The sequence below is a fragment of the Priestia sp. MDV22-iso46 genome (genome assembly GCF_058629175.1).
The window spans coordinates 1-57671 of the sequence record NZ_JBZVWT010000008.1; the positions used below are offsets into that span (position 1 = coordinate 1).

73 protein-coding genes (1 of these 73 running past the window's edge) are annotated in these 57671 nt (G+C 37.2%); 57 read left to right on the top strand and 16 right to left on the bottom strand.

Going from position 1 to position 57671, the window contains the following annotated elements:
- The 57 genes from AC4NPH_RS24985 to AC4NPH_RS25265 all read left to right on the top strand — a co-directional run.
- Window positions 1–743 (top strand): hypothetical protein (locus AC4NPH_RS24985; protein ID WP_491939032.1); only part of this gene is annotated, 743 nt, incomplete at its 5' end.
- Window positions 744–831: 88 nt separating this feature from the next.
- The gene (locus AC4NPH_RS24990; protein WP_491939033.1) at window positions 832–1110 is read left to right on the top strand and encodes a thermonuclease family protein; all 279 of its coding nucleotides are present in this window, start codon (window positions 832–834) and stop codon (window positions 1108–1110) included.
- Window positions 1111–1142: 32 nt separating this feature from the next.
- The gene (locus AC4NPH_RS24995) at window positions 1143–1772 is read left to right on the top strand and encodes a thymidine kinase (RefSeq protein ID WP_491939034.1); all 630 of its coding nucleotides are present in this window, start codon (window positions 1143–1145) and stop codon (window positions 1770–1772) included.
- A gap of 33 nt (window positions 1773–1805) precedes the next feature.
- On the top strand, window positions 1806–3074 hold the full coding sequence (locus AC4NPH_RS25000; RefSeq protein ID WP_491939230.1) for a PD-(D/E)XK nuclease family protein: 1269 nt from the start codon (window positions 1806–1808) through the stop codon (window positions 3072–3074).
- Between the two features lie 12 nt (window positions 3075–3086).
- Entirely contained in the window at window positions 3087–3440 is a 354-nt protein-coding gene (locus AC4NPH_RS25005) for a thermonuclease family protein (RefSeq protein WP_491939035.1), read from the top strand.
- 263 nt (window positions 3441–3703) lie between these two features.
- Entirely contained in the window at window positions 3704–3940 is a 237-nt protein-coding gene (locus tag AC4NPH_RS25010; protein WP_491939036.1) for a hypothetical protein, read from the top strand.
- The gene (locus AC4NPH_RS25015; RefSeq protein WP_491939037.1) at window positions 3928–4215 is read left to right on the top strand and encodes a hypothetical protein; all 288 of its coding nucleotides are present in this window, start codon (window positions 3928–3930) and stop codon (window positions 4213–4215) included. Before AC4NPH_RS25010 ends, AC4NPH_RS25015 begins: the two co-directional genes overlap by 13 nt.
- Before the next feature lie 72 nt (window positions 4216–4287).
- A complete protein-coding gene (locus AC4NPH_RS25020) occupies window positions 4288–6348 on the top strand; it encodes a DUF2135 domain-containing protein (RefSeq protein WP_491939038.1) in 2061 nt (686 codons plus the stop codon).
- A 68-nt stretch (window positions 6349–6416) separates the two neighbouring features.
- A complete protein-coding gene (locus tag AC4NPH_RS25025; protein ID WP_491939039.1) occupies window positions 6417–6602 on the top strand; it encodes a hypothetical protein in 186 nt (61 codons plus the stop codon).
- Window positions 6603–6639: 37 nt separating this feature from the next.
- Complete coding sequence (locus AC4NPH_RS25030) at window positions 6640–6879, top strand: hypothetical protein (RefSeq protein ID WP_491939040.1); 240 nt, start codon at window positions 6640–6642, stop codon at window positions 6877–6879.
- A gap of 5 nt (window positions 6880–6884) precedes the next feature.
- The gene (locus AC4NPH_RS25035) at window positions 6885–7163 is read left to right on the top strand and encodes a hypothetical protein (RefSeq protein WP_491939041.1); all 279 of its coding nucleotides are present in this window, start codon (window positions 6885–6887) and stop codon (window positions 7161–7163) included.
- Window positions 7151–7318 carry a hypothetical protein gene (locus AC4NPH_RS25040; RefSeq protein ID WP_491939042.1) on the top strand — a complete coding sequence of 56 codons (168 nt, stop codon included), beginning with the start codon at window positions 7151–7153 and terminating at the stop codon, window positions 7316–7318. The genes AC4NPH_RS25035 and AC4NPH_RS25040 overlap by 13 nt, the downstream gene beginning before the upstream one ends.
- A complete protein-coding gene (locus tag AC4NPH_RS25045; RefSeq protein ID WP_491939043.1) occupies window positions 7309–7551 on the top strand; it encodes a hypothetical protein in 243 nt (80 codons plus the stop codon). Before AC4NPH_RS25040 ends, AC4NPH_RS25045 begins: the two co-directional genes overlap by 10 nt.
- On the top strand, window positions 7548–7751 hold the full coding sequence (locus tag AC4NPH_RS25050) for a hypothetical protein (protein WP_491939044.1): 204 nt from the start codon (window positions 7548–7550) through the stop codon (window positions 7749–7751). Before AC4NPH_RS25045 ends, AC4NPH_RS25050 begins: the two co-directional genes overlap by 4 nt.
- Window positions 7742–8002: a hypothetical protein gene (locus tag AC4NPH_RS25055; RefSeq protein ID WP_491939045.1), complete on the top strand. Its 261-nt coding sequence runs from the start codon at window positions 7742–7744 to the stop codon at window positions 8000–8002. The genes AC4NPH_RS25050 and AC4NPH_RS25055 overlap by 10 nt, the downstream gene beginning before the upstream one ends.
- 34 nt (window positions 8003–8036) lie before the next feature.
- Complete coding sequence (pnuC, locus tag AC4NPH_RS25060; protein WP_491939046.1) at window positions 8037–8720, top strand: nicotinamide riboside transporter PnuC; 684 nt, start codon at window positions 8037–8039, stop codon at window positions 8718–8720.
- The gene (locus AC4NPH_RS25065) at window positions 8720–8956 is read left to right on the top strand and encodes a Gp49 family protein (RefSeq protein WP_491939047.1); all 237 of its coding nucleotides are present in this window, start codon (window positions 8720–8722) and stop codon (window positions 8954–8956) included. The genes pnuC and AC4NPH_RS25065 overlap by 1 nt, the downstream gene beginning before the upstream one ends.
- Before the next feature lie 17 nt (window positions 8957–8973).
- Window positions 8974–10008 carry a multifunctional transcriptional regulator/nicotinamide-nucleotide adenylyltransferase/ribosylnicotinamide kinase NadR gene (nadR, locus tag AC4NPH_RS25070; RefSeq protein ID WP_491939048.1) on the top strand — a complete coding sequence of 345 codons (1035 nt, stop codon included), beginning with the start codon at window positions 8974–8976 and terminating at the stop codon, window positions 10006–10008.
- Window positions 10009–10019: 11 nt separating this feature from the next.
- On the top strand, window positions 10020–10499 hold the full coding sequence (locus AC4NPH_RS25075; RefSeq protein WP_491939049.1) for a hypothetical protein: 480 nt from the start codon (window positions 10020–10022) through the stop codon (window positions 10497–10499).
- A 22-nt stretch (window positions 10500–10521) separates the two neighbouring features.
- The gene (locus tag AC4NPH_RS25080; RefSeq protein WP_491939050.1) at window positions 10522–10725 is read left to right on the top strand and encodes a hypothetical protein; all 204 of its coding nucleotides are present in this window, start codon (window positions 10522–10524) and stop codon (window positions 10723–10725) included.
- Window positions 10726–10822: 97 nt separating this feature from the next.
- Window positions 10823–11056: a hypothetical protein gene (locus tag AC4NPH_RS25085; RefSeq protein WP_491939051.1), complete on the top strand. Its 234-nt coding sequence runs from the start codon at window positions 10823–10825 to the stop codon at window positions 11054–11056.
- A 185-nt stretch (window positions 11057–11241) separates the two neighbouring features.
- Complete coding sequence (locus AC4NPH_RS25090) at window positions 11242–14562, top strand: PHP domain-containing protein (RefSeq protein ID WP_491939052.1); 3321 nt, start codon at window positions 11242–11244, stop codon at window positions 14560–14562.
- A 33-nt stretch (window positions 14563–14595) separates the two neighbouring features.
- Window positions 14596–14901 (top strand): hypothetical protein, encoded by a 306-nt coding sequence (locus AC4NPH_RS25095; RefSeq protein ID WP_491939053.1) that lies wholly within the window; start codon window positions 14596–14598, stop codon window positions 14899–14901.
- Between the two features lie 42 nt (window positions 14902–14943).
- Window positions 14944–15531: a nucleoside 2-deoxyribosyltransferase gene (locus AC4NPH_RS25100; protein WP_491939054.1), complete on the top strand. Its 588-nt coding sequence runs from the start codon at window positions 14944–14946 to the stop codon at window positions 15529–15531.
- A 10-nt stretch (window positions 15532–15541) separates the two neighbouring features.
- Window positions 15542–16477, top strand: a complete 936-nt coding sequence (gene thyA / locus AC4NPH_RS25105) for a thymidylate synthase (RefSeq protein WP_491939055.1) — start codon at window positions 15542–15544, stop codon at window positions 16475–16477.
- 12 nt (window positions 16478–16489) lie between these two features.
- Window positions 16490–17149 carry a hypothetical protein gene (locus AC4NPH_RS25110; protein ID WP_491939056.1) on the top strand — a complete coding sequence of 220 codons (660 nt, stop codon included), beginning with the start codon at window positions 16490–16492 and terminating at the stop codon, window positions 17147–17149.
- 70 nt (window positions 17150–17219) lie between these two features.
- On the top strand, window positions 17220–17303 hold the full coding sequence (locus tag AC4NPH_RS25115; protein WP_442455911.1) for a putative holin-like toxin: 84 nt from the start codon (window positions 17220–17222) through the stop codon (window positions 17301–17303).
- A 252-nt stretch (window positions 17304–17555) separates the two neighbouring features.
- Window positions 17556–18188: a hypothetical protein gene (locus AC4NPH_RS25120; RefSeq protein WP_491939057.1), complete on the top strand. Its 633-nt coding sequence runs from the start codon at window positions 17556–17558 to the stop codon at window positions 18186–18188.
- A 32-nt stretch (window positions 18189–18220) separates the two neighbouring features.
- Window positions 18221–18397 (top strand): hypothetical protein, encoded by a 177-nt coding sequence (locus AC4NPH_RS25125; RefSeq protein WP_491939058.1) that lies wholly within the window; start codon window positions 18221–18223, stop codon window positions 18395–18397.
- Complete coding sequence (locus AC4NPH_RS25130) at window positions 18390–18635, top strand: hypothetical protein (RefSeq protein WP_491939060.1); 246 nt, start codon at window positions 18390–18392, stop codon at window positions 18633–18635. Before AC4NPH_RS25125 ends, AC4NPH_RS25130 begins: the two co-directional genes overlap by 8 nt.
- A 126-nt stretch (window positions 18636–18761) precedes the next feature.
- The gene (locus tag AC4NPH_RS25135) at window positions 18762–19028 is read left to right on the top strand and encodes a hypothetical protein (RefSeq protein WP_491939061.1); all 267 of its coding nucleotides are present in this window, start codon (window positions 18762–18764) and stop codon (window positions 19026–19028) included.
- 31 nt (window positions 19029–19059) lie between these two features.
- On the top strand, window positions 19060–19407 hold the full coding sequence (locus AC4NPH_RS25140) for a hypothetical protein (RefSeq protein WP_491939062.1): 348 nt from the start codon (window positions 19060–19062) through the stop codon (window positions 19405–19407).
- Between the two features lie 11 nt (window positions 19408–19418).
- Complete coding sequence (locus AC4NPH_RS25145; protein WP_491939064.1) at window positions 19419–21722, top strand: AAA family ATPase; 2304 nt, start codon at window positions 19419–19421, stop codon at window positions 21720–21722.
- A 128-nt stretch (window positions 21723–21850) separates the two neighbouring features.
- Window positions 21851–22225 (top strand): class Ib ribonucleoside-diphosphate reductase assembly flavoprotein NrdI, encoded by a 375-nt coding sequence (gene nrdI / locus AC4NPH_RS25150; RefSeq protein ID WP_491939065.1) that lies wholly within the window; start codon window positions 21851–21853, stop codon window positions 22223–22225.
- Between the two features lie 2 nt (window positions 22226–22227).
- A complete protein-coding gene (nrdE, locus tag AC4NPH_RS25155; protein ID WP_491939066.1) occupies window positions 22228–24321 on the top strand; it encodes a class 1b ribonucleoside-diphosphate reductase subunit alpha in 2094 nt (697 codons plus the stop codon).
- Between the two features lie 108 nt (window positions 24322–24429).
- On the top strand, window positions 24430–24981 hold the full coding sequence (locus AC4NPH_RS25160; protein ID WP_491939068.1) for a hypothetical protein: 552 nt from the start codon (window positions 24430–24432) through the stop codon (window positions 24979–24981).
- A gap of 107 nt (window positions 24982–25088) precedes the next feature.
- Entirely contained in the window at window positions 25089–26105 is a 1017-nt protein-coding gene (gene nrdF, locus AC4NPH_RS25165; protein ID WP_491939232.1) for a class 1b ribonucleoside-diphosphate reductase subunit beta, read from the top strand.
- A 53-nt stretch (window positions 26106–26158) separates the two neighbouring features.
- The gene (locus tag AC4NPH_RS25170) at window positions 26159–26425 is read left to right on the top strand and encodes a thioredoxin family protein (RefSeq protein ID WP_491939069.1); all 267 of its coding nucleotides are present in this window, start codon (window positions 26159–26161) and stop codon (window positions 26423–26425) included.
- A 55-nt stretch (window positions 26426–26480) separates the two neighbouring features.
- Complete coding sequence (locus tag AC4NPH_RS25175) at window positions 26481–26894, top strand: hypothetical protein (RefSeq protein WP_491939071.1); 414 nt, start codon at window positions 26481–26483, stop codon at window positions 26892–26894.
- Window positions 26895–26975: 81 nt separating this feature from the next.
- Window positions 26976–28007, top strand: a complete 1032-nt coding sequence (locus tag AC4NPH_RS25180; protein ID WP_491939072.1) for a DHH family phosphoesterase — start codon at window positions 26976–26978, stop codon at window positions 28005–28007.
- Window positions 28008–28116: 109 nt separating this feature from the next.
- Window positions 28117–28281, top strand: a complete 165-nt coding sequence (locus AC4NPH_RS25185) for a hypothetical protein (protein ID WP_491939073.1) — start codon at window positions 28117–28119, stop codon at window positions 28279–28281.
- Window positions 28282–28292: 11 nt separating this feature from the next.
- Window positions 28293–28631: a hypothetical protein gene (locus tag AC4NPH_RS25190; RefSeq protein ID WP_491939075.1), complete on the top strand. Its 339-nt coding sequence runs from the start codon at window positions 28293–28295 to the stop codon at window positions 28629–28631.
- Window positions 28632–28649: 18 nt separating this feature from the next.
- The gene (locus tag AC4NPH_RS25195) at window positions 28650–29099 is read left to right on the top strand and encodes a YodN-related protein (protein ID WP_491939076.1); all 450 of its coding nucleotides are present in this window, start codon (window positions 28650–28652) and stop codon (window positions 29097–29099) included.
- Between the two features lie 16 nt (window positions 29100–29115).
- Window positions 29116–29340 (top strand): hypothetical protein, encoded by a 225-nt coding sequence (locus tag AC4NPH_RS25200; RefSeq protein ID WP_491939078.1) that lies wholly within the window; start codon window positions 29116–29118, stop codon window positions 29338–29340.
- 1 nt (window position 29341) lies between these two features.
- A complete protein-coding gene (locus AC4NPH_RS25205; RefSeq protein WP_491939080.1) occupies window positions 29342–29626 on the top strand; it encodes a hypothetical protein in 285 nt (94 codons plus the stop codon).
- A 38-nt stretch (window positions 29627–29664) separates the two neighbouring features.
- A complete protein-coding gene (locus tag AC4NPH_RS25210) occupies window positions 29665–30132 on the top strand; it encodes a Thoeris anti-defense Tad2 family protein (RefSeq protein WP_491939081.1) in 468 nt (155 codons plus the stop codon).
- Between the two features lie 32 nt (window positions 30133–30164).
- Window positions 30165–30470 (top strand): DUF1653 domain-containing protein, encoded by a 306-nt coding sequence (locus AC4NPH_RS25215; RefSeq protein ID WP_491939082.1) that lies wholly within the window; start codon window positions 30165–30167, stop codon window positions 30468–30470.
- Between the two features lie 121 nt (window positions 30471–30591).
- Window positions 30592–30852 (top strand): hypothetical protein, encoded by a 261-nt coding sequence (locus AC4NPH_RS25220; RefSeq protein ID WP_491939084.1) that lies wholly within the window; start codon window positions 30592–30594, stop codon window positions 30850–30852.
- 159 nt (window positions 30853–31011) lie between these two features.
- Entirely contained in the window at window positions 31012–31170 is a 159-nt protein-coding gene (locus AC4NPH_RS25225; protein WP_491939085.1) for a hypothetical protein, read from the top strand.
- Window positions 31171–31185: 15 nt separating this feature from the next.
- On the top strand, window positions 31186–31743 hold the full coding sequence (locus AC4NPH_RS25230) for a RusA family crossover junction endodeoxyribonuclease (RefSeq protein WP_491939086.1): 558 nt from the start codon (window positions 31186–31188) through the stop codon (window positions 31741–31743).
- Between the two features lie 119 nt (window positions 31744–31862).
- Window positions 31863–32216, top strand: coding sequence for a hypothetical protein (locus tag AC4NPH_RS25235; protein ID WP_491939087.1), 354 nt, complete (start codon window positions 31863–31865; stop codon window positions 32214–32216).
- A 1-nt stretch (window position 32217) separates the two neighbouring features.
- Entirely contained in the window at window positions 32218–33435 is a 1218-nt protein-coding gene (locus AC4NPH_RS25240; protein ID WP_491939089.1) for a DNA sulfur modification protein DndB, read from the top strand.
- Window positions 33432–33866 (top strand): hypothetical protein, encoded by a 435-nt coding sequence (locus AC4NPH_RS25245; RefSeq protein ID WP_491939090.1) that lies wholly within the window; start codon window positions 33432–33434, stop codon window positions 33864–33866. Before AC4NPH_RS25240 ends, AC4NPH_RS25245 begins: the two co-directional genes overlap by 4 nt.
- Window positions 33863–34180 (top strand): helix-turn-helix domain-containing protein, encoded by a 318-nt coding sequence (locus tag AC4NPH_RS25250; RefSeq protein ID WP_491939091.1) that lies wholly within the window; start codon window positions 33863–33865, stop codon window positions 34178–34180. The genes AC4NPH_RS25245 and AC4NPH_RS25250 overlap by 4 nt, the downstream gene beginning before the upstream one ends.
- A 148-nt stretch (window positions 34181–34328) precedes the next feature.
- Window positions 34329–35033, top strand: a complete 705-nt coding sequence (locus AC4NPH_RS25255; RefSeq protein WP_491939092.1) for a CAP domain-containing protein — start codon at window positions 34329–34331, stop codon at window positions 35031–35033.
- 324 nt (window positions 35034–35357) lie between these two features.
- The gene (locus AC4NPH_RS25260; protein WP_491939093.1) at window positions 35358–35546 is read left to right on the top strand and encodes a hypothetical protein; all 189 of its coding nucleotides are present in this window, start codon (window positions 35358–35360) and stop codon (window positions 35544–35546) included.
- Window positions 35547–35704: 158 nt separating this feature from the next.
- Entirely contained in the window at window positions 35705–35935 is a 231-nt protein-coding gene (locus AC4NPH_RS25265) for an AbrB/MazE/SpoVT family DNA-binding domain-containing protein (protein WP_491939094.1), read from the top strand.
- Window positions 35936–35940: 5 nt separating this feature from the next.
- Here AC4NPH_RS25265 and AC4NPH_RS25270 read toward each other — a convergent pair whose 3' ends face one another.
- The 16 genes from AC4NPH_RS25270 to AC4NPH_RS25345 form a co-directional block, all read right to left on the bottom strand.
- Window positions 35941–36624 carry a hypothetical protein gene (locus AC4NPH_RS25270; RefSeq protein ID WP_491939095.1) on the bottom strand — a complete coding sequence of 228 codons (684 nt, stop codon included), beginning with the start codon at window positions 36622–36624 and terminating at the stop codon, window positions 35941–35943.
- A gap of 775 nt (window positions 36625–37399) precedes the next feature.
- Complete coding sequence (locus AC4NPH_RS25275) at window positions 37400–37888, bottom strand: YiiX/YebB-like N1pC/P60 family cysteine hydrolase (RefSeq protein ID WP_491939097.1); 489 nt, start codon at window positions 37886–37888, stop codon at window positions 37400–37402.
- A gap of 63 nt (window positions 37889–37951) precedes the next feature.
- On the bottom strand, window positions 37952–38953 hold the full coding sequence (locus AC4NPH_RS25280) for a GH25 family lysozyme (protein ID WP_491939098.1): 1002 nt from the start codon (window positions 38951–38953) through the stop codon (window positions 37952–37954).
- A 58-nt stretch (window positions 38954–39011) separates the two neighbouring features.
- Window positions 39012–39644, bottom strand: a complete 633-nt coding sequence (locus AC4NPH_RS25285) for a hypothetical protein (protein ID WP_491939100.1) — start codon at window positions 39642–39644, stop codon at window positions 39012–39014.
- Between the two features lie 35 nt (window positions 39645–39679).
- The gene (locus tag AC4NPH_RS25290) at window positions 39680–41038 is read right to left on the bottom strand and encodes a pyocin knob domain-containing protein (RefSeq protein ID WP_491939101.1); all 1359 of its coding nucleotides are present in this window, start codon (window positions 41036–41038) and stop codon (window positions 39680–39682) included.
- A 17-nt stretch (window positions 41039–41055) separates the two neighbouring features.
- Window positions 41056–41442, bottom strand: a complete 387-nt coding sequence (locus tag AC4NPH_RS25295) for a hypothetical protein (RefSeq protein ID WP_491939102.1) — start codon at window positions 41440–41442, stop codon at window positions 41056–41058.
- Complete coding sequence (locus AC4NPH_RS25300; protein WP_491939103.1) at window positions 41439–41714, bottom strand: hypothetical protein; 276 nt, start codon at window positions 41712–41714, stop codon at window positions 41439–41441. Before AC4NPH_RS25300 ends, AC4NPH_RS25295 begins: the two co-directional genes overlap by 4 nt.
- A gap of 10 nt (window positions 41715–41724) precedes the next feature.
- Window positions 41725–42420 (bottom strand): hypothetical protein, encoded by a 696-nt coding sequence (locus tag AC4NPH_RS25305; RefSeq protein WP_491939105.1) that lies wholly within the window; start codon window positions 42418–42420, stop codon window positions 41725–41727.
- Window positions 42421–42531: 111 nt separating this feature from the next.
- Complete coding sequence (locus AC4NPH_RS25310; RefSeq protein ID WP_491939106.1) at window positions 42532–44607, bottom strand: DUF5048 domain-containing protein; 2076 nt, start codon at window positions 44605–44607, stop codon at window positions 42532–42534.
- A complete protein-coding gene (locus AC4NPH_RS25315; protein ID WP_491939107.1) occupies window positions 44600–45553 on the bottom strand; it encodes a hypothetical protein in 954 nt (317 codons plus the stop codon). The genes AC4NPH_RS25310 and AC4NPH_RS25315 overlap by 8 nt, the downstream gene beginning before the upstream one ends.
- Before the next feature lie 13 nt (window positions 45554–45566).
- Window positions 45567–46646, bottom strand: coding sequence for a hypothetical protein (locus AC4NPH_RS25320; RefSeq protein WP_491939109.1), 1080 nt, complete (start codon window positions 46644–46646; stop codon window positions 45567–45569).
- A 67-nt stretch (window positions 46647–46713) separates the two neighbouring features.
- Complete coding sequence (locus AC4NPH_RS25325) at window positions 46714–54975, bottom strand: phage tail tape measure protein (RefSeq protein WP_491939110.1); 8262 nt, start codon at window positions 54973–54975, stop codon at window positions 46714–46716.
- 32 nt (window positions 54976–55007) lie between these two features.
- Window positions 55008–56045: a site-specific integrase gene (locus tag AC4NPH_RS25330; RefSeq protein ID WP_491939111.1), complete on the bottom strand. Its 1038-nt coding sequence runs from the start codon at window positions 56043–56045 to the stop codon at window positions 55008–55010.
- Window positions 56046–56091: 46 nt separating this feature from the next.
- Window positions 56092–56592, bottom strand: a complete 501-nt coding sequence (locus AC4NPH_RS25335; RefSeq protein ID WP_491939113.1) for a YomN family phage-derived protein — start codon at window positions 56590–56592, stop codon at window positions 56092–56094.
- Window positions 56592–57278, bottom strand: coding sequence for a hypothetical protein (locus AC4NPH_RS25340; protein WP_491939115.1), 687 nt, complete (start codon window positions 57276–57278; stop codon window positions 56592–56594). The genes AC4NPH_RS25335 and AC4NPH_RS25340 overlap by 1 nt, the downstream gene beginning before the upstream one ends.
- A 129-nt stretch (window positions 57279–57407) precedes the next feature.
- Window positions 57408–57671: the 3' portion of a phage holin family protein gene (locus tag AC4NPH_RS25345; RefSeq protein ID WP_491939116.1), read on the bottom strand. 210 nt of this gene lie beyond the right edge of the window; the window shows 264 of its 474 coding nt (coding positions 211–474); its start codon lies beyond the right edge, outside the window — the gene reads right to left on this strand; its stop codon occupies window positions 57408–57410.

Here is a 57671-nt window from a genome sequence, read left to right on the forward strand (position 1 = left end):
TGTTTAAGCAGATTAGAAAGCAACATAAAGTCTTTACAGATGTGAACGAAGTAGAGATTGCTAAGTTTGGTATGGAGACTCTAGATGACTTTATTATGCTACCTCATATAAGCCTGTTCCATGAAGGCATTATGCCACAAACTTCTGAGTTGTTTAAAGTGTGTTACGATCCGATACTCGATAGAGTGCTTTTTCCACACTTCCACTTTGAAAACACAGATGAGATTGTTGGAATCACTGGAAGAACAACAAGAAGCAAAGAGGTTATGGAAGAGTTCAGAATACCTAAATATTTCAACTACATCAAAGGGTATAAGAAGATGTACAACCTTTATGGGTTCAGTCACTCTTTACCATTCGTAATTAAAAATGGAATGCTTATATTGTTTGAAGCTGAGAAGTCAGTACTTAAACATCATACAATGCATCGTAACGAAGGTTTTAGCGCCTCTGTTGGAGGACATGAGTTAAGTGAAGTTCAGGTACAGATTATCCTACAGAATACTCCTCCTGAAACAGAGATTGTTATTGCGTTCGATAAAGATGTAATGACGATGAAAGATGATGATGGCAAAGATATTGGAGAACAGTACTTGATTGACACTTGTAATAAGCTATCTAAATTCAGAAAGGTAAGTTATATCTTTGACAAGTACAACATCATAGGCGAGAAGGATTCTCCAATTGATAAAGGATATAAGATTTGGCAGTATTTATTGAAATATAGAAAGGTGATTAATTAAAGTGGCAGTAAAAGATTATCTCTATCATTACAAGGCTATTATAAGTCGTGTAATTGATGGAGACACGATAGTATTCAAGGAAATTGACATGGGGTTAGATGTGTGGATTAAAAACAAACACGCACGTTTGCTAGGGATTAACACTCCTGAACTACATGATAAAGATGCTGAGACAAGATTCAAGGCAAATGAAGCTAAAGAGTATCTTGCAAATAGATTAACAGAAGATACAGCAGTTATTATTAAAGTTCGTGAATATAATCCACTAGATAGCTTTGGTCGCATCTTAGCAGATGTATACCTTGAAGATGAACTACTAAACGACACGATGCTTGAACTAGGATTCGCTGTTGTTTTCGACAAGTAAACAAAACAAAAGTATTGACAAGGAATGATAATATGAAGATTTATTTCAGATATGGAACGATGGATTCCAGCAAGACAGCAAGGTTACTTATGGATGCCAATGAGTATGTACAGCGTGGAGAGAATCCATTACTTCTTAAACCTGTACAAGATACTCGTTCAAAAACAGGGTTTATTGAGAGTCGAATAGGGCTGAGAGCACCATGTATCGATGTTGAAGCTACAGATAACCTAACTGCATTAGTAACAACGCTTGTTCAGGGCGCAGATATTCCTGACTGTATCTTCATTGATGAGGCTCAATTCTTAACAATGGCACAGGTTATTCAGCTTCGTATCGTAGCAGATGGATATAAGATTCCAGTAATGTGCTATGGACTTAAAACTGACTTCAGAGGATTGCTGTTCGAAGGTAGTAGAGCATTGTTTGAAAATGCTAATCGAGTCGAAGAAGTTAAGACCATCTGCAGAGAAAAAGGCTGTAAGAACAAAGCGATGTACAATGGTCGATTCAAAAATGGATTACCTGTTTTTGATGGCGAGACAGTTGTAGTAGGTGACACTGCGGATAGAACAAATGAAGAGGATGCTTACTATTACATTCCTAAGTGTTCAGTTCATTTCTATAGTGACTTTAGAAAATATCAAAAGGGAGATGCTTAAACATTGGGTAGATTAAGTTATGAACAACTAAATATGATTAAAGAAAAGCTAGGAGTAAAGCAGTTATGGTCTTTCTCTAAGGCATCAACATACACTCAATGTACTTGGCTATTCTATTTGAAATATATTGAGAAGATTCGTGTGAAAGGCGATAACTGTTATACATGGTGGGGAACAGTATCGCATGATTTAATTCAAGGACTATATGATGGCGAACACACTTACAGTGAGATGATTGATAAGTTTGAGAAGAAGGTAGTTGAGTTCAAACTTCTAGGCGATCCTAAGCTTCAGTTCCCTAGCGAAAATGAATTCAAGAACTACGTTGATAATCTTAGACATTACTTCACTAATGTTAGACAAATCCCATACAAAGTAATCAATGAGAGACCTGTGTTAGCAGTCTTCGAAGGTGATGAAAGATATGTGTTCCAAGGATATGTGGATAGTGAGTACCTAGACCCGACAACAGGTAAGTTTGTTATTGTCGATTATAAAACATCATCTATTAGTGGATTCACTGGTAAGAAGCTACTAGAGAAAGCTAGACAGCTTATGATTTACGCTACAGGCATCTCTACGTTTGGTAGAGAGGTTAATGGAGTTAAGCGTACATTCTCTCTAGAAGATATTGTCATTCGTTACGATATGATGAAATACCTTAATATAACATATTTGCAGAAGAATGGTACGCCAAAAACGACAAAAGCTGAACGTAGAGCATGGGTAGGTAAGATTGCTTCTCCATTACGCAAAGACTTAGAAGATGTTCCAAAAGAGATGGAGAAGATTGAGAAAGAGATTAGAAAGCTTGAGCGTAAACATAATGCTAAAGTGAGAACAGAAGAGGAAAGAGTAGTGCTTCGAAAAGAGATTGAAGAGTTAGAAGACCTTCATGGAAGTATGGCTCAATATTTATTTGACCCATTTGAAATCAATGACATGATTGAAGAAGCTATTACTACAAATAGTCTTGCTAAGATGCCTCCATTTGTACAGGAGAAGTATAGCTTAAGTGATTGCTATATTGATATCGAACTGTCAGAAGAGATTTTAGAAGAGTTCAAAGCAGAGTTAATCGATACTCTAAATACTATCACTCGTAAATCAGCAGAGAAGAATAAGCAAGAAGCATTCACTAGAGGACATATTGAAAATGGTGAATCATATTACTGCGTTAACTTATGTGATATGAAGGATCATTGCGAATTTTACGCTGATTACAAGGCTCACCAAGGCATGTTCCTAACAAATAACAATGCACCTTCTGAAGAAGAATTACTAGCTATGCTTGGCTTGTAAGGAGGTGATATTGTGGAAGAGTTACAAAAGTTTATTGTAAGCCATGTGGACGATGGCGATAGCTTCGATGGTCAGTTCATCAAGCCCAATGGTAGCAGAAGTAAAACTGTTACCATTCGTCTTATTGGCGTTGATACACCTGAATCAGACCAAGCACGTTATAAAGAGTTATCTCAGTTAACTCGTAGAACATTACTAGGTAGAGTAATAGACGTTAAGGTCATTTCTAAGGACGTTTATGGACGTTTCTTGGCTGAAGTATATGTTAAGCAAGGCAAAGAGTTAGTAAGCTATAATGACATGCTAGAGGCTAAAGGATTCGTATATATTCGTGGACAACATCATCGTCCTAAATGGGATTATTAAACATCAAAGGAGTAGACTGTTCTACTCCTTTTGTGTTATAATTTAGTAAATTAACCGTATTTAGGAGAGGATTATCATGGCTAAGTTACGTACTAAAATTCTATTCATTTCTTTTGTAAACGTATGTGGGTTCATCTTTGGTGCGATGGGAGGAAGTTGACAGAAAACTTAAACTTCTTTTTTATTAAACAAAAGTATTGACGGTACGAAATAGCCATGATATTATTAGTACATAAGCAAGGGAACACGAGGAGGAAAACGAAATGTACGCAGTTAAAACAGATGAGCAATTCTTCAATCGTTTCAAGGAGATTCAAGAGCAAGTTAAGCAAGTTGCAAGTTACTTTCAAAATTCTGATGAAGCTGGAATGACAGACCTTCAGTGGGATGAATATAATGATAAAGCAAATGAACTAGAAGATGCTGTTATCAGATTACTGCGTGATGCAGATGATCGCATTACATATAAAGAGGAGGTTGATGATTCATGGTTAGCCTAAGAAGCCCTGAGCCAGCAAGAATAACAAATGCCACATTCACTGGATCATTCTTCAAAAGAACCGATGAAGATTATTACGTAGTGGTAGAAGAGAATGATTTTTATCTTATTGGATTGACTTCAGATAATGTGAGGGTTGCAAGCGCAACTGATAAGAGAGTATTTGTTTATCACTGGCATGAGAATATTAAGTTCCCAAGTCTAAAGTTAGCAGAGCAAGTTTGTTATTTGCTTGCAGATGCTTACGAAGATGGATGCACAAACACATATGTGTAATTAAGATTTTATAACAAGGCAAAAGTATTGACAATAAAACTAAAAACAAACAGAGAATAGGAGTAATTTACAATGACTAAATTCAACTTAAACGCAATCACTTTTGGAGCAGAATACACTGACAAGGATAGCGAAATGGATGGATACCCACAATTTGAAAGTGCAATCAAGGCTCGTTTCGAATCAATGGTTAAAGCAGGAGTAAAGTTATTCAGAACTGATGCTACTAATATCTATGAAGCATACCTTGCTAACTTACCAGCTTATGCTCGACAACACTATACTTGTAATGCTTGCGAACACTTCTTTAATCGATTTGGTAGCCTAGTAACAATTGATGACGAGGGAACTGTTGATTCTGTACTTTGGAGTGAATATGAAGTTCCATCATTCTTTGTAGAAGCTGTTAGAGCAATGCGAAGAACAGTCCTAACTTCAAAAGTAGTTGGTGTGTTCTTATCAGATGTTAAGACTTTAGGCATTCCAAAGACAGGTGAATGGACTCATCCTCACGTTTGTCTACCTCGTGAATCAGTACATCGTTCACGCACCCAAAATGCAGGACAAGCAATGGCTGATAAGCAACAAGAGTTTGGAATGGTTAATCGTGCTCTACGTGACTTCTCAATGGATACAGTTGATAAAGCATTGGCACTTGTTAACTCAGAATCTTTATACCGTGGAGATGACAAAGTTAAGCCAACTCTTGAATGGTTCAAAGGGTTGATTGAGAAAGTAGCAACTGTTAACAACTCTGTTCTACGTGCAAATGTAATTTGGTCTGCGATCGCTTCAGCACCAAATGGATTCGCTCACATTCGTGGCAATACTAGTGGCGCTCTATTAAAAGACATTGAAGAAGGCATGCCAACTAGCTTAATCGTTAGTCGATTTGGAGATAGAATGTCAACTTACATGCGTTCACAATCAGCACCATCTGAGAATGCAATCTATCAAGCAGAGAAGCTAGTTGCTGATTTAGGAATTGAGAACTCATTAATGCGTAGATATGCTAAGCGTGAAGAAGTCCCTACGTTTTGGAATCCTAAAGCTGTGACAAAAGTTGAACCAAAACAACCAAATGGTCGAGTGTTCGGTCACTTGTTAGCACAAAGCAAAACTGCTGAAACAATGAACCTACCAACTTCAGTAATGACTTGGGACAAGTTCTCTCGAACAGTTCTTCCTACAGCAGAAGCAATTGAAGTATTAGTTGATAATCCTAACAAGTTCATGGCTCTTGTTACAGCAGTAGATGAGACTGCAGAGAACATTCTACAATGGGATAACCCAACATCTTGGTACTATCACGGTGGTATTGACGCTGAAATGAAGCGAAGAGTAGAAGAGGCTGGCGGTCGTTACGAAGATAATGAAATTCGTGTATCTCTAATGTGGGAAGGCTTAACTGACCTTGACCTACACTGCGTAACTCCACGAGGAGAAGAACTTTACTACCATCATAAATCAGGTCGTTGTGGAGGATTCCTAGACTTAGATATGAATGGTATTGACAAGCACAGCCAAACGCCAGTAGAGAATGTGCGATGGACTAGCAATGCACCTGAAGGTCGATACAAGTTCTTTGTTCATAACTACAATGAAAAGGTTAATCATTTAGAGGGTACTCCATTCAAAGTAGAGTTAGAGATTAATGGTCAAGTTTACCACTACGAAGGTCAACCATTAACAGAGCGAGGGAAGGTTACAGTGTTTGAATTCAACTATGTTAAAGGTCAACAACCTGTTATCAGTGGAACTCAATCATCTCCTAGCGAGGCTTGGAATGTTCAAACAAATAGCTTTGTGAAAGTAAATGGTATTACAACGTCTCCAAACTTATGGAATGCAGAACCTGTGACTCATGCAGGAACTCATATCTTCTTCTTACTAGATGGTGTTAAAGACTTGTCAGAAGGTAAAGGTCGAGGATTTTTCAATGAAATGCTTAAGCCTGAACTAAGACAGATTCGTAAAACACTAGAGTTATTTACTGCTAATACTCCAATTGAAGATGCTGAAGAAGCAACTGCTTGCGGTGTAGGATATAGTAAAGACCAAGAATGGAACTTAACAGTCAAAGTTACTTCAGGAAACTCTTCACGAGTTATCAAGATTGATCGCTGGGACTGATATAGCAAACATGGTTGTGTTCACCTTTAAGGTGGATACAACCTACATAATAACTAGGAGGTAATACAATGGATTTAGTTCATGGACTACACACTGTTCTTAATATGTTAAAAGGTTTTCGTGCAGGATATACTTCGAGAAACGATAGTCAAATGATGATTAGTTACGAGGGTAAGATTTACAAGATTATTATCGAAGAAGTTGATGAAGGTAAGCTGGATATTAAACACCTTCGTCACATCGATGACAAGTAATAAAATCGACATTTCATTAACAATTAGGAGGATTAAAATGAAGATGGTATGGTGGCAAGAAGATGGATTGAAGTTAGCTATGCTTATATACAACAAGTTAGTGGAAGTTGGTCAACTTAACTTTAATGAAATACTTGATATCTTTGATAATTGTGGCTTTCCAGTACTCAGACAAACAGAAGGCGCTGTATGGAGAATACTAGGAAGTATGGACAATATAGAAAGCTTTAAAGATGAAAGAGGCGGTATCTGCCTCAAGCTAAAAGTGGAGGAGTGATCCAAGTGGAACTAAAGATAGAAAGAGATTTTCCTTCAGCAATTGAACTCGAAACACAAATAGCTAATGTACAGCTTGCTATCAGACATACTCGCAAGAGTGTAAGGCTTCATCAAAATAAGAAGAGACTAAACGCTTTGGACAAGAAGCTGGCTCTTAAAATCTATCATCATAATAAGCCTCATATGCTTGAGTATCTTGATTATATTGTCGGGGAGAACATGAAGGTCTATCTTAAAAACTTAGAGTTTGCTGAGATTGGAGACTTATCATGGAAAGAGTAAAGCCATTTACAGAAAGAGATGTACTATCTAATAAGTACACAATCATAGATAACAAGCTGGTTATAACATATACAGAGACTATAGATGATTATGCAAAAAAGGTAACAGAAAGGATGAATGAATATATAGTAGGAGGGCTTTATCTATGGAAATAAATCGTGAAAAAGAAGAAGCATTTCTCAAAGAACTAAACGAGTTAACTAAACGTCATGGATTAGTAATTAGAGGAAGACAAAATGATTCATTCATCTATGACATCTATTATAGTAAAACTGGCTCAGATGTTGTGTTTGACTCTTTTGTAACAGATGAATATAAGTTTGTAAACAACGAAGCTGTAGAGCCTTTTAAACCATTTTGGAAACACTTAATGAGAGGTGACTTATGAGTACTCGTGACCTTGAACATGAAGAGTTTATCAATGGCATGAAAATGGAGATTGAAATGATCCGTAAGCGACAGGATAAATGGTTTAAGTCTATGAGAAAGTCTCTAGACAATTTTGACAAGAACCCACCATTTACAACTGTTTGTAAAGGATATTCAAAAGAAGCAATTACTATCGAGGAGGAATTATTGTGGATGTAAAAGTTGTAGGAAGAGACAAGACAATTAGAGTAGGAGATATTCTTGAGTACGAGAAGTCTTCACATAGACCTCATCCATTCTACATGGTATGTGAGTCAGAAGCAGAAGGATTCTTTGTAATGAGCCTTACAGGTAAGAAAGGTCGAATGAAGTTCTATAATTCATTAAGATATCTTCAAGCAAGCTTAAGAGGAGTCAAAGAGATTTACTCAAGTAAAGAATGGCAATTGAAAATCGACAAAACTATATAAAACAAAAGTATTGACAATAATAGGAGGAATTATCATGTTAAAAGGTTGGACTACATTCGAAAAGGTTTGGTTAACGCTATTCACAGCAATCAATGTTTATTTATTCTTCGCACTAGATGATACACTGCTTGGCTTAGTTTCATCAATCACAGGTATGATTTGCGTTGTGTTAGTTGCGAAAGGGAAGATTTCAAACTACTACTTTGGGATCGTGCAGTCAGCGACTTACGCTTACATCTCTTACACTTATGGATTGTTCGGTGAAGCAATGTTAAATGGTTTATTCTATCTTCCAATTCAATTCATCGGCATTTATCTTTGGAACAAAAACAAGTCATCTGTATCAACAAAAGGCGAAGATGTATCAGTTAAGAAGTTAAGCAAAAAAGGCTGGTTAGTATTAGTAGTTTCAACTGTAGTAGCATCAGTAATTTACGCAGAGTTATTAAAAGTAATTGGTGGTCAACAAGTTCGAATTGATTCATTAGCAGTAGTATTATCGATCGTTGCACAAATCTTAATGCTTAAGCGATTCGCAGAGCAATGGATTTTATGGATTGTAGTAAACATGCTTTCAATCGTGTTATGGATTATCACGTTGGTTAACACAGGTGGAAACAACTGGTCAATGTTAATCATGTGGACAGCGTTCTTATTCAACTCAGTATATGGTTACATCAACTGGATTAAAATGTCCAAAAATCAGGAGGCAAAATAATGAAAATCACTAAAGAATATATTCAAAATCTAATCAACGAGTCAGAGTTTCAAGTAAATAAGATGTTTGACAAGGTAACTGTTGTAGCTTGCAAACTACCAAATGGATTTATAATCACTGAATCATCAGGCTGTGTTGATCCTGCGGATTACAATGAAGAGTTGGGAGTTTACATCTGTAAGAAGAGAATTGAGAATCGCTTGTATGAACTAGAAGGATATAAAGCACACGCTTAATAGGAGGTAAATTGATTATGACTTTAGGTAAAGTAGGGATGTATGGAGGGAAATTTCTTCCCTTCCCACATCTAGGACACGTATACGCAATGATTAAAGCTTCAACATTAGTAGATGAATTACACGTTATCGTTTCTCACGATACTAAGTTTGAAAAGCAATTGCATGATGGTGCAAAGGTAGAACATGTAGATTATAAAATGCGTGTTCGTTGGTGGACTCAGATTACTAAAGATTTATCACATGTTCATATCCATGAGGTTTATGAGGAACAAACAGGAAGCTTCTCAGATTGGGAAAAGGGTAGAGATGGCATCTTAAAAGTGGTAGGGAAGCCGATTGATGTGGTCTTTAGTTCAGAGCATGATTATACGCCTATCTTTGAAAAGCTTTATCCAAACGCAGTTCATCACATCATCGACTCTATGCGTGAGGCTTATAACATCTCAGGAACTAAGATTCGCACAGAAGGTGTCATGAAGCATTGGAATATGATTCCTAAGATTGTACAGCCATACTTCGCTAAGAAGGTTGTCGTGGTAGGAACAGAAAGTTGTGGGAAGAGCACAATGGTTAAGAATCTTGCTACATTATATAACACTTCATATGTAGAAGAATTTGGTCGAACATTCTATGAGCGACTTGGTGGTTGCGAAGGTATTACGATGTTAGAAGATTATGCAGAGATTGCATTCGAGCATAAGTATCACGAGAAGATGGAATTACAAAAGGCTAACAAGGTATTGCTTATTGATACAGAAGCAATTGTTACTCAGTACTTCTCTAAGGCTTATCTAGGAGTATTTCAAGATATTCTAAATGAAGTTATCAAGTTACAAAAGTATGACCTATGGTTATTCTTAGAGCCTGACGTTAAGTGGATTGATGATGGCACTAGAAGCTTTGGTGAGCAAAAGATTAGAGAAGAGAACAATGAGTTATTAAAGAGTCTATTAAGACAGCATAGCGTGAACTATGTAACTATCAGTGGCGATTACAACGATCGCTTAAATGAATGTGTATTTAACATTAATGAATTATTAGATTTCTAGGAGGAATTGTCATGAGCGCAAAAACAGGTTGGGATTTAGTAGTAGAAGTGTTTGGTGAAGTAGCAGAAGATATTATGGATTTGCGTGACATTGAATATGTCTCAGGAGTGACAGAATGGAGTACTGACTTCCTTAACGAAGAGGGTTGGTATTACTACTCTAAAGCAACATTTGTATATAAGAATAAGAAGTATGAATTTGAATACAGAACTCATTCATCAGACAATGTCTGCGACTCAGATTCAGATGTTAATACATTCAAGGAAATTCCAAGAGACCTTTGGATTGTAGTAGCAGTAAAGCCACATTATCCAAGCGTACATCATTTTCATAGCGAGAAAGAAGCTAGAGGCTATTACGAGCATGCAAAAGATAATGGATTCGTAGTTCATATCGCTAAGGTAGAAGAGTATCATTATGATGATGAGTGTCATGGATATGGACAAGAAAGAGAAGATGATATTAAGACATGGGATGTGTACTGGTCATAAAATGTATTTAAGGAGAATTCTAATGGAAATCAGAAAAGAAGTAAAAACCTATCAAGTAAGCTATAAGTGTCCTGAATGCGAAGTAGGGGAACTAAAGGCTAATGGCATGATGAAGCCTTCTAACCCACCTTATTATGGGCATACATGCACTAATAGAGAGTGTAGGCATAAAGAGTATATCTTTGGCGCAACGTACCCTAGAATCGAAGTAGAGGAAGTAGAATGACAAAGTTCTTTATATTCATGGTAGCATTCATTCTCGTAATGATGTTTTACCTAGCAATCTTTAATCTAGCACATTTAACTATTTAGGAGGAATTATATTGAGTCAAATTACAGTACAGCTTAAGAACACACAGGGAGAGGTAGTAGAAGAGAAGGAGATTGTAGTTCGCAAAGGAGATACTTTGATTATGCAATTCCCTGATGAGATGCGTCTTGACCATGCTCATTCCGTATACAAAACTTTGCTGAATGCATTAGAGAACCCAACTACTGGATTAATTGGAATCCCTGATAAAATTAGTTTCCAAGTAATTAGTGTTAAGGAGGCTTAATCATGTGGGAATTCGCTAAATCGTACCCGATCACTTTCGCAGTAATAGTCATTATAGCAATTTGGACTATAGGTAACATTATTGAAAGTTTCTGTAGAATATTCTATTAAGCAAAAGTATTGACAATAACATATGATAACTGGTATGATATTCATATCAGTTATCTGAAAGAGGGGAAATCAACTTTGACTAAAACAGTAGTAAGAACAATTCCATATAATACTTTAAGTTCTAAGTATTATTACACAGCAATTCATCTACACACAGACCTAAGTAATCAAAATATGGTTGAGGTAGTCAATACTTATAAACAGTACATTGACCAAGCTGTAGAATATGGCATGAAGGCTATTGCATTCACTGAGCATGGTAATATTCTAAGTTGGTACAATAAGAAGACATACGCTGAATCTAAAGGGCTTAAGTACATTCATGGTTGTGAAGTTTATGTAACTATGACACTTGAAGAGAAGAAGCGTGATAACTTCCATATGGTTCTCCTAGCTAAGAACTTTGAGGGATTCAAAGAAATCAACAAAATGGTATCAACAGCATTTGAGCGAAAGGGTAATAACTACTACTATAACCCACGTATTAGCTGGGAAGATATCAAGAATACATCTGATAATGTTATCATCTCTACTGCTTGTCTTGGCGGTATCATTTGGCAACTACACAAGAATAGAGCGCAAAGTTCAAACTCTGCAAGCAAGCTGGTTGAGGTTATTAAATGGTTTGCTGAGAATCAACATCGTGCATTCTTAGAAATCCAGCCACATTATCACATCGAGCAAATTCAATACAACAAGCTTCTTAAACAAATCAGCGAAGAGACTGGTGTTAGATTAGTTGCTGGTTCAGATACTCATGCCTTGAATCAAGAGTATGATGAGGCACGTAAGGTACTTCAGAAGGCTAAGAAAATCAAGTTCACAGATGAAGATAGTTTTGACTTAACATTCCATTCATACGACAAGATGTTTGAGATGTTCCAGCGACAAGACATCTTTACAGATGAAGAGATTCATGAGGCAATGCAAATGACTAACGTTATTGCAGACATGGTAGAGCCTTGGGAGATTGATTATAGCAAGAAGTATCCACAATTATACGATGATCCTGAGCGTGTATTCCAAGAGAAGATTGCTGAAGGTATTAAGTATCGTGGAATTGATAAACTGCCTGAAGAAGAGAAGAAGAAGTATGCAGATAGAATCTCTCATGAGTATGAAGTATACAAAGCGAATGATGCGATTAACTATATGTTGCTAGAGGATAATGTTAAATCCTATGCTCGTAAAATGAGTATTCGATATGGATGGGGTCGTGGCTCAGCTTCAGGAAGTATCATTGCATATCTGATGAGAATTACTCAGATGAACAGTATTGATAGAAACCTTAACTTTGCACGTTTCATGTCAAAAGAGCGTATCAGTCTTGCCGACATCGATACAGACTATGAACCTAGCAAACGACACATTATTCAAGACTATGTAATTAATCATCCTAAGTTAAGTTCAGCTAAGATTATCACTTACAACAAGCTTGAGAAGCTAAGCGCTATTCGTGATATTGGACGAGGACTTAATATGCCACTAAATGAGGTAGATGATATTGCTAAGGGCGTAGAAGAGAATGAAGATTATTGGAGAGGTAGATATCCTGAGTTATTCAAATATGTTGACCTAGTTAAAGGTGTAGTAGTTTCTGTAGGAGCACATGCTTGCGGTATCGCTGTATCACCTATTCCATTAGATGAACATATGGGATTAATCACTGTAATTGATAACAAGACTAAAGAACCTGTAACACTAACGCAAATCAACATGAAAGAGATTGATGCACAAAATTTTGTTAAACTTGACCTACTTGGCTTAGACACGGTCGAAGTTTTAAGTCAGACAGTTGATTTTGCTGGATTGAAATGGGAGGATGTATTCCCTGAAAATCTAGACTCAGAAGATGAAAAGGTATGGGAAAGTATCCTAGAAAGCAATATTGGTATCTTCCAATATGAATCTGACTTTGCTCATCAAATCTATAAAGACTTATTCAGCAGAGAGACCATTTGGAAAATCAGACAGAAGCATCCTAACTTCTCATTCATGGACTTATTCTCGCTAGGCAATGCGATCCTTCGACCTTCAGGAGCATCGTATCGTGATTCTGTAGTACAGGGCGAATTCTATGATAATGGACATAAGGCACTGAATGAATTCCTTGCACCAACTTTAGGTAGACTAGTATATCAAGAAGATATCATCAACTTCTTAACTAAGTTCTGTGGGTACTCAGGCGGTGAGGCTGACGTTGTTAGACGAGCCATCGGTAAGAAGCAGAAGGAAGTATTAGAGAAGGTCTTACCTGAAATCAAAGAGAGATTCATTGACACAATGGTATCTAAATATGAAACTAGAAATGTACTGGCTGAGGAAATCTCAGAGCCATTCATCAAGGTAATCATCGATAGTTCTGATTATGGCTTCTCTATCAATCATTCTGATGCTTATAGCTGGTTAGGATACACTTGTGCATACCTACGATACTACTATCCATTAGAGTTCCTTACAGCCAATTTAAACGTTAATATCAATAAGCAAGAGAAGACAACTAAGCTAGTTGAGTATGCTAAGTCTAAGGGCGTTTCATTGAACAGTATTAAGTTCAGATATTCTCGTGCTGGATACATGTTTGACAAGGAAACAAACTCTATTTACCAAGGCATTCAGCCTATTAAATTCCTAAATGCTAACGTAGCAGAAGGGCTATACGACTTGCGTCATAAAGAGTATAGTAACTTTGTAGAGTTATTATTAGATATCAAAGAAGGTCATGTTCTATCCGTGGACGGAAACAATATGACTATGAAGGAACTTCTCGAAAATGAAGAAGAATATAAAACAAAAGTATTGACACAGTTAGAGAAGGATGGTAAAATTGAAATTGTTGGATTGGGCGGTGTACCAATCAACGCAAAACAAATGAAAATCTTAATCATGCTTAACTACTTCAGCGAGTTCGGGAATAACAAGAAGCTTCTAGAAGTATTCGAATACTTTGAGAAGACATATAGTCCTAAACATAAACTGAAAACTAAAAGAGAACGTTGGGCAAAAGTATTGATATTTGAAAAGGAAGCAGAAAATGAGTCGCTTTCATTAGTAGACCAATGTACTGCAGAACTTGAATTCTTAGGTCATATCGAAACCAAGAGTGATACAGCGCCAGCGAACTACATGATTCTAACTGAAGTTAAAGCAATGAAGACTCTGACTAGAGCGAAAGCTTATCAGTTCTGCACAGGGGAGATTAGAGAATTCAAGATGGGCGCTACTTTATACAGACAAGTACCATTCGAAGAAATGGATGTAATCGAAATTAAGAGCGCTGAAATCAAACCTAAGAGCAAGAAGATTGATGGCAGATGGCAACCACATCCTACCGAGAAAGAGGCATGGTTAAAGGATATTAAGTTCATTCGCAGAGGTTCTATAGCAGAAGATTAAACTAAAACACAAACACAATTGGAGGACAATATCATGACACAAAAAACAATCAAATTAGCAAATCAACCAGCAATCGAAACGATCGGCAAGGGTACAGTTTTAAAGTTACGTGGAGACTTGTTCATCGTGGCTGAAATTGAGGCTCGTAAGGAAGTTGATGTAATTACCCAAGCGCTTTCAAATTACAACCGAATGACAAAGCGCTATGCGCTAATCAGCTTCCAAACAGGTGATAATTACTTTAACTCACTTGACCCATTAACAACTTTACATCGTAAGATTTCAGAGAATAAACGATTTGAAGTAGTTCGTGAACTAGAGATTGCTGAGGTTCTTTAATAACTATATTAAGCAAAAGTATTGATAACAAGGAGAGATTACATGACGAAGGTTTATTTAGCAGGAGACATGCTACCAAAAGCCTCACAATTACTTCGAGCGCAAGAACGTGAACAGATTAAAGCCATAGGGTTGGATTTCTACAATCCTATGGACAACAAAGATATTAATGATAAAAGCAAAGTAAGCAACGAAGGCTTAGCTGAAAGAATCGTTAAGGCTGATACAGATGCAATCGTTGAGAGCGACATTGTAGTAATTGAACCACAGCCATTCGCTCTTGGAACAATGGTTGAACTAGGTCAAATCAAAGGTATGAAAGATTTAGCTAAGATGATTCTTGATTTAGTTGATAGTGGAAAGCACAAAGACGATGCGCTTAAAACACTATTTGCAATCTTGGATATCGTAGAGAAAGTCGATAATCAAGTTGTATTTCCTCACTACGAAGATGTTAGACGCTTTGAGGGCGCAGGGAAAGATGAGGAAGGCGATCGCAGAAGCCTAGGTATCAATCAATATGTTTATGGAGTCTGCTTAGACCTGACAAATGGCAGAGGGTTCTATGAATGGAATGAGGTCTTAGAAGAGTTAGAGAAAATCAAGAAAGACCCATCATTGTTGGGCTAAGGAGGTCTTTATGGCAATTGGCGATATCGTTTATGGAGATGTAATTCGTAATATTAATGATTTCGGTGAGTGGGATACAGATGCGCCAGTGAGAACTAGATGGAAAGATGGTTCTCCTGCGTATACAAAATCTCTCATCAATGTTCAAATGAAGTTCGACAATAGCAGTGTTATCTGCCTGTTAACTCAAAAGGTAGTGCCACGTAAAGACCCTGTCCAAGAGATGTTTTGGATTTGGAAGTATAAATCAAATGATGTTAGATTCTTACGAGATTCACTAGGTTGTAAAGTGTGGAATGAGTGGGAGCAAGAAGATGGTACTATTGGCAGAGCCTATGGATGGGTTCTACGCAATAAGAAGCGCAGAGTAAAGATTACTCCTGAATTATTAGAGATGATTGAGAATGGAGAAATCAGAGACCACAAACTGTGTTATAGTGCATTTGGAAAGCATATTCAAAAAGACTATCTAATGCTTGACCAAGTGGATTATTTGATTTACACACTGAAGACTAATCCTCACTCACGTAGAATCAAAACTACTCTATGGTCTGTAGATGATTTAGACCTCATGGCTTTAGAGCCTTGTGTCTATGAGACTCACTGGCAACTATGGGGCGGTAAGCTTCACTTAACAGTTAATATTCGCTCAAACGACATGGGGCTGGGGAATCCTTATAACATCTATCAATATAGCATTTTGCATCGCATGATCGCTCAAGTAACAGGTCATGAAGTGGGAACTATCTGTTTCAACATTGATAATGCTCATGTCTACGACAGACATATGGATGCTTTACTAGAGCAGATTGAGAGACCAATGCACGAAACACCTATCGTTGAAATTAATCCTGAGATTAAGAGTTTCTATGACTTTACAATCGCAGACATTACAGTTAAAAACTATAACCCTGAAAAATCAATCAAGCTAGAAGTAGCTATTTAAAAGGAGAATAATATGACTAAGAATCCAAAGTGGGAAGAAATCATCATCGTAGTAAATCGCAAGAAGTTATTCAATAACGAGGAGTTAGTATTCCAAGGAGTAACTAAAGAACAGAATCTAATAGATGAAATCATGAACAATATTGACATGTATTACAAGTCTATGCGTAGAGGTAATGAGAAAGATTCAACACCAAAGACTCGCAATGCTGAAATTAACACAGACTTCAAACAACCTATTCCATACATTGTTATTCGTAGAGGTAATGAATTGTTTGTAACTGAGCGCTTAGAAGGCGCAGGAGAAGGTCGTTTACATGGTAAGCTATCTCTAGGTGCTGGTGGTCATATGAACCCTCTAGACAGCGATATGTTCTCTTTCCATAACGTTCTTATCGAAAATACAGAACGTGAGTTAGAAGAGGAACTTGAAATTGTTACTGGAAGTGAAGCTTTCCCAAAAGTCATTGGATTAATCAATGATGATTCAGAGCCAGTGTCAAAAGTGCATATTGGTATTCTAGGGATTATTGACTTATCAGAAGAGGATACTGTTACTGTTCGTGAAACAGAGCAACTAGCAGGAAGCTGGTACACACTAGAAGAACTTAAGTCAGAAGAGGTTTATGATCGTCTAGAGAACTGGTCAAAAATTGTAGTAGATATTCTATAATTATGATATAATGGAATAAGTTGCAAAGCAGGGTGCGGTGGCACTTCCCTAAGAAGGGAGGTGTTCTCAGATGAGTACTTACGAGTCTTTAATGTTAATGATAGCATTTGCTACACTAGTCGTAGTAATTATCGATAAAAGAGACAAAAAGTAACCGAACCCTGCACTGGCAAGTGAAATAGGGTAGGTTACTTTTAGAGAAATATACCTTATACATTGAGCCACCGCATCTTGCGGAGCGACTACTGGAAGCGCTGATATGTCCGTATCAGTGCTTCTTTTTTTTATTATACTCCCATTATAAACCAATATGCGTTATAGGGCAAATATTTTAAAGATATGTGTTGACCTTACTATATTAGTGTGTTAGTATATTAGTATCACATGAGAATAGGGGCGACCAAATATGGCAAGTTTTCAAGAGAATCTAAGCGCAAAAGAAATACAGAAGATAATAGATGATGGCGAGAAGGCAATGATGTTCTATCACATACCAAGAAGTGAGGTAGAGAGCAAAGACCTTCGTAGCTTGGATAAGGTAATGAACACTCTTCATACGGTAGGAAAAGGGTGCAAAGAGTCACTGATAATAACGTGTAATGGGTATGATGACACATCAGATGAGTTATATGAAATTAAAGAAGTAAGAGAGTTTGTACAAGCTATATTTAAGAAATATCCACACATCTTGTATTACATAAACTCTGAATTTGAAGCAGAGAAATGGATGTTGCACTGTATAGCAGACGAAGTAGAGACTAGATTTGCAGGAGAGAAGTTATCTCCTATCGAATATCTAAAACGTGGAATTAGAATGGATGAGTATCCAAAAGTAGAATCACACCTTAAGTTTTACGATGGATTATATCCTATCTTCAAAGGTATGCTAAAGCATGGAAAGATGAAAAAAGATGTGAAAGGTGCTAAGCGCATGGTTATAGACTACGCCATCAAGCTTGACACAAGTCAATTAGAGAGACTTAGAATTACTGAGGCTGACTTAATCGAATTCTTAGAATACAAAGAAGGCGAAGAGTAATGCATGATTTCTATGTGAATCTCTTAGGAGGCATGGCGATTGGCGCAGTCACTATCCTGTATATGACTAAAGTGACTGCCAATGTCACTCCTCTCAAAAAGAGAATGAGACTTATTGCTGGCATTGGATTTCCACTTATATTAGTGATGATGGTAATAATGCAAATATCAGTTTACTTTTTGAAAGCGTGGTGGCTGAAGTATGTTTAATATAAGCATTCAGAAGAAAGAGTTACTCTCTGACTTTGAAGTTGGCGATGTATTTATTGTAGAAGAGGACAAGCGTATTATTCGACTCATTAAGCTTGAGGATGGTAAGCTTGCTCTTCTTGATAACACAACAGGGAAACTTATGTACGACAGGGTTGAAGACACTACAGATGCCTATAATTATATAAGGCAGTACTATGGCAAGTGTGAGTTCGCAACGATCAGCGTTAGCTTTTGAAGTAATTAATAAAACCGTGATATTATTAAGATAAATACGGTAGTTTTGGTTGACTTTGGTGTGGCATTCGTGCTACACTATCTATATTGGTCTTAAACAAAAGTATTAACAAATGGAGGAATTAAGATGAACAATTACACAAAGAAAATGGTAGGAATGGATAAAGAGCAAGCAGGATTCTTATTATCAATGGTATTAGCAGATATGCTTGAACATCAAGAAGTAGGCGTTGTAGAGCGCACGTTTAAAAACCCTCAACATATGGCAAAAGTTCTTAAGGCTGTTGGTGGAGTAAGCTACGATCATTTATCAAAAGAAGAACAAGATGAGAAAGTTGCAGGAGTTCTACGTCAGCTTATTTACGCATTCGATTCTTCTTTACTAACTAAGTAAAACAAAAGTATTGACAATAGGAGGTAACAAGATGGCTTTTTCATATCCAATAAATGAAAAGTACAGTGTAATTCAAATATTTAATGAAAGGCTTATTCCTATCAACTCTTCAGCTAAGAGTTATTGGATAGACCTTTCTGAGTTCAACAGGGTAGCGTTAATGGATATAAGTTGGGATATGAGCCAAATAACCCTTGCGCAATCACAGGCAGAACGTGTAGTTCCAGCAATTGAATGGTCTATGGATGGAGTTAATGTCATAGGGTTTGAACCACTCTCAAACCATCTATTCACAAAGGCTAGATACGCTAGAATCAATATCCAAAATCCTAACGACAGATGGATTAGCCTTTCAGCAAAATTAATTAGAATTCGATAGGAGGAATTATATTGGCTACAGTTAAAGGAACAGCAAAGTTAAAGAAAATCATGTATCCAAAAGGTGTTTATTCAACAGGTGGAGGTTGGGCTATCGCATCCTTCGTACCAGTTGAAATGGAAGAAGGAGATGTTGAAGTTCACAAAGACTTTCGCACATTCTCTCTCAAAGGTGATATGCCTCCATTGAAAGAAGGTCAAGAGTATTATTTCATTGCAGAAGAGGGAGAGAGACATCCTACGTTTGGGATAAGCTACGACTTAGCCTTTATGAGACAGAATGTTGACTTAGACACTCAAGATGAAGCATCTGTAAGAGACTTTCTAGAAATCATCTTAACCAAGCGACAAGTAAGTGCATTGTTTGAAGCGCTATCTAATCCTATTGGAGCGATCGAGAACAAAGATATTCAATCGCTTATCAAAGCAAGTGGCGTTGGTATTAAAACTGCAGAGCGCATCATCGAGCACTATGAATCACAAAAGGATTACTCATTCGCATACATCGAATTAGGTAAGTATGATTTAACACCTAAAAGCATTCGTAAGATTACAGACTACTATGGTTCTCCTGAATTGGCTGTATCAAAGGTTAAAGAGAACCCATATGAGTTAATGCGAATCGATGGTTACTCATTCAGGTCTTGCGACAAGATATATTTAAGCCTAGGTAAAGACCCAAGCGCTAGTTTGCGAGTTAAATCATTCTTAATATTTATGTTACAGGAACAAGCTAACAATGGTAACACATGGTCAACTCCAATGGATTTAATTCAAGCTACAGCAGAATTCATTCCTGATGTAGACAAGACTTTGGTAGGTAGAATGCTTCTTGAAGATGGAGAGTTTTATCTAACAGAAGATAAGGGTAGAATCTCTCTACTAGGATTCCAAAGACTTGAATTACTAGTAGCAGACCAGTTAGAGCGCCTTCTTAAAGCAGAGAATGACTTTGACTATGAAGGATGGGAAGAGTTTGTAGATGCAGTAGAAGAGGCTCAGGGATGGAAGTTCACAGAGCAACAGCGTAACGAAGCTATGGTCATGATGTTAGAAAACAACGTGTCAATCCTTCAAGGTTATGGTGGTACAGGTAAAACCACAACTCTTAAAGCAGTAGCAGATATCCTAGAAGAGAAAGGCTATCTATATGCTCAGTGTGCGTTAAGTGGTAAAGCCTCAAACAACTTAGCTTTAGTAACTGGTAAGGAAGGCTCTACGATCAGTCGCTTATTAGGATTCTCTCCAATTGAAGGTGGATTCTATTACAATCAAAAGAACCCATTACCATATGACATTATTATCATCGATGAGATTTCAATGGTAGATGCTCGGCTATTTGGTCACTTACTATTAGCTGTCAGAACAGGCGCTAAGATTATTATGCTTGGAGATAGTGAACAGTTAGAAGCTATTGGTATTCCAATCATGATTCCTATGATTAAGAGTGGCGTAATTCCTACCATGACATTAACTCAGATTCACCGACAAGCACAAAAGTCTGCTGTTGTTACAGATAGTATTGCTATTCGACAAGGCAAACAGATTCTTGGAAGAGAAACAGGTCGTGTTGTCCATGGTGAACTACAGGATTTAGAATATGATTTAGTTGATTCAGACGAGGATATCTTCCTGCATGTTATGAGAGAGTTTTATAAGCATATCAAAACAGAAGATATAATGGATGTTCAAATCCTTACTCAGCAACGTGAGAAAGGTAAAGCATCATGCCTTCTTTTAAATAACGCTTGTCAGAAAATCTACAATCCTGCTAGAGAGGATAAAGAAGAGTATTTCTTAGGCAAGGTAACTAAGAAGAAGAATGAGTTTGGAGAAGAGGTAGAAGAGAAGGTTGGTTATTATCTACGTGAAGGAGATAAGGTAATCAACGTTAAGAACAACTATAACGCTGTCGATGAAGATAATATGTCTTGTCCAGTATTCAATGGCAACGTAGGTACTCTAGAGAGATTTGACTGTGATGAAGAAGATGGCGATAAGTACATGGTTATTAACTTTGAAGGTATTGGTAGAGTTAAGATTTATGAAGGCAACTATCGCTCAATTGAACTTGCATATTGTATCACTGTACACAAGAGTCAGGGATCGTCTAGTAAGATTGTTATTATCGCTTTACCATTCCATTATACTCTTAATACTCGTCAGCTTTTCTATACAGCTATCACACGTACAAGAACTCATTGTGTGGTAATTGCTACCAAGAAGACAATTGTGTCAGCTATTCAGAAAAATGATGTATCCAATAAACGGACATATCTAGCAGAATATCTACAGCAACGACTAAAAGCTTCTTAACAAATTATATTAAACAAAAGTATTGATATTTAAATTTGTGTGTGATATAATTGAATTTATAGTCGTCTTAATACATTCGATTATATCACTAAGCAAAAGTATTGATATAAAACAGAGGTGAGTGCTTGATGTTAGTAGTATACGCATCAATGACAGGTAACGTTAAACGCTTTATAGATAAGATGGGCTTATCAGAGAGCGCTCAGATAGGTGGGTCTTTTCTTTGCGTAAATAAGCCATTCGTTCTTATCACATACACAATAGGCAATGGTGAGACACCAAAAGAAGTAGAACAGTTTCTACAGTATGATTACAACCACAGACATTTAGTTGGTGTAGTTGGAAGTGGCAACAGAAATTGGGGAGACAACTTCTGTAAAGGCGCTAAGAGTATCGCCAACAAATATAATGTACCTTTACTTCATGAGTTTGAATTAAGTGGGTACGACAGCGATGTTGACATCGTTACAAATAAGATTAGAGAATTAGAAGGGATGAAGTAAGTTTGGCAAAATGGATTGAACTGAATAATGAAGTAAAAATTAAAGATGAGAATGGGCAATTTCAATATGATAAGGATATTGAAGCTACTCGCTCCTATTTCGTAGACTATGTTAACAAGAACATGCAATTCTTCCATGACCTAGATGAAATGCTAGAATACATGTTTGAGAATAACTACTACGACAAATCAGTGTTTGATGGTTACAAGCAACGTCAAATCAAAGAGATTTACAAGATGGTGTATGGAGAGAAGTTTCGCTTTAAATCATTCATGTCTGCATTCAAATTCTATAACAACTATGCACTAAAGACAAATGATGGCGCACGATTCCTAGAACGCTACGAGGATCGCATTGTAGTTAATGCTCTTTACCTAGCAAGAGGGGATTATGAATTAGCTAAACGCATTGCTCGTCAGTTAATTAAACAGAACTTCCAGCCAGCAACGCCTACATTTTTAAATGCTGGTCGTGCTCGTGCAGGACGCTTAGTAAGTTGTTTCTTATTACAAATGCCTGATAGTACAGAAGGTATCTTCTACATCAACGAAGCTGTAGCACAATTATCTCGCTTTGGTGGAGGAGTAGCTGTTAACCTATCAATCTTACGTGGTGCTGATGAACCAATCCTAGGCATGGAAGGCGCATCTACATCAGTAGTAGGTATTGCTAAGATTCTAGAAGACATCGCTCTTAAGTTCAACCAATTAGGACAACGAGAAGGCGCTGTAGCAGTATACCTAAACGCATTCCACTCTGATTCTAAGGCTCTATTAAATACTAAGAAGATTAACGCTGATGAGAAAGAGCGACTTAAATCACTTTCTATTGGTATGATTGTTCCTAGCAAACTATATGAGTTAGCAGAGAAAGATGAAAACTGGTTCTCATTCTATCCAAACTCAGTATACAAAGAGTATGGAGTTCACTTAGATGATATGCATATGGATGAAATGTATGAAGAGTTATTAAACAATCCTAACGTTCGTAAGAAGCCAATGGGTTCTGCTCGTGTATTCCTTGAAGAGATTGGTCGTACACAACTAGAAAGTGGATATCCTTACATTCTTAATAGAGATGTAGCTAACAGAGTTCACTTACTAAAAGACATCGGTCAAATCAAAATGTCTAACCTGTGCGTTGAAATCATTCAGCTACAAACAGAGTCAGATGTTCAAAGCTACAAAGGCGTTAACACGTTTGGTTATGATATCTCTTGTAACCTAGGAAGCTTAAACATTGCCAATGTAATGGAAAGCAAAGAGTTTGCTGAGGCTGTAAGAACTGCTGTTGATGCATTAACTGCTGTTACACAATTAACTTCTATTGATGAAGTACCATCTGTTAAGAAGGCTAATGAAGCGTTCCACAGCATTGGATTAGGTGTAATGAACTTACATGGATACTTGGCTAAGAACTTCATTTCATATGAGAGTAGAGAAGCTAAAGACTTTGCTAACACATTCTTCTCAATTATGCGTTATCATGCATTATATCGCTCTATGGAAATTGCTCAGTTACATGGTGCATTCAAAGACTTTGAGAAGTCAGAATACGCTAAAGGTACAGCTTTAACTCGCTATATTGAACAATCACACTTCCCTAGAACAGAGAAGGTAGCCAAGTTATTTGAAGGTATTTATGTTCCTACTCAAGAAGATTGGGCTAGATTAAATGAGTTAATTATGGAGCATGGTATTTACTCAGCGTATCTGATGGCGATCGCTCCGACAGGCTCGATCAGTTACGTGCAAAATTCAACTCCTTCAGTTATGCCAATTACTGAAAAGATTGAGACACGCACATATGGAGATTCTACAACTCACTATCCAATGCCTTTCATGAGTCCACAAACATTTTGGTTCTACAAAGAGGCATACCAAATGGATATGATGAAGCTAATTGACCTTATGTCAGTTATTCAGAAACACGTTGACCAATCTATTTCAACAACGCTATTCGTAGACAGTGCAAACATTACTGATGGAGACTTAGCTAGATACTACATCTATGCACACAAGAAAGGTCTTAAGACACTTTATTACACTCGAACTAAGGTTTCTACTTTAGACGAATGTTTATCTTGTACAGTTTAATTAAACAAAAGTATTGATATTAACATATAAATATGTTATCATGGTAAGAGAGTGTTCGGGTATACCTAACTCTCTTACTAAACAAAAGTATTAACGGAGGAACAGACATTGAAATATAATAATAAGAAACAACCATTTGATATCGTTGGACGCTTTCGCATCCTAGAAGAAGAAGGCTATGTAGAGTACTGCCGAGTTCGATTCTTCAACACAAGAAAAGAACAAGTTGTTCGTGCAGGACTAATCGCAACAGGTGAATTTGAAGATTCAAGTTTAGCAGGAGAAACTACATCATTCGGAGGTAACACAATTGTTACTGGAACTGTTACAGCTAAGCATATTATCGATGCTGAAGATATTGTAACTGCAATCAATGAATCTACTGAAACAGTTGGAGAGCCAGTAGGAGAGATTGACTTAAGTGGCAAGGTAGAAGTCGAGGAAGTTTCAGAAGAGCCTAAAGAAGAAGAGGCTGAAGCATTAGTTGAAACAGATGACTTTGCTGTTAAATACATCGCTACTAATCCTAAAGGTGAAGATATTGAAGTGTACAATCTTGAATCATTTGTAGCTGAAAATGGCTTAGATATGGAGGCAGTACAATCAGTTCTTGATGGAAGCCAAAAAACTCATCGGAAATGGAGATTTGCTAGAGCATGACAATTAACAACTATGAAGCACTATCAGAAAGTTTAGAACAAAATGGCGTAGAAGCTACTATGGAAGCTGTTCAAGAGACAGTTTCTCAAGCCTATGCAAGTGGATTAATGTCTAAGACATTCGATAAATCTCCACGAGTTCATAGAGCGATCAACTGGAATAGACCTACAAACGCTTATAACCAAACATTCCATGATAAGAATATCGAGCAGATGTGGACACATACTGAGTATATTCCATCTAAGGACAGAAATGTATGGGATCGCTTAGACCCAGCAATTCAAGAGGTTTATAAGAAGGTATTAGGTGGATTAACACTATTAGATACTAAGCAAGCGACTATTGGTATGCCTTTAATTGCCCAAGTAGTAGAAGACCTTCATCAAAAGGTAGTTCTATCATTCATGGGTATGATGGAAACTATTCATGCTCTTAGTTACTCTACTATCTTCACGACACTTTTAACAGACACTGAGACAGATGAAGTGTTTGATTGGGTAGAAGAGAACCCTTATCTTCAATTTAAAGCAGAGCATATTACTCATTACTATGAGAATATCACTGACGATAAATCTCTTTATCTAGCAATGGTAGCTTCAGTATTCCTTGAATCATTCTTATTCTATTCAGGTTTCTTCTTGCCTTTATGGTTAGCTGGTGGAGGCTTAGAAGGTAAAGCTAAAATGGTAGCTTCAGGCGAAATCATTAACAAGATAATTGCTGATGAGTCAATTCACGGTGTTTATGTCGGATTACTTGCACAGGAACAGTATAAGAAGCTAACTGTTGAAGAGCAGAAGGAAGTAGACTACGAAGTTGAAGCATTAATGAAAGAGTTAATGGAGAACGAAATCAAGTACACAGAAGACTTGTATGCTCCTATTGGTCTTGACCATGAAGTTAAGAACTACTTAATCTATAATGCTAACAAGGCTATGATGAACCTAGGTAAGACTCCTATCTATGAAGAGAAGAAGATTAACCCAATCGTAGAGAACGGTCTGTCTACAGAGACTAAGACGCATGATTTCTTCAGTACGAAGGGCGCAGGGTATATTTTAGCTAAGCACAGAGCATTAACTGATGCCGACTTTGAATTCGTAATTGATACAGAGTGGGATTAATTTAAAACTATATTAAACAAAAGTATTGACACAGAATGGAGATAAATGATATCATGAAATTAATCAAGTTCAAGCAAGAGAATTGTACGCCATGCAAGATGTTAGACGAAATGCTAAAACAAAATGGGATTGAGGTTGACGAAGTAGCTAACCTTACTAACCCTGAGAAAGATGAGCATCTAATGTGGGCTGGCATGCACAACATCGAGAAGACTCCAGTACTATTGCTTTTAGATGACAATGGTGTTGAAATTGATCGTCACAAAGGTGTAGGCGCTACAGGCGTTAAACGTGTACTAGCTAAGCGTGGATTAATCTAAATACAATGGGAGAGGCTTTCTCTCCCTACATAACAAACAATTGGAGGAACTTATAATGAATGTAACTGCTATTAAACCAACGAAAACTGATGTGGCTATTTATCAAGATGCAATTAAACGTGCTCCAACTCAACGTGAAATTGTCCTTAACACTTTGCGAGAAGCAGGGGATAAAGGAGTTCTAAATACAGACTTAGTAAAGCTATGTATCCGTTACACTGGTAGACTTGCTGAATTATATCAAATGGGATATAAGGTAGATGTTGAGTATATCGAGAAAGGCGTTTGTATCTATACGCTTGTATCAGAGCCAGCTAAGCCGATCACAGAAGTCCCTAAAGCTATTTCCGTCCTAGCTAAAGAGATTGATGAGCAATTCCATGGTGCTATTACTACTGAAAATCTAATTCAGTTACTACAAGATAAGAACTTCAATGTGGTTCGCAGAGGCGGTAGCCACAAAAAGTAATATACTTAAACAAAAGTATTGACGTAATAAATATACGATGATATACTAAATATACAGTTAAAACATTGGAGGAAAACAAACATGAATAACCTAAGTAACGAAAGTCGAGTAATGCTTTTCACACACAACGATTTAGATGGTATTGGATGCGAGATTGTAGGAAAGTTAGCCTTTGAGAATATCGAAGTTAAGAATACACGCAATCCTCAAGATGCAAGCAATGAAGTAGAAGCGTTTATCAAAGCTGGACGACATAAGAGTTTTGACGCAATCTTTATCACAGACATCTCTGTTACTCAGCAAGTTGCAGACATGATTGATGACTTAGATGCAAATGAAATGCTTAAGTTCTATCTTCTAGACCATCATAAAACAGCAGAGTACTTAAATAAGCATGTATGGGCAGAAGTTGAAGTGCGAGGTGAGCGAGGATTAAACTCAGGAACAAACATGTTCTATGAATATCTTCGTTATACAGGGTTCTTTCAAACAGAAATTTATCGAGATGCAATTCAAGTCTTTGTTGAAAAGGTTCGCAGATATGATTGTTGGGAATGGAAGACGATGTACGATGACTTAGAAGCAGGAGCATTGAATCAACTATTTTGGTTGCTAGGACGCAACGTGTTTGTATCTAAGATGATTCGTAAATTCAAGGCAAATCAATTCTTTAGTGTAAGTGAAGGTTCATGGTTAGAGATGTTTGATAGCGTTGATCGTGCAATCTTAGACATCGACAATCACAAGAGAGACCTATATATCAAAATGAAAGAGCGTCAAATGAAGACAACTAAATTCCTAGGAAACGAAGTAGGAGTAGTGTTCGCAGAGCAATATATTTCTGAATTAGGTAACGAGTTATCTGAACGCTATCCAAACTTGAAGTACATCATGCTAATTGACATGGGTGGCAACAAAGTGTCTCTACGTACAATTCATGACGATATTAATCTAGGCACAGATGTTGCTAAACGCTTTGGTGGCGGTGGTCATGCAAAAGCTTCAGGATTTGTGTTTGATGAATTAGTAGTAAAACACTCACTTGATTTAATTACAGAGGTTGGAGTTGTTTCAAAATTACGAAAAATCGTTGACAAATTTAACAAAAAATGATATCATTAATGGTGAGGTAGGAAGTACCTAACTTTTTATCTTACCATCAAACAAAAGTATTGACATGGTGAGAGCGAGGTGAAGATATACTAAAAAAAGGAGAATTAACATGGAAGTTAAACAATGGACAACATTAGAACTTGTTGAGTTCCTAAACTCATACAACAGAGTATTTAAAGAAAATGAAGCTGAGGCTTTGAAATATAAAGAGTTATACGTTGAGACATTCAATGAATTAAACAAACGTAGTCCACTATTAGCAATGGTCTACTAGGGAGGTTAAACATGGCAGATAAAGATGTTTGGTATCCAGTTTATGAAAGAGTTTCAGTCATAGTATTTGTCGAGAATCAGAAAGACAGAGAGCATTACTTTAAGTTATTTAGGCTAATGCTTGCTAATGACATCACCAAGATTAGTGAATCAAAGAACTATCCATATATAGAGTCTGACAAGTTCTTTATCAGGTTTCTTCTCAAAGGAGAGGGCGCAAGAGGATATAGAGCACACTATGTATTAAACCTTACTCAAGACAAAGAGTTCAATGATTGTATTGCAAATCCAATAACAAACATTTATAGCTATCTTGAGAAAGACCCTAACTGGTTTAACTTACTCAAATGACAATAAGAGGTGATAGCATTGGTAGATGATTTACTAGGATTCCTAGAAGATAACAATATTAAGCCTGACCCATCAAAGAATCAAGCTATCGCTTTTAAGGACGCCATCCTCTATCTATACGTAGAGGATGGAATTCCTACATTACACGTAGAGCGCATTGATAGTGTTGAACTCTTCCACGATGTAAGCATTGAACATTTCATTGATGATGAAGACATGGCTATGTTCGATGAATACGATGACGAAGATTGGGAAGATGAGTACGATGAGGACTTCGAAATCGAGCAAGAGATAATTAGGCAGGAAGCTGAGAAGGCTCTTATCAAAGAGTTGCTCAAGGATACTGTAGATGGCTTGCTAGATAAGTACAATATCGCAATGGATATGTACAATGAATTCGGTGACGAAGAGTACAAACAACGTGCCGATCAGATTCTAGAAGACTTAAAGAAAACCAAATTAGAATAGGCTGTAGGAGGCAATTATGGAAAATGGAGTATTTGTACAACTAAGAGAGTCTAATTTAGTTCATGCTGTTCGAATTAAACATGGTTCTAAATTTGAAATAGATAAGATGTACTTCTTCAACGAATTTATCATCGACCACAAGAATGTGGAAAAGGCTCTTAAGCTATTTGACCTTGTAATTGAAGAGGTAACTGTAAGTGGTGTAATCATTCGATTTGATGAAAAACAGGGAGGCAATTGACATGAAATTAGACATTATTAATCCTAAGAAGCCAGTAAGAGTTGAAAAAGGAGATATGATTATCTACAAGAACACTCTTGAAGGAGGATATCTTCACTTTATGATAATTCAAGATGATGAGAGTAGTGAGTACTGCTTACTAAATTTAAAGATAAACAGAATAATGAAGAAAGTTAGAGCAGAATCAATTGCACAGTTAGTCATCAAGTTAGGTCATGTATTTAATGGTGAAATCTATGAAGTCATCCCATCAGAGAAATTAGTAATGTCTCGGATCAATAACTAATAAAACCCATATTTTAATAACATTCAGGAGGCAACATTATGAAGTATTCAAGATTCGATAAATTAGTAGTAACAAATGAATTTGGATTTTTAGTAACACCGCATCGATACATGCGCTTCGAAGAGGGAAGAAGAATGTCTGTTTTAGACCCAAGGGAAAGCGATGGAATGTATCTTGTGAGCAGTCAGGATGTAGTGTTTTATATCGACAAAGAGACGCTAGAGTTTTCAACAGAACCACATGACTTGAACAACAAGCAGTACAGCAAGGTAATTGAATCAGGCTTAACTTATGGTCAAGCTATGGAGAAGTTACTTGTTGAAGGCAAAATGGTTACTCGTAAAGTATGGGATGGTTATTGGACTATTCAAACGCTTGGTAATCTAACTGGAGAACCAGCATGGCATGGTAGATTTATTGTAGCAAAGCTTAAGAATGGTGGTTTCGCAGTAGCATCACCTTACCAAGAGGATATGTTTGCTACAGATTGGATGGTAGTAGAGTAAGTCAAACTATAAACGAAAAGGGGATACTAATCATGGCAGTAAAAGTAAATGATGTTTACAAACATTGGGGAAATAGAAAGAAGTATAACGTTATCGCAATTGCATTACCATTTAATGTGGCTGTTGGAGTTCTAGGTTCTGAGGGATCGGGCAAGGCTCTCCATACAGAAAATGAGAAACATATTCGATACTTCTCAGATGGCAACATCTACTACACTGATTGTGATGAGTACTTAGTGCTGTATCAACGCAATGGCGAAGATGAAGTTTATGCAAGACCAGTAGACATGTTCTTTGAGCATGTAGATGGCGAAATTAGAAGATTCACAAAGCAATGATGGAATTCATTAAGGGTTGTTTTATTGGGTTTGGATTATCACTTATATTATGGGCGCTAATTATTATGGGATTTATTATTAAGACAAATTAAAACAAAAGTATTAACAAAGGAGAATTAACATGGAGCAAAATCAAATTATCGAAGCAGAAGCAACTGAAGTAAAAGAAGAGGTAGAAACAAAACCATTAGAAGTGCGAGTAGTAATGCAAGAGGGTGAGCCATTAGAGTTCACAATCAACAGCTTACGACCTGAAGATTATCGTGCATGGATCGCTCAAACAGTATTCGATATGCACACAGGGCATCTATTATCAGGAGTATTCTTAGGCACAGCCTTTATTCCAATGGCTAAAATCAAATTCTTTGAACAAATCATCTAATACATGATTAAACGAAGAAAGCGTAGACGAAGACATTACTATCCAAGAAGGCGTTCAGAATCAGAAGAGTGCTTTAGACAATGGATGATTTGGGACATAGTAGGCGACTTCATTGAGATTTTAATTATGATACTTTTCTTTTGGAAAGATGGTGATTAAGTGGAAGAGCAGTTAGTATTACTAAGCTTAAACAAGAATGAAATGAAGAAGATTCTAACCGCACTGATTAAAGCAAATATTGCTACAGGCGCTACAGATGAGGACATGATGGCATTACTAGCCAAGGTTGGCGGTAAGGCATCAGAATTCAGTAAATAAGGAAGGATGGGTAGCATGAGTAGGTTTTTAATTAACTACGATCAACTACCCATTTCTGTAAACGAGTATCTAAAGCCATCATCAAGAATTGTTAATGGCAAAGCAGTTGTACACATGTATGAAACACAAAAGGCAAAAGATTTTAAAAAGAGATTTAAGGCATATCTACAAAGAGAAGTTAAGAGGCAGAAATGGGATTTATCTGCAACAACAGAAGGACACTGGTATTTAGACTGCGTATTTTACCAAGCTAGAACCAATCAAGATAACAACAATTATTATAAACTTTTATGCGACTCTCTTACAGGAATCGTAATAGATGACGACAAGAATATCTTGGTCAGAACACAAAAGGTAATGTATGATGCTAAATCTCCTAGGTTTGTGGCTGTGTTAAGACCAGTTGATTATATAGGTATTTTTAACAGCAAAGAGGCAGAGGCAGAATTCATTGAGCATAACTGTTCGATATGTAATAAAAAGCAAGACAAATGTACTATCCTCAGAAAAGCTAGAGAAGGTAGACTACAGAACGATATTGAAGGAAATATATGCAAAAAGAAGAAGGGCTAAACGTCTTTCTTCTTTTTTCTATCATATTTGTCCCAAAAAGCTTTACTTTTGGGACAAAACAGTATAGGATAAAGGTAACGAAAGTTTTATGGTCTTGGGATCAAGGAGGAAAGTCGCTTATGACAATTGAATATCGGGTAAGTGTATACGAGAACTTAGAGAAGAAAGAGATTATCTCAAGGGTTCGTTACAATGCCAGCCTAGATTACTGGAATGGAAAAGAGAATTCCAATGGTGGGAAAGGCTATCATAAAGGTATCACAAAACTAAAAGATGGTCGATATGTAATTATATATGGTAGTGATTGGCAGGGAGATAAGGACTATGGCTTAGTAGTTTCTGCTGAGGAAGCATTGGAAGAAATACTCAAGAGTGGAAATAACGCACTATTGAAAACTAAGAAATATAAAGAGTTAAATGAATTATACAAATCTACAATTTCAAATAAGGGGTTAATCGAGGAGGAAGCTTAAATTGACAAAAGAGAAAAAGGAACATCTTCCAGTATTTGATGCAAAAGCTGATTTAGAAACAACTGAAATGGCTAAATTATCAGCTATCAAAGGATCGCAATTTGGCAAGGATGTTTATTCATCAGTTATTAAATTCAAGGACTTGAAGAAGTTCTTAGAGATATTCCCTGCAGTACAACGTGATATTATCCCTCGAAAAGTGTCTTCAATTAGACGCTACATCTTAAGTGGCTTAAATTCAGATGATGTTAATATGAGATTCTTCTCAGCAATGACAGTTACATGTAAGGGAACGCTGTTTTACGATGAGCGCAAGAATCGAGTAGCAATCGATACTCAAGAATCAAGACTCTCAATCAATGATGGTCAACATAGATATGAGGCTGTGATTACTGCATTAGAACATCTAGAGAAGGAGTTTATCAAGAGCAAGGATAAACTGAAAACATCTAGAATTCAACAGATGATATATGATTTAAGAGAAATGGTTATTCCAATCATTATCTTTGATGATTTAAGCGAATCAGAAGAGAAGCAATTGTTCCACGATTTAAACAACTTGGCACAGCGTCCTTCACGAAATGCTAATATTCGCCTTAATCAAACTGACCTATTCTCTAAAATGGCTAGAGAACTTGCTGAAAAGAACAAGTACTTTGTTCATTATGGAGTAGAGATGGACAAGATGTCTATCAGTGGTAAGAACAATCCTAATACAATTCTATTGAGTACTATCTACGAATCAATCAGAGAGATTCTAGGAGCAGAGTTAAAACAGGACTATGCGTTCTTAGATAGTGAGAACTACGATGGTCTTAAAATGGTTGTTGATGATACATTCTCTAAACTGTTTTATGCTTTGCCACCTGATATCGACACACGAGGAAAGTACATTACAGATAAGAGTTATGCGATCAAGGCTATCTGTAGATTCATCTGTCATGCTAGAAACTATATAGACCTTCAGTTACCTGACCAAGAGATATTTGATATCATTCACAGTGTTGATTGGACTTACAATCTAGACCAGTGGTCTAAATATGGTGGAGTTCAAGGTCAAAAAGGAAACATTGTCTTTGGTGGCGGTGGAGGCGGTGGATTCAGAGCAATCTATAGCATCCTAATGGAGAAAGCTACAGGAGAAAGACCTCAAGGAAGAAGAGCAACTGTTACGTCAATTTCAGATAAGCGAAAGAAAGCAGAGTTGACTATCAGATGATACAAACCCATAAGCTAAACATAGAGTTAAGTAGGCAAGTGTACGAAAACTGCTCTCCACATATCAAATCTAAGCAATGTTATAACAATGTTTGGAATGTGTTTGAAGAGTATACAGAATGTTTTAGAGAAGGAGATTGGTCTGTAGCATATGGATTTGTCCACGCTACTAAAAACCTGATGGCTAGGCATGCCTTTATCGTTAATAAGGATGGAGAGGCTATCGACCCAACTCTTTACGCATTAGACTTCTTTGAGGAGGATAAAGGAGTTGACCTAGACCATGTATCCTTCAAAATCATGGGCTTTGATGAGTATCTAGATACACTACAAGCAAATGATAACCAGCCAGCACTATTCTTAGCGTTTAGAGATAGAGAACAAAAAGCGCACAAATGGGCTATGGAGAATGGATTGGTTTTTGCAGGATGAGTCACCTTTCTAAAAGGCTAAAAGACCTTAGAGAATCTACTGGTTATAAGGTTGAATATATAGCTAATCATCTAAAGATAGCGCCTAGCACGTATTATTCCTACGAATCAGGAGTAAGAGAACCTTCTTTCGCAATATTAACTGAGATAGCTAAGCTATACAGTGTTTCAACTGACTATTTGCTAGGTGTAGAGAGTGACAATACATCTTACCTAAAAGTCTTAACCAACAACTTTTCTAAGGATCAATGGTCTAAAGTTGAACAGTATATAGAGTATCTACATTGGAAATCCAATGGTAAGAAATTCAAATAGTACCTTTATAATCAAGCGATGGTAGTAATTCACCATCGCTTTTATTTTACACTCGTGGTTTAATATTTAAAGTGACAGTGGAAAATTCATAAACTGTTAGTGACATTTTTATAAACTGTCAGTACAAATCATGAGGAGGAAAAGGTCATTGAAGAAACTTATTACTGCTACTGTACTTTGCTGTTCATTAACATTTCTTTATGGGTATTTATTCATTACACCAGCTAAGGCAGAAGAAATCAAAATGTTTAAAGAGCCACCGTTTGACGCTTACAAGGTCGATTCAGGAGACACTTTTTACTTTATTGCTAAGAGGTATGGCTTAGATTATAAGAAGCTAATGGAATTGAATCCATCAGTAGACCCACAAAATATGAGAGTTGGTTCGATTATTCGATTAAAGCCAGCTTCAAATACAACACCTAGCACTACTTCTAATTCATCTTCTAATGCAGTGTCTACAGGAAGTATGACAATTAGCGCTTATGAGAAGCAAGTTGGCGACCTTGTTAATCAGGAAAGAGCAAAAGCAGGATTAAAACCACTTAAGATAAATGCAGAACTATCTCGTGTAGCGAGATTCAAATCTGCTGACATGCACGATAAAAAGTATTTCGATCACACATCACCTACATATGGCGATCCATTTAAAATGATGAAGTCATTTGGCATCAGCTATAACTCTGCAGGTGAAAACATTGCTTATGGACAAAAGACTCCTGCAGAAGTAATGAAGGCTTGGATGAATAGCAGTGGTCACAAAGCTAACATCCTAAGCAGTAGCTATACAGAGATTGGTATTGGCTACGTTGCCGATGGTTCATACTGGACGCAACAATTTATTGGTAAGTAATTAATTAACCATTATTCTTTATACAGTTAGTGCAATTACAACAGACAAAAACACAAAACTCACTCATCAAGAACCATGACTAACAAAAGTCATGGTTCTTTTGTTTGTTATGTAAATACTAAATCATTAACTTCGAAAATGCTTCACCAATTACATAAGTTGTAGAATAATTCGCTATTTGTCTACAATTAAAGTAGACATTAAAACTAACATTAATACTAACATTAATGTTAACATTGACATCAATACTAGTATTCTTTAAATATATTCTTAAAGGCGTATATAACCTACATGAATGGTTACAATATAAATGGAGGTGATTATATGGATAATAACAATAAACCAAAGAAGATTGTTCAGGTTGAGTTTGATGAGGATAGCCATAATGAACTGACTGAGTTAGTTGATTATCTGCAATCACAGTCCATAAGCTTTGTAACAAAACAAGATGCTATCAAGTTCTTTGTTAAATACGCTTATAAACAAATGGTTCTTGAAGCAGATAAGAAGTAGAAATTTAACGAAGGGGTATGTTATACTATATAGGTATTATGTTTTTCTGATTACATTTGCAATCAGTTTACAACACGCATAGAGAAAAGAAGGAGGACAGTCTACCAAGCTGTCTTCCTTTTTTTTATGGTATTATATATTAGCAAGGAGGTGTGTGAATGGAAATTGAAATCGAGAAGAAGATTTCTAAGATAGGAAATTCTTTAGGAGTCACAATTCCTGCAGAAGTAGCTAAGATTGCAGAGGTAGAAGCAGGGGGAACTGTTTATCTAACAGTTAACTCAATCACAAAGGAGATTACAATAAGAAAGACCCCTCAAAAAGAGGAGTCCTTCAAAGAGATGGTGAAAGAGATAGTTGAGAATTATCTAAGGGAGAGAAACCTTTGATAATCTTAGTCGATCACTCGTAAGTATACTGCACCAGCAGGGTCAATGTCGGCACGTATACGATAAGAGCCATTAAAGTAATTTCCAGCCCCCGGAGCATCTAAGCTATAATATCCATACGCTTCTGTCGTAGCGTAGTCACTATTGTAGCCTGTCCCATCAAGGGTTCTAGTTTTGTTGCCCCACCATTTTGCATAAGTTCCGTTGAAGCCATCGTATTTTCTTAGTACATACACATATCTACCACTGTGTTTGACATCTGTGTACAGCTTGACAGTAAAGTTAGCCACGCCATAGAAATACGATTTCTTTACGGTGTATGTCTTATACTTCACCGCAGAAGCTGTCATGGTAGACTCAGCAGACACGCCTGACTTAGTATTAACTTTGGGAGAGTTAGGAGTGTCGTATGAGTCTATCTCATACTTGATTTTACTGCCATCAGGAAAGTTAATGATAACAGGTTTTTTAGGTTGAATGCGCATTCTACCATTTTGGTCTAAATGCTTCTTCAACTCTTTTTGCTCAAGCGTCTTATTTAATGCTTGGGCTTTTTGCATTCCTTTAGGAACTGATTGTGATGCTTGTGTACTTGCCTCAGAAGCGAAGGATTGTGTTGGAATCAAAGATGTAGCGCCTACTGCCAATACGATTGCAGAGGTTGCGATAGCCTTTTTAACTTTTTTCATTCGAATCCTCCTTCGTGCTATTGAGTTCTATGTAATAACAATGTAAAATTAAACAATGTACAATTAAGTTATTACATCCTTAGTATATACTATTTGGCACTTTTAGCCAATACTAATTTCATGGTATAATAGACTCAAATTTAAAGGGGATGTTAGTGTGGATATAATTATAAGCATTATCCCAATTTTCGTAGTCATTATTGCGGTAATAGTTGCTGTCATTTTCCTGTACAGAACGTTTATCAAGAAATAAAGGGATTTACACTTTCAATAGAGAATAACTAAGTATGTAATAACATAATTTAACGTGGGAGGTATTTCATTGGATTACTTAATGAGCATTACACCGTTAATTGTTGTTTGGGGAAGCTTGGCTCTTTTGATAAGATTTATCTATAAAGCATATGTTCAGCGAACATAATCTATGGAGAAAAGTCGATACCTTACATATCGGCTTTTCTCTTTTTTTTCTCATCTCACTACCTTAAGAATACTCTTAATTTTGAGATAATTTAATTGCTTCCGAGAATATATGTTATGTAAACTAGAAAAGAAAAGTATGGATAAATTATGTACCACTCTCTTCATTTTACATGCATCTAATATATATCCTTTATTGATTTGCGTAACTACCTCTGTTAAAATTAAGATACTCTATGTTATCGCTTTAATCAGCATAACGAAACTTATAATCTTTCTCCTTTAGAAAGAAAAAGGACTAGTTGCGTAGACTAGTCCTTACTTTTTGCTTATCGTGTCGGAAATTTTTAGAGGTCTATTTCGTGGATACATACTTTACTAAGTCGTAGAGTTCGTTTGGAGTAAGGTCACTTCCACGATCAATACTTTCTTTAATTCCCAAGTCTTTAAGTGCGCCAATTTCATCTAATACAAGAAACACAAGTTCTGAGCATATCATATGATTAGGGTTGTTAAACCTGTTTCTTCCTTTTAGATGGAATATCTTCCGCAATACATACCATAATACCTGAGCATAATCATATCTTTTTCCAATATATTTCATAGATGCGCTATACACGTTTCTTCGTTGTTCAGGATTTAATCCTAAGTCAATAACCTCTACTATATTACACTTATCTTTCTCTAGAGGTCTGACAGCAACCTTTGTGTCGTAATTGGCTTCTATCACTCTTGAATCTGATATTGCTATGGCACAATGACTGAAAGTACCACGGTCAAAATATCTAACAATACTGGATATAATCCCTTCACCTTGAACAAATACTATATCCCCTCTTCTCACGATATTCACCTTCTTATAATTAAAGGAGAGGTTTCCCTCTCCTCGTCAATACTTTTGCTTTAATTAAACAATAGTCATGTAGTTTTTAGAGACATACTCTGCCCCAACTTTGAACATGTTATTGTTAGTCTCACCATAAATCTTCCAGCTAGTTCCTGCAGGAAGTACTTGACCACGAGAAGCTTCATCGAAGTCAGGAGTTTTATGAGTCCATACATCGCCAGTAGTTTTTGCTACTTGATTAGTAGTTGCCATGTACTTTTCAGATACATAACCTCCACCGATCGCAATCATGCCATTAACTGTTCCATAATTCTTGAAGATTTCGCCAGCTTTTAGGACACGAACACGACTAGCTTCATCGAAATCAGGCGTAGAATGCATCCATACATCACCAGTTACTTGAACATATGGGTAAACCTTAACATCGCCAACAACTGTTACATCGGCAACAATGTTTTGTTCAATTCCAGTGAAGTACTCAAGTGGTTTTTCTCCATTTAACACGTTTAAGTCAACTGCGCCAGCTACACCAGCTAGTTTACCATTTTGGCTATATTGCCATAGGTCACAAGGCATGTTAGGTACAACAGTGTGAATAGTTCCATCATCAGTAGAACGATAGCGAGGAATCCACAAGAAGTCTGCTTTAACTTTGCTCATACCATAAGTTGTGTAGAATGAATGACCAGTATATAGACCAACCTTTTCTACGCCATTAGCTTTTAGATAGTCGATATACGCTTGAGTTGCAGGAACTAAATCTGCTTGACTGTTAGTAGTCATTTCCTCTACGTCAACAACTAAGAACTTTGCATCTGCGCCTTTTCGTGCTAAGAAATCTTTAGCTTCTTGGATCGCATCGTTTACTGAAACAAATCGAGCATATGCGTAGTTTCCGTAAGGAATTCCATTAGCTTTACATCCAGCTTCGTACTCTTTGTGCTTTGTATCTTCTTTACCTGAGCCATATTGAGTTCGAATGATTGCTAAATCCAATTCTGTTTTAGCCTTTGCGAAATCAATTGTCCCTTGCCAATAAGATAAGTCTACGATTTTACCCACTATACAACATCTCCCTAGTTTTTATTGGTGGAGAGAAAGTCTCATTCTCTCCACTCTATTATTTTGAATAAGTTATCTTTAATTTTGGTTTACTAGAGCCATCTGCGACTCCATAAAAGTAACCATAGTAACTTAGATTAGTAGTATTTGCGAATAAGCTAATACCCTTGTAATCTCCATCACGAATGCCTTCACCGAACGACTTAGGCATCTGAATCCATTTAGCTTGTCCTCTAGAACTAAACTCTTCTGTTACAGCACCATACTTAGAATAACTAAACATTGAAGGCTCAGAAGCATGGTTGTGATAACCAATAACTGCCTTCCCTCCTGCATAGTAATACCAGTGTTGGTTTTTAAGATACAGTTCAACGTCTAGAATCTTAGCACCAGCCAGTTCAGATTTAATATCTCCAAAGCCACATAGCGAACGTTGAATTCCCCAAGGCTCTTGAACATATTCTCCCTGACATAGCTTTCCACTTTTCCAATCACTTCTCTTTTCGTTTGTATCACGATATGATTGTGTCCACGTAGCTTCGAATGTCTTTGTGTAGGTTTGTGAAGTCATATTGACCCATTCTCCATCTTGATACTTATAAGCATCAACATCTACCCATTGACCATCCTTATATACTTTTGGATTAATAGATACTGGCTCACCATCAACGAACTTGTTTATCAGTCCCACTTATATCACCTCTCATTGTCAATACTTTTGTCCAATTAGATATCGAACCAAATATCGCCATTCTCAGGATTTGGTGGAGCGACTGACTGAACAGTAACCTTCTTGCCATTAATCTTAATAGCTTTTACAAATTCAACTTCACCACTTGCTCTATCAACGTTCATAACTCGTTGACCACTCTTCCAATCATGCATTCCAAACTGACCACTAGTATTCATGAAGAATCCAATTCCACTGTCTCCATCTTTAACAAAGCGCTTATGAACTTCTCTAGCAGTTGCATCGTGATGATGACTGTATACTGATTCTAAAATACCATCAGACTTGAATGTGTGACCAGTTACAGTGCCACCTGTCATAGTTAAGTCTCCATTTGCAGTAGCTGTAATTTTAGCTTTCTGAGTGTCATCTCCTGCTCTAAAGAATAGATTTCCTGCTTGAGAACTACCACTGCTTGCTTTAATTACAATAGACTTACTATTTTCAATGAATTGGTCTCCTTGGAAATGGTTATTATAAGCATCTTGTCTAGCATATGCACTGCCATCTAAGCCATCTAGTTTATCTGCGTCCAATCCACTTCCAGCACCCATATTTCCTGCATGGAAGACTTTATAAGAAGTTGTTCCATTAGATACTTTCAGGTCTCCTGAACTAGCTTGAATAACTGCTTTAGCACTAACATCACCTAGAACAACTTGGTTAGAACCATCTACTTTACCAACGTTTAAGTCAGTGCCACTAGTATTCTTCCCTGCATAAGAAGTGTTATTCTTCATTGAAGTCTTACCAGTTAGCGATCCTCCACTAAGTTGTAAATATCTACTGTCATGATTGTGATTTGTAGAGTCAGCATCTAATGAAGCAATATCTGCTTGAATTTGCGTAATTGCACTTGAAGCGTTATTTACTTCTGTCTGAACCTCGTTAATTGCACTTACGACACTAGTCTTTGCACTTGTAGTTAGAGAAGCTAAGCTACCTACAATAGATTGTAAGTTTGCAATACTGTCACTTGTAGCCTTCCCTGTAGCAATCCAAGAACCAGCAGTTCCATTATAGATTGGTCTAGTATAAGTGTTATTATTTTGTCTATCATAGAACACTTGCTTAACAATCATTCCTGTTGCTTCTACAGACATTAGATATCCTGTACCTGATGCCATTGTAATTGGGGCATCTGTACAATCCTTTACCATGTATAACCCTGTAGTGTTAACAGTACTTAAAGCAACTCCTGTTACTGACTTCCCTGTAAGCAATAACTCTTCAAGGTTAGATGTAACGTTACCATTTGCATCTAATACCTTAACTTGACTCGGCTGAGTCTCTAAATGATACGTGTCAAATCCTGTACCATTGTGAAAATTATATTTACCCTTTTTAATTGTCAAGGTTTAAAGTCTCCCTTCTATTCCATTTCAAATACGATATCGATTGCCATCCCAAGTTCTTCATCCCATAGCTGTTCTACAGAACTAACGATTCTATCTTCAACTGGATCATAGATATGAAACATATCTTTATTTATAGATGATATAACACCCTGAATAATCTTTTGAAGATTCCCATTAGTAATATCTTGGACAATTACGATATCATCTTTGCCAATGAAGGAAGCTAGGTTGTGAGGTATAATACATTCAGATTCACTGCCTAGAACTTCAACAATAGCTTTTAAACCATCTGTACTCCTTACAATTCCAGTGTATGATTTAGTAAAGTTTACATTATCGAGTTTAGCCCCTGCAATCGTCTGTATAGCTTCTATTAAGCTATTTTGAATCTCTGCACTCACGTAGTCTCACCTAGCTTATTCACTATAAACTTATTGATATTATTGTTATAAAGGTCTTGTATCACAACAATATCTCCAACCTTGATGAAAGTGTGAAGATGCTCAGCCATCGTACACTTAGTTTCACTTCCAAGAAATTCAACTACACATTCAAAGCCATTAATCTCTTTTACACGACCAATGTTCGATGAGGTGTAAGGTGTCTTTTTGATAGCTTCATCTACTAAAATCTCAATTGTTTCTATTAGTTTTCTCTGTAGTTCAGCACTCATCTTCTGTCACCTATACTTCTTGAATCCAAATTACGCCTTGTTGTGCATTCGATGGAGCAGATGAACCGACATATGTCTTATCAAACAGAATCCATTTAGTTGCATCTGTAGGCGCTTGTCCTGCAGTAGTTGCGACTTTAGCATAATAAATGCTACCATTATAAGTTACTGCATCCCCCAATGCGTAAGCTTTTGTTGCGTCATAATTTCCCTTATAAGCCAATCCTAGCCCTACGTCACCCTTGTCTCCTTTAGCAGATATCTTCTGCCAGTTAGCTGTGTTTGTAGGAGTTACACCTTTTGCATCTTTTATGCATAGGTAAAGGTCTCCATTATAAGTCACCATGTTTTGGAACTTATATTGAGTAGTAGCATTATATACTCCTGCAAGTTTAAATGCATTAACATATGAAGCCCACTCTACTTGTTTACCATCGATATATCCATCGACATTATCAAGGAAGAATGTCTCTACGTTAGTGATTGCATCATTCATCTTGTTGAACACTTCAGGAGAGATAATGTAGCCATCTAATTGAGTAGTTATACTATTCAATTCTGATTGTTCACTTGCTGTTAATGTAGGCTGAATCTTTAATTCCTGATATCTCTTAGCCTTCGCTACCAAACTTGGTGGTAGGTCAAAGAGTTCAGTGAATGTATCCACGCTTTGTGGGAATGTACTTCTATTCGCCAAATTATTCATCCTTCCTTACCATCAATACTTTTGGTTAGTGCTACAATTAATTAACTCTATAACCAATTATAGCACCGCACCAAGTTGATGTCAACTGTTTTAATAATTTTGTTTAATAGTTTATGGTCTTACAAATCCGACTTTGAATCCTACAGCAGAAACACCTTGAGTTGCTTTGCTGTTATCAAAGATATCTTCGGCATTTAAAGGAACTGATCCTCTATGGTCTGTACCAGCAATAGAACCTGTATCCACCTCATCACCTGTAGGATTAAGCGTTAGGTTTATCTTCACATGATTGTATCCATTCTGAGTAAAGTTTGCTACAAACTGCTCGTATGTTGTAAAAGGCATTGTATTAACAATCGCTTCTTTTACAGCCTCATCTCCACTCTTATTAGACATCTTGATAGAGTACATAAAGTCCTTCATAGTTTTACCTGAAGTCAAGTTCATATCTATGAATCCTGAGATAACATAACCTGCCCCATAATCCATATTCTCAGACTTAAATGAAGCCCCATTTAGGAGTTCTACACATCGATTAACCAATGAAGTTACCAACGCATTGTCTACTTTTCCATCCTTTACAACGATAGCTTTCAATCGTTCGTCAGCACCATGGATAAGTTCAGCCATGCCTTCTTTAAACCATTCAGGCATATCTTTTGTCTTATCGATTGTGAGAGCATTGTTCATTATAGCATGAACCATTTCATGACCTAGAATTCGATCGCTGTACTCTTCTTTACCATTTCCAGTATCACCATTCTCACCTGTACTTTCAAAGTCAGCCAAGTCAACTGTAAGAGTCTGTCTAGATTCATCAAGGAATGCAGTAACATAAGCTGTAACACCATGTAAACCTTCGTATTCGAATCTAACAATCAAGTCTGACCCATCGCCTTCTAAACCGAAGTAATCCTTAACTCGCTTCTCAGAAAGAGATAGCCAGCCTAGATTTTGAATGCCATTGATTACCGTATCAGCAATAGCTTGGTAATCTCCTAGAGAGCCACCGATAGTCTCAAATTGATTATAGTAAACCTTGTGACAAGATAAGCCTATCTCATCCTCAATTCCTAAGCCAATGCTTATTGAGTCAATTACATACTTCTCCATCTCTTTTGTTGCTAGGTTTCTGACTTCAATTACATTCCCTGTATCTAAGTAATAAATTGGAAGTGTGTTGATTTCTAGTTTTTCTTGAAATGTACTAGCCTTATACAACTCATATCTTGCCCTTGCATCACATTGCAGTACATCTCCCAATGTGGTATCTACGACAACAATTGTTTTAGTTCCTAGTTCATTTCTATGAAATTGTGAATTCTCGTCAATGATATTGGCTTCTGACCTTGGAGTAACACCCTTACTATCCATTTGACCAATTACTACGCATCTATTCTTTACACCTTTGTATGAGAATGACTCTTTGAACGTTGTGATTAGGTCTGTCTCTTTGTCGAAAGTCCACGCTACAGGTTCTCCACCTTCTAGTTGAATATCAACGTGTTTAAAGACAAATGTGCCATCAATATCATAATAGCATTCCCAATCCATATACAAGTCTCTAAGCTTAGTAATGATGTCTAGAACTGACTCTCCTTCATTAAACTCTAATGTATATGGAATCTTCAAGTCGGTAAACTCAATGTCAAGATTCCATTCTCCATACAGATTCATCAGTGAAGTTACAGCAGTATATAGTGGCGTTCCTGCATCAAACACCAACTTATTCTCTAAGTATTCTTCTTCCCATCGCATCATATTATCTTGCAGTGAGATACTGATAGAGCGAGAATCCCTAGAGATATCAATGCTCGGCTCAGTAATGAAGAATGTTCCTAGACAGAAGTTCGTAAGGTCTCCATCTGCTGACATGTTGTTTTCAATTCCTGCATAAACTCTAATCTTATTAGTCATCCATAACAAACTACCTCTTTTTGGTAGCAAGCTATCAAAGAGGACAAAGCTTAAACTACCTGTCCTCTTTATCAAACTGTCTCCTGAAACGCTTAAGCTTCCACCTGTAGATAAGCCCTGAACTGTCTCGATGGTATCATTGTTCTTATCTAATACTTCGATTGTTATATAAAGCTTTCTTACAGGTTGAAGATGAAGGTCAGCGTAATTAGCTATGTTAGGGAGATATTTCGCTCCCATAACCACGTTACCTTGAACATATTTAGCCACTTACAACAGCCCCATTCTCGTTAAACGTTGTTTTTCTTTCAAATGCAGTAGTTGAAAGCAAGTCAGTCTTTGTCATAGCATCGAAGGTAATTTCACCAATTTCTGTGTAGTCAAATTGCAGACTAGCCAATGGGCGAAGTAAATCCCCTTCTTTATGAGTTTGCGTAACATTATGTGTTACAATTAACATCAGGACACCATTGTCCATTCTTAATACTTTTGCTTTACCATTGTTTAGGAAGTCAACCCATTCCTGTCTGTTAACCTGTTCTGCAAACTTGTCAATGCCAGCACCAGCAAGGGCGATTGTTTCTCTAGATAATGGGAGGACACTTAGGCTACCACTTCTATACTTACTCTGACCAAATGTTACGATTGGATATCCACTATTGATTGGCTGATTCAATGCTGAGTTTGTATTATAGACAACTTCACCCATGGTGATATCAAACTCTAGTCTTCTATTTTCTTTTCTATCAGTAATGAAGATACCCTCATATGAAGATTCAATTGGTTGTGAAACTGTCTTCTCCCCAAGTACCTCATTGGCAACTGGAACGATCGCATACTGATACATGATTCCATTTTGAGTATATCTATCAACATAATCATAAACGTTGTAATCCTCATCATATTCAAAGATACCAATTGCATCCCACTTACTCGTGCCATAGACTGAACGATAAAGCATGATATGCGTAACCTTAAAGCCATCCATTCCAATAGAACCAGCATCTAGGTCACTTGTAAACTTGGCATCCATAATCGTAGTGAAGCCCCACGATGTAGGTTTAACGTTATCATCTACAATGTTTTTGCTTAAGTCGATATAAGCTTCATCATATGTTCCTTCATTTAACTGAAGTTCATCTAGCATGTCTGTACATATTGGCGTATCAAAGACTGCGCCCTCTTCTAAACCAAAGAAATTGTAATCAATTATCACTTTATCACCTCTCTTACAGTATTTTTAGAGATAGGTCAATTCTATGCTCAACTACCTTTGCGTACACCATAAACTCAGCGCCACTAGGTATTGTTACAATGTTTGAGCGATATCTTGATGTAACTCCACTAAACTCTTTTACTGCGACAATCTTGTTATCATATTTCCAAAATTGAATTGCGATCCCTGTGTTTTCAGGAGGACTAACTTCTGCGAATTTAGTTCCATTAGGGATATTCTTGCACCACAGCTTCATTACAAAGTCAGATGCCTTACTCATTCCTAATCCCTGAAAGATAATAGGTCTCTCTTTAGGAATTACAATCCACTCATCATTAATGTAGCTATAGTTGTTAGAATCATTTCCATCGTTATCTACTTGAGGAGTTCCCTTCACCTGAGTACCAGTGATTTGTTTTAGGTTTGTGGTAATCCTGATAACACCTTCATCATAGTCATTTACTGTCTGTATTAGACCATTTGCAGAAGGAACAATGTACATTGGAATGAACTTCTCACGATGCGTCCATACAACTCCATTTACAGTCTCAATTAAACACTCAATGAAGTAACCCTTACCTCTCTCAAGACCTGTGATAGTTTCACTTAATACACTTGCCACTGATGGAGTTCTAATTGGATAGTTTAGTATAAGGTCTTCATTCTCATCATATAAACTGAATCTGTATGTCTTAACTAATTCACCATCTGCTTGTGTGTAATTGGCTTGAAATGTAACATCTTGGTTGTAGACAAATCCTTCTCCATCGATACTTATGATATCAAGGATAGGTGTCTTAAATGTTCTAAATTCTACTTCATTTGAATATGGCGAGTATGTCCCATCAGAAAGCTTTACTCTTATCTTTGCTTTGTATATCTTGCCATTAATAAACTCTCTTGGTGGAAGGTGATGAACTCTTTCAAAAGAACTGTATGAGAATGTATATACAATCTCTCCGTCAGCAGTGTCTGTCACTACTAGTTCATTATCCATTGCTTGTTTACTACCTGTATAAGTATAGTAAACCGAAGTTCCCTTCTCCGCATCCCAAGGTTGTATACTCAGCAATATTGGTTTAATTTCTGACACCAAATACACCTCGTTTTATATCAATAATTTTGCTTAAGGGGGTTCATAAAAATCCCCTTAAGACTTATTATAGCTTCTCTTTAGACTTTTGTAAAGCGATTTGTGGCAAGCTTAGGATCGCCTCTTGGATACTGTCTTTGTCTGTGGCATTAGGGAATTCTACCTTATCCAAGTTGATACTTACGGATTTGCTAGAAGTCGAAGACTCAGTAGCTTTACCAAAGTTAGGAAGTTTAGAAATCAATGCGTTTGCAAATGTTTCTCCAATGTCTTTACTAATGTCATTGAAAGCTTTAACCAGTTCAGTGCTAAATCCTTCATAGATAGGAGTGGCTGTGCTAGGGATATTACCGTTGATAACATCTCCATTTTCCTTAATATATTCAGAGTATGAATCAATCAATGACTTGATGTATTCATCCTTGATTTTAGGGAAGTCTCCTACAATAGAATCATAAGCTTCTGTTAGGTCATTAATAGCACTTTGGAAGTCTTCTGCGCTGTCATACTGACCATTTTCAGCCTTAGTAAGAATAGCCTCTAGTTTAGTAGAGTAATCCTCACGAGCCTGTTGCTGTGCAGTTTCCATTTCCAATTGCTTATTGTTTAGTTCTTCTTGAGCCTTGTCGATTTCACTTTGGTTTGCTTGGTACTGCCAATCCCAAGTTCCATCAGCATTTTGTTTCAACGTTTGAACTGTTCTCTCATTGCTGAGATTTTCAAGTTTCTGTTGAAGTTCAATTAGGTCAAGTTGTTTATTCATGTAGTCCATTTCGTAGCGACTCATTTTTTCTTGCTTGTCTAGAAGAGCCATCTTCTCATCGAAGTTCTTTGTGCCAAGGTCAGCGATTCTACCATACATCTTCTCTAAAGCAAGTTCTCTTTCTAGTCCAGTTACCCATAAATCATGATATGACTTGAAATCTTCAATCGTTTTACCATCGAACATTTCCTTCTGTACTTTGTTCATAGTGTTGTCGAAAGAGTTTTTCAAGATATTCTTGTTCATTTCGATAAGCTGTAGATTACTAGCTTGGAGAAGCTTGTTATACTCAGTGACCTGAGCATTAATCAGATTCCACTCATAGCTACCTTCTTCATAAGATGATAACTGTTTGTTCAATGAATCTAATGTAGTGTCAAGTTGCTTATTTCTAGCCTTCTCAACGTCAAGCATCTGATCCATTACAAGACCCTTGGCTTTGAAGTTGTCTCCTCCAATAGCAGTGATAAGGTTTTGTGCGTAAGTTAAATCTGTTGCGTACTGGTCATACTTAGACATTGCTTCAGTTAATAAGCTAAACTCAAAGTCAAAGCGCTCTTTAACGCTTGCTTTAATTGCATTTTGAGAATCCAAGTTCTCTTTTTCCAATGTATCAATTTGAGTGTTAATCTTATTGAATTGGTCATCGGTCAAAGTAGAATCTTTAAGTTGATTCTTGTACTCTGCAATAGCATCGTTATTAGCTTGAATTGACTTTTGAAGGTACTCTTCTTGAAGCTTCATATTATTGATGATGAACTTGTTAGTTACAGCATCCTTAGCTTCTTGAGACTTAGCAGATGCTAAATCCTTTTCATATTGAGTTTTCATCTTGTCTTGCTTGGCTTGTAGAGCATCGAAAGCATTGTCTAGCTTAGTGATGAACGTGTAGCTATTATCAAGCTTTCCTACACCAGCCAGTTCATCGAATGTCTTAACGATTTGAGAATAAGAAGCTGTTTGTCCTGCAGTATAATCCTTCTGCATTTTCAACATTGAATTATACTTAGTGGCAGTAATATCAAGTTCTGCATTAGATACACCTTTGACTCTGTCGATGTTTTTCTTAGCGAAAGCATCTAAAGCCTGTTGCATTTCTAATTCAAGATTGATTCTCTCTTGTTGAACTGCTTCGTAGATGTTGTTTCTTCCTAACTCTAATCCAGTAGACTTAGATGAAGCAAGGTCTCCGAAATCAGTGCCACTCAGTAATCCATCCTTAAGGTTAGTAACATTATTCTTAAGTTTGTTAACGTTGGAGTCAACCGCAGTTCCAAACTCAGTTAAGTCATTAGTAACCCTTGAGATTTCGAGGTCATTAATAGCTTGTTCATACTTAACAATGGCATCAGCCTGTGCAAGTATTTCAGTGCTTAGTTTATCTAAGCTTGCTTTTAATGCTGTACCATTTTCCTCGTAACCAATGCTTGCTTTTGACAGACTATTGAATTGGCTTATCAGTGAAGCCATATTGCTCTTAGCACTCGCCATTGCCTGTTCATTAGTAATGAGGGCAAGTTCAGAATCGTTAGAACCAAGGAATTCTAATCTCTTAGCGAAGATTGAATCAGAGTTATTGACCTTTGTTAACAATGCGTCAATGCGCTTGATGACAGCGTCATATTTCTCTAGTTCAATAGCAATGTTATTCTTCTTAATCTTATCTTGAGTATCGAAGATTTGAGTTGTAATATCAGACATGTTATTGCCAATAGTAACTAACTCAGAACTTAGAGAGTGATAAGTATTGAGAAGTTTTTCAGCTTCTTCTGCCTTTGTTCCCGACAGACTTTTAGCGTGGTCTAAGTTAGAAATAGTGTTTGTAGATGTATTGACATTGAATCCATATTTTTTCAATGAATTTAACGTTGAATTCATCTCACTATCTTTTGCACCTTGAAGACTTTGATAAGCAGTTAACTGTTGTCTTAGAACAGGTATCATTTGCTCATACAGATACTTCTGTGCTTTTTGATCGTCACCGACCCATTGGAGAGTTCTAGTAAGGTCTTTGATTCTATCGTCAAGCTTACTAACTGCGTCCTCTTTATTCCAGTATCTCCATACATCCTCGGATACCTTGGCAGGAGGCGTAGTAGACGTTGTAGAAGTCGCATTATCCTTAACAGTTCCATTAGCGCTTGTAGCAAGACTAGATATGCCACGAACAGGAATCCCACCAGCAGATGATACAGAGTTAGATGAAACGCCTCTAGCAGAAACAGACTTATCTTTCTTAACTGTCTTCTCTGTTTTGGTGATACTGATTGAACCACTCTTAGAATAGCTACCACTAAAGAAGCTTTTAACCTTATCCATAAGGTCAATACCGAACACCTTAAAGGTAAACTTCGATTCTTTATGACTCGGAATGGCTTTAACTTTGTTTCCAGCGTCACTGGCATCTTTACCTAGCTTTTTAGCAGAACTACTAGCGCCATCCAAGCCTCTTTTAGCGTTATCAGCACCAGCTTTACCTTTGTTCATACCACTAGCAGTATCGTTACCAGCCTTCTGTCCAGCCTTACCAGCTTTGCTGGCAGATTGAGCAGTCTTATCATGCGCTGAGGCGGCTTGCTTACTAGCACTAGCTGATTTCTGACTTCCACTTGCACTGTCTGCGCCAGCTTTCTTACCTTTCTGACCAGCTTCTTGAGCCTTTTGTCCAGCCTTTTGGTGAGCACTTGCTTCCTTGTCAGCACTATTCTTGGCTTGGTTTGAACCACTTGCGCTATCAGCACCAGCTTTCTTACCCTTCGCACCTTTTTCCTGTGCTTTCTGACCAGCTTTCTGATGTGCAGATGCCTCTTTGTCAGCGCCTTGTTTAGCCTTATTAGAACCACTAGCAGAGTCTTCTCCAGCCTTTTTACCAGCTTTACCTTTCTCGCTTTTTTTGTTCTTGGCTTTCTCGTCAGCAGATGCCTCTTTGTCAGACCCAGCCTTAGCTTTATTACTTCCACTAGCTGAATCATCCCCAGCTTTCTTACCAGCCTTACCCTTTTCATTTTTCTTATTCTTAGCTTTCTCGTCACTAGCAATCTCTTTCTCAAGAGCCTGAATAGCTTTTTGACCAGCCTCTGCGGATACTGTACCTTTCTTAACGTAATCGTTAATAAGTCCCTTAACAGCATCTTGAGCCTGTTTACTACCATTGATTTCTTGAGCACTCCAATCACCGAATGCACTTGCTACTTGTGGAACTAATTGTTGAACTAATCCCCAGTTTGTAGCAGTTAAAGTACCAGCCTCAGCGAATTGCTTCCCTGCTAGATTACCATTTGCAACAGCATCATTCAGTGTTTCCTGACCCTGTCTCATCTGATCCAATAAGGTTTTTCGTTCGCTCATCTTCAAGTTTCCTGAGTCGAATGCAGAGCCTTGAGCCAATGCAGATTGAACATATCCATCCATTGAAGCCTTAGTATCTGCTAAGTCTCCTTTTTGCTCTTTAATCTTACCATTAACTTCTGAAAGCTTGTTTTTCGTGCTCTCTAATTGTGCTTCCCAATTTCGATAGTCCTGACTCATTTTGATTGCAGGATTATCTTTACCAGCATCAATAAGACCTTTAAGCATGTCAGCTTTGTTTTTTAATTTTTCTTTCTGAGCCTCTAAGTCCTGCAAGCTACTCTTAAGCTTATCGATTTGAGCAAGACTGTCTCCTACTTGGATACCAATCTTTTGAGTGCTCTGTTCCTTAACTCCATTAAGCTTGTTTTTCAAAGCGTCTAATGCAGATTGGATTTGAGAAGTGTCATTCATCTCAATTCGAACTTTTAAGCCTAAATCCTTAGCAGTATCATTGAATTCTGACTTAAACTTAGCAAAGTCTTCGTGACCCATTTGACCCATATCAGAGCCTTTAGCGTTGTTTAATTGCTTTTGCCAGCTATCTAACTTAGCCTTGTTCTTATCTAATGAACCATTGATAATAGCATTGCTTTTCTCAAACTCACTAGCAGTTTTTTCAAAAGCTTTTCTAGCTTCATCTGCGCTGTTGACAAGACCTTTAAAGCCTTTTCCGATGGTCTCAAATACTGGAATGCCCATCATTTCCATCATGATTAGAGCGTCACCAACAATTGGTATCATCCCTGCTAAGCCTTTAATAGCACCTTTTACTAAGCCAGTTTTAGTTACTGTGGCAGAAGCAGATTGAGCAACAGCTTGGTTAGTTCTAACAACTTCTCCCTGTGCCTTTCTAACAGCACTAGCATCAGCCTTGTATACAAGTGTTCTTACTACTGGCTTGTTACCAGCAGTCACTTCGGCTTGTGCCTTCTTAACCATTCTAGTATCAGCTTTCCATGTAACACTTCTAATTACAGGTTTATTTCCTGCAGTAACTTCAGCTTGTGCTTTCTTAACAGCCTCAGTGTTTGCCTTATATACAACAGTTCTTACTTCAGGGGTAGAAGGTGCTTTTAATACCGCAGGTGCTTTTGCTTGCGATCCAGCTTGGATTTTACCAGCTTTAATCATGGCACTTGCGCCACTTTGCTGTACTCTAGCTGTCTCTCTTGCACTAGCTTGTTGTATTCTAGCAGATTCCTGAGATGCCCTAGCTATCTCTCTGTTAGTATCTATAAGTCTTCTAGATGAACTGTTTACATCATCTGTACCTTTTTTCAGGTTCTTCAGAGCGTTTACTGCGCCTGTGACTCTAGCAACGTAATCTCTGAATCCACTAGTAAGAACATCGGTCATTCTCTTACCAGCGTTTGTAATTGCCTTAATAGCAACTGCAATAGCAAGCCATTTAGCTACATTCATAAATGCTGGATTGTTCATTAAGTCAGTGGCAATTTGTAGACCATTAGTTAATACTTCCATAGTCTTAGCTAGTAGACCACCATTTTCACCAATCTTGTTAGTGAATTCTAACCAAGCATTTTGAAGCTTAGCAAGTCTGAATCGAACAGAGTCCTGTTGTTTTTCAAACTCTTTATAGGCTGAACCATCGATACCTTTACCTATTTGGTCTTGAGCAGTTTTACTTGCTTGTCCAACTGTATCCCATTGGTCAATGATACCTTGTAATACGTTGGCATGCTCTTTACCAGCTAGATAGAACTTAGCAGTAGACTTGTCTTCTACAGACATATCTTTCCACTTACTAGCAAGTTGACCAATAACATCGGTCATACTCTCAGCTTCTGAAAGGTCGATTCCCAACGAATCTTTGAAGAAATTAAACTTTCTTTTCTCACCAGCAGTCATCTGTGCTCTCATGTTACCAAAGTTGAGACTCATAGTTTTGATCGCTGTACCGATTCGTTCTCCTCCCATTCTAGTAGCCTCTTGAGCACCAGTAATCATACCAGTGAGGTCTTCGAATGATACGCCAGCATCTTTTGCTGTACCAGCAGAACGCATATATGCCTTACCTAACTCTTCCATCTCAATAGCATTTTGGTTGGCAGTTTCGTTCATTACGTTGATAACATCGTTAGCTTTTAACCCTTGCTTTTGGAATGCTTCCATAGGAACAGCCATCCATTTAACCATGTCGTCAGGCTTGATGTTACCTACGAAACTACCTACTAGGGATGTTTTCGCTAACTCTTGAGAATCAGTAAAGTTCTTACCAGCAGTTACCCACTTTTCAACAGCCAACATGTATTGGTCTGCAGTTACACCAAGTTGAGCACCAGTATCATAGGAAGTGTCTTTGAAGTGTTGCATTGTTTTTGCACCAGCATCAGCAACCTTATTAACCTTTACGAATGCCTCGTCAACAAGTAATGAGTTTTTAAGGATTTCTCTAAACCCTTGTTCAAACCCAGCGTATGTGCTGTATGGGTCGATTGCTCCACCAGTATTGCTAAAACTTCTATCCTTATCCTTTGCATCTTGACGCAATCTGCTAAGACGAAGTTCTTCACTTTGCGCTTGTTTAATAGCGTTAATCTCTTCTCTTCTACTTGCAGTTAATTGCTTAGATGATGAGATTTCTCTTTCTAAAGTATTAGCTTTATCTCTTTCAGCACTTAATGCTCTTTCAATTACACCTGATTCACGAACTCCTGAGAATTGGAGGTCACGTTGTAGTTGATTGATTCTTCTTAGACTATCTTCATAAGCCTTCATTTTAGAGTTGAAAGCATCTTGCTGAGCGTTGTTTTTAGCTACAGCTTGAACACGTTGCATATCTGTTTGATGAAGTCTTTCCATATAACCTAGTTGTTCACGCAACTTGTTACTTACAAGCCCTTGAGCCTCAGCGTTGGTTCTGTTCTCATTCTGAATCTGCTTTGCGATTGACAATGCTTTTTGTAGATTTTGTAGATTAGTATAATCTCCCTCTTTAGAAGAGCCTCTAGACTGAATCTCATGAATCTTAAGTTGTAAGCTTTGAATCTCTTTTAAGTCTCGCTTCATTTGAGAAGCATATTCTCTTTCAGCTTGACTTAGTCTTTGAGTAGCCTCAGCATCTGCCTTTTTAGCTTGAGCCTTTTCAACTTGTAGCATTGCACTGGTTCTAATAGCGTCAAGTTCTTCTCTTTGAGAAGCAGTCATTTTCTGAGTCAGATTATTGCTCTCGCTAATCTTAGCTTGAATCTTGTCATGGTATCCATACTCTTCTCTAAGAGCATTTAACTCATTGCCCTTGGCGTTGACCATCTGAACAGCAAGTTGACTTTTCTTAGCTTCGAGTTGTGCCACTCTAGAAACAGCATTAGCAATTTCTTTCTCTTCGTTTGCTACTTCTTTAGCATACATAGCTTGGTCTTTTAGACTTGCGACTAATTGTTGCGATCGCACAAGCGCCTGTGTGCTACCCTCATCCATAGAATTAGCTTTATACTTAAGCTTATACTCCTCTTGCAACATTTCTAACTGTTGCTTATGAATACCTAACTCTTTATTCATTAATGCAGTGCTGTCTTTGTCAGCAGATTTCATACTCATTTCAAGTTGATGGATACGCTTTAGAGTATCCTCAATCTCTTTTAGAGCCTTCTCCTGATTAAGTGTTTCTGTTATGTCAATCATTCCATTTGGTTTCTGAGTAACAGTTCTAGAAACATCAGCGCCATCATTGTAAGTTGACTTAATGGTATTGGCATAACTGCCATCTGCCATTTGTTTACTAATTCGTTGAAGCTTAGCGACTTTCTCCATATTAGCATCAATCAGCTTACCTTGGTCTCTATAGGCTTGTTGCGTCTTCTTAGCACTTGCATCTTGAAGCTTATCAATATTTCTCATATCTTGAAGGACATCTTTGAAAGCTTTGTCCATATCTAAGCCAGCAACTTTAATCTTTAACTCACGATTCTTACTAAGTTCATGGTCAAGTTTTCTTAGTTCTGTTTGAAATTTATTGACAGCCTTGAAAGCCTCTGACATATCTGCAGACAGCTTAATTTCTACAGCATTGTCACTTAAGGCTTTTTTAATTTTGGCTCTCATTGAAGCCAAGCTTCGTTCGTCTACGTCAACGTTGACTTTTGCAGTGAAGTTCTTTTTGACAGAAGCCCACTTCTTAGCTAACTCTGCCTGAAGTTCACCAACAGTCTGAAACTCTACTTGAACCTCAATACCTATCTTATTACTTGGCACTTACGCTAACACCACCTTGTTAATACTTTTGCTTAATCTTCTTTGTTTTTATTCTTTAATTGCTTAAGCTTCTCACGAATCTCAGCCTTTGATTTCGGTTTAACATAGTGCTTCTGAGTTGTAGAGATATCACTATGGTTCGCCATTTCCTGAGCCAATGTTAAATCTCCTGTCTCATCTACAATCTTGTTAATTGCAGTTTTACGTAAGCAGTGAGGATGTAAGTCAGGTAATCCTAGGATCGTACCCATCTTTCTAACACGCATGTAAATTGAAGTCTGAGACATCTTATGATAAACACCATTTCTTTTGGCGACAAATATTGCATCACACTCAAGATTGTCCATCTCCTTACGCATTTCTCTCCACTTCATTAACAAGTCTCTAGTTGATTCCTCAAAGGCGACCTCAACCATTTTCCCACGTTTCTCTCTGATATCTACGAACATCATGCTCTCTAAATCCAAAGATGACCATGTTAACTTGGAGATTGCTCCATTTCTATTTGCAGATTCAATAGCGATATGCCAAATCAGTAAGTCTTGAATATCAAACTTTCTACCCTTTGGCTTCTCGTAATCCTCATGCATTACACGAGTGATAATATCAATCTGCTCTTGATTCAAGAAGTAATGGTTAATGAGTTTCTCATCATTAGCGCCTTTCATTCTTTCAAGCTTTCTATCAAATGGATGAACATCTACTGGAACACCCTTACGCTGTACAGCCCAATGGAAGTAACTAGATACAGCAGATAACTTTGTATTAATTACCTTCTTGTTATTCCCAAGTTCATCTTGCAAAAATCCAATGTATCCCTCCATGATTTCAACAGCATTTTCTAAGTACTCTTCATCATGAATACTGATGTTTTCCCACTCTTCCATTAGGTATACCAAGAACTGATTAAAGTAGTTTTGGTAAACCTTATAAGTAGTTTCTTTAACATCTCTGTTTTTAATAATCCTTGATTTTAGATACTTTTCATAAGACTTAACGCTTTCTTCGTTTATCTCAGCAAGCTTATCTTTAGTAAAATAGCGTTTATATTGACGCTTTTGTTCTGCCACTTTCTTCACCTCTTATGGTTTATTAGCCATAAGAAGCCTCCTTAATTTATACAGATACCACATTCCAACCTTGACTTCTTAGTGAACTAGCCAATGCTACAGCCAATTCCCCACCACTTAAATCAAAGTAAGCATCCTCCATATAATGTGCGCCCTCACGATCGAATAATGAACCACTTGTTCCTTCTTCAATCCATAGTGGAATGTATTCACTAACATCTATGCTAAACACATCTGCATGAGCGTTCCATCCACCATAGCCACCTGTTCCATTTCTTATCTGAGGGTTAATCTTTCCTGTATCCATGTAAATCTCAAATGTTGCAAATTTATATCCAATGCTGAGATTTCCTATAGTTACACTATTCAACAGGTCAAATGTTCTATCGTAGGCTTCATCCCCTTGAGGGATATAAGCCTCGTATACATTCTTGCGAATATACTCTTGAACAACATCCATACAGATTGCTGTTACCTTGGTTTCAATTGCAGTCATGATAGAACTTTTAAGGTGTCCTTGAAGAGCAGAGACAGATTTAAATCTCATTAGTTATCAAACTCATCCTTAGTTACACGCTGAGTAATATAGTCTGCGTTAACTGTAATTTGAGTTTCTGCCTTCTCTACTCTACTAGCTAAGTCTGCAATATCACTTGCATTAGCCTTTAGATTAATAACTTCTTCAACTTTATCTGCAAGTTCTTCTTGACTATTCGCATTCTCTACTGCTTCATCTAATTCTCTTGAAGCCTCATCTACTTTGCGTACAAACTCGTGATCCCCATTACGCATAGCCTGTTCTACCATTAATGTTGGAATTTGAGAGATTAACTCAGCTTGAGATAATACACTTTCTGCACTTGCAATTTCTGTTTTGATTTTTTCAGCGTATAACTTGTTTACATCTGAGATGATTTGAGCAATCAAGTTCTGTGCGATCAACAAGTGAACAGATGGATTGTCAATAATTTTGCTTAATTCTTCATCTGAAACGTCTGAGAAATCGATGTTCGTTAATAATGGGAAGAAGTGTTTTACTACTGTGATTGCATCGAATACTACTGTAGCATCTTCTCCGAAGTCTACACCTTCTTGTCGTTGAATATCAATTAGAGCGTCTGCCACTTCTAGTGTAGGCTCGTAAATCTCAATCTTGCCTGTTGGCGTATTAATGTAATCTCGTACCTTCTTTTCTTCTTTAGGTACTGTTAAATTTGAAATGTGAATTGCCAATTTGATTCACTCCTTATTATTTGTCAATACTTTTGCTTAATATTGCCTTATTAATATAATAACAGAATGAGAGATAGATGTCAATATCTATCTCTCAACTTTTTAATAAAATCTGAGTTTTATTAAATATTACTTCTTGTCAGTCTCGAACTTCCCATCTTCATTCAACTTCGCTTCATCTCCACCTTTACCCTGAAATACAGCAAGGCGATCGATTATAGCTTGTGGAATTGGAACACCCATTTGCGCCAAGTTTTCAAGTACACTACTTCCTTCAACAAAAATGTAGAACCAAACAGCAATGGTACGTAGAATTGGAGCGTCTTCGGGCATGAGTTTATCAAACTGTGTTGCAAGTACGATTACGATAAAGTAGCCAAACTTTGTAGCAAA

Coding starts and splice junctions, on each gene's coding strand:
- AC4NPH_RS24990 (WP_491939033.1), top strand. CDS start 832: ATGGGGTTAGATGTGTGGATTAAAAACAAACACGCACGTTTGCTAGGG.
- AC4NPH_RS24995 (WP_491939034.1), top strand. CDS start 1,143: ATGAAGATTTATTTCAGATATGGAACGATGGATTCCAGCAAGACAGCA.
- AC4NPH_RS25000 (WP_491939230.1), top strand. CDS start 1,806: ATGATTAAAGAAAAGCTAGGAGTAAAGCAGTTATGGTCTTTCTCTAAG.
- AC4NPH_RS25010 (WP_491939036.1), top strand. CDS start 3,704: ATGTACGCAGTTAAAACAGATGAGCAATTCTTCAATCGTTTCAAGGAG.
- AC4NPH_RS25015 (WP_491939037.1), top strand. CDS start 3,928: ATGGTTAGCCTAAGAAGCCCTGAGCCAGCAAGAATAACAAATGCCACA.
- AC4NPH_RS25020 (WP_491939038.1), top strand. CDS start 4,288: ATGACTAAATTCAACTTAAACGCAATCACTTTTGGAGCAGAATACACT.
- AC4NPH_RS25025 (WP_491939039.1), top strand. CDS start 6,417: ATGGATTTAGTTCATGGACTACACACTGTTCTTAATATGTTAAAAGGT.
- AC4NPH_RS25030 (WP_491939040.1), top strand. CDS start 6,640: ATGAAGATGGTATGGTGGCAAGAAGATGGATTGAAGTTAGCTATGCTT.
- AC4NPH_RS25040 (WP_491939042.1), top strand. CDS start 7,151: ATGGAAAGAGTAAAGCCATTTACAGAAAGAGATGTACTATCTAATAAG.
- AC4NPH_RS25045 (WP_491939043.1), top strand. CDS start 7,309: ATGGAAATAAATCGTGAAAAAGAAGAAGCATTTCTCAAAGAACTAAAC.
- AC4NPH_RS25050 (WP_491939044.1), top strand. CDS start 7,548: ATGAGTACTCGTGACCTTGAACATGAAGAGTTTATCAATGGCATGAAA.
- pnuC (WP_491939046.1), top strand. CDS start 8,037: ATGTTAAAAGGTTGGACTACATTCGAAAAGGTTTGGTTAACGCTATTC.
- AC4NPH_RS25065 (WP_491939047.1), top strand. CDS start 8,720: ATGAAAATCACTAAAGAATATATTCAAAATCTAATCAACGAGTCAGAG.
- nadR (WP_491939048.1), top strand. CDS start 8,974: ATGACTTTAGGTAAAGTAGGGATGTATGGAGGGAAATTTCTTCCCTTC.
- AC4NPH_RS25075 (WP_491939049.1), top strand. CDS start 10,020: ATGAGCGCAAAAACAGGTTGGGATTTAGTAGTAGAAGTGTTTGGTGAA.
- AC4NPH_RS25080 (WP_491939050.1), top strand. CDS start 10,522: ATGGAAATCAGAAAAGAAGTAAAAACCTATCAAGTAAGCTATAAGTGT.
- AC4NPH_RS25095 (WP_491939053.1), top strand. CDS start 14,596: ATGACACAAAAAACAATCAAATTAGCAAATCAACCAGCAATCGAAACG.
- AC4NPH_RS25100 (WP_491939054.1), top strand. CDS start 14,944: ATGACGAAGGTTTATTTAGCAGGAGACATGCTACCAAAAGCCTCACAA.
- thyA (WP_491939055.1), top strand. CDS start 15,542: ATGGCAATTGGCGATATCGTTTATGGAGATGTAATTCGTAATATTAAT.
- AC4NPH_RS25110 (WP_491939056.1), top strand. CDS start 16,490: ATGACTAAGAATCCAAAGTGGGAAGAAATCATCATCGTAGTAAATCGC.
- AC4NPH_RS25115 (WP_442455911.1), top strand. CDS start 17,220: ATGAGTACTTACGAGTCTTTAATGTTAATGATAGCATTTGCTACACTA.
- AC4NPH_RS25120 (WP_491939057.1), top strand. CDS start 17,556: ATGGCAAGTTTTCAAGAGAATCTAAGCGCAAAAGAAATACAGAAGATA.
- AC4NPH_RS25125 (WP_491939058.1), top strand. CDS start 18,221: ATGGCGATTGGCGCAGTCACTATCCTGTATATGACTAAAGTGACTGCC.
- AC4NPH_RS25130 (WP_491939060.1), top strand. CDS start 18,390: ATGTTTAATATAAGCATTCAGAAGAAAGAGTTACTCTCTGACTTTGAA.
- AC4NPH_RS25135 (WP_491939061.1), top strand. CDS start 18,762: ATGAACAATTACACAAAGAAAATGGTAGGAATGGATAAAGAGCAAGCA.
- AC4NPH_RS25140 (WP_491939062.1), top strand. CDS start 19,060: ATGGCTTTTTCATATCCAATAAATGAAAAGTACAGTGTAATTCAAATA.
- nrdI (WP_491939065.1), top strand. CDS start 21,851: ATGTTAGTAGTATACGCATCAATGACAGGTAACGTTAAACGCTTTATA.
- nrdF (WP_491939232.1), top strand. CDS start 25,089: ATGTCTAAGACATTCGATAAATCTCCACGAGTTCATAGAGCGATCAAC.
- AC4NPH_RS25170 (WP_491939069.1), top strand. CDS start 26,159: ATGAAATTAATCAAGTTCAAGCAAGAGAATTGTACGCCATGCAAGATG.
- AC4NPH_RS25175 (WP_491939071.1), top strand. CDS start 26,481: ATGAATGTAACTGCTATTAAACCAACGAAAACTGATGTGGCTATTTAT.
- AC4NPH_RS25180 (WP_491939072.1), top strand. CDS start 26,976: ATGAATAACCTAAGTAACGAAAGTCGAGTAATGCTTTTCACACACAAC.
- AC4NPH_RS25185 (WP_491939073.1), top strand. CDS start 28,117: ATGGAAGTTAAACAATGGACAACATTAGAACTTGTTGAGTTCCTAAAC.
- AC4NPH_RS25190 (WP_491939075.1), top strand. CDS start 28,293: ATGGCAGATAAAGATGTTTGGTATCCAGTTTATGAAAGAGTTTCAGTC.
- AC4NPH_RS25200 (WP_491939078.1), top strand. CDS start 29,116: ATGGAAAATGGAGTATTTGTACAACTAAGAGAGTCTAATTTAGTTCAT.
- AC4NPH_RS25205 (WP_491939080.1), top strand. CDS start 29,342: ATGAAATTAGACATTATTAATCCTAAGAAGCCAGTAAGAGTTGAAAAA.
- AC4NPH_RS25210 (WP_491939081.1), top strand. CDS start 29,665: ATGAAGTATTCAAGATTCGATAAATTAGTAGTAACAAATGAATTTGGA.
- AC4NPH_RS25215 (WP_491939082.1), top strand. CDS start 30,165: ATGGCAGTAAAAGTAAATGATGTTTACAAACATTGGGGAAATAGAAAG.
- AC4NPH_RS25220 (WP_491939084.1), top strand. CDS start 30,592: ATGGAGCAAAATCAAATTATCGAAGCAGAAGCAACTGAAGTAAAAGAA.
- AC4NPH_RS25230 (WP_491939086.1), top strand. CDS start 31,186: ATGAGTAGGTTTTTAATTAACTACGATCAACTACCCATTTCTGTAAAC.
- AC4NPH_RS25235 (WP_491939087.1), top strand. CDS start 31,863: ATGACAATTGAATATCGGGTAAGTGTATACGAGAACTTAGAGAAGAAA.
- AC4NPH_RS25245 (WP_491939090.1), top strand. CDS start 33,432: ATGATACAAACCCATAAGCTAAACATAGAGTTAAGTAGGCAAGTGTAC.
- AC4NPH_RS25250 (WP_491939091.1), top strand. CDS start 33,863: ATGAGTCACCTTTCTAAAAGGCTAAAAGACCTTAGAGAATCTACTGGT.
- AC4NPH_RS25260 (WP_491939093.1), top strand. CDS start 35,358: ATGGATAATAACAATAAACCAAAGAAGATTGTTCAGGTTGAGTTTGAT.
- AC4NPH_RS25265 (WP_491939094.1), top strand. CDS start 35,705: ATGGAAATTGAAATCGAGAAGAAGATTTCTAAGATAGGAAATTCTTTA.
- AC4NPH_RS25270 (WP_491939095.1), bottom strand. CDS start 36,624: ATGAAAAAAGTTAAAAAGGCTATCGCAACCTCTGCAATCGTATTGGCA.
- AC4NPH_RS25300 (WP_491939103.1), bottom strand. CDS start 41,714: ATGAGTGCTGAACTACAGAGAAAACTAATAGAAACAATTGAGATTTTA.
- AC4NPH_RS25305 (WP_491939105.1), bottom strand. CDS start 42,420: ATGAATAATTTGGCGAATAGAAGTACATTCCCACAAAGCGTGGATACA.
- AC4NPH_RS25335 (WP_491939113.1), bottom strand. CDS start 56,592: ATGAGATTTAAATCTGTCTCTGCTCTTCAAGGACACCTTAAAAGTTCT.